The following is a 55,812-nucleotide window of genomic DNA, read 5'->3' on the forward strand; positions in this document are numbered from 1 at the left end:
TCACATCGCGGGGCCGCCTGCGCACATCGATTCCGCCCCGAATGGGTCAGCCGCGCCTGGGCCGTCGACGTGATGGCGTGCCAGCCCCCGGATCGGCCGCCACCAGGGCAGCAGGCCCGGAACCCGACGCCCAATATCGGAACGGCCGGATCGCAGCGGCCGGATCGACCCGGTCTCAGATGTGGATCGCGCGCTTGCCCACCGCCAACGCCGCTTCCTTGACCGCCTCGGTCAGGGTCGGATGGGCGTGGCAGGTGCGGGCCACATCCTCGGCGGAGGCGCCGAACTCCATCGCCACCGCGACCTCCGCGATGAGGTTGCCCGCATCGGCGCCGACGATGTGCACGCCGAGAACCCGGTCGGTGGTGGCGTCGGCCAGGATCTTCACGAAGCCGTCCGTGGTGTGGTTGACCTTGGCGCGACCGTTGGCGGTGAAGGGGAATTTTCCGCTGTTGTAGGCGATGCCGTCCTTCTTCAGCTCCTCCTCGGTCTTCCCGACCGAGGCGACCTCCGGATAGGTGTAGACCACGTTCGGGATCACGCCGTAATTCACGTGGCCCGACTGGCCGGCCAGCAGCTCGGCCACCGCTACGCCCTCGTCCTCGGCCTTGTGCGCCAGCATCGGCCCGGCGATGACGTCGCCGATGGCGTAGATGCCCGTCACGTTGGTGGCATAGTGGCTGTCGGTCTGGATGCGACCCTTGTTGTCGAGGCCGACCCCCACCGTCTCCAGGCCGAGGCCCTCGGTGTAGGGCACGCGGCCGATGGCGACGAGCACCACGTCGGCCTGCAGCGTCTCGGCCTCGCCGCCGGCGGCGGGCTCCACCGTGACGGTGGCGGCGCCGTCCGCGACCGCGACGCCCGTCACCTTCGAGGACAGCTTGAACTGGATGCCCTGCTTGCCGAGGATGCGCTGGAACTGCTTGCCGACCTCGCCGTCCATGCCGGGCAGGATGCGGTCGAGATACTCGACCATGGTGACCTCCGAACCGAGGCGGCGCCAGACCGAGCCGAGTTCGAGGCCGATGACGCCGGCGCCGATGATCAGCATCTTGCCCGGCACCTTGTCCAGGGCGAGCGCGCCCGTGGAGGAGACCACGACCGTCTCATCGATGGTGACGCCGGGGAGCTTGGTGACGTCCGAGCCCGTGGCGATGACGACGTTCTTCGTCTCGAGAAGCTGATTGCCGCCGTCCTCGGACAGCACCTCGACGCGACCGGCGCCGGCCAGACGGGCGGTGCCCCGGTAGGCATCGATGCCGTTCTTCTTGAGCAGGAACTCGACACCCTTGGTGTTGCCGTCGACGCCGTCCTGCTTGAACGTCATCATCTTGGCGAGGTCGAGTTCGGGCGTGCTGACCATGACGCCCATGTCGGCGAAGTGCTTGGAGGCCTCTTCGAAGGCCTCCGAAGCGTGCAGCAGCGCCTTCGAGGGGATGCAGCCGACATTGAGGCAGGTGCCGCCGTGGGTGGCCCGCTTCTCGACCACCGCGGTCTTGAGACCGAGCTGGGCCGCCCGGATGGCGCAGACATAGCCGCCGGGGCCGGTGCCGATGACGACGAGATCGTAGGACATGGAGTTCTGACTCGCTGGATTGGGCGGCGGGTCATGCCCCACCATCGATGGACGAAGCGCGCGGAAGCGTCCGGCCGCGCGGGGGCGCGGCCGGCGGACGGCAGCTGCCGGGCCTTAGAGGTCGAGCACGAGGCGTGCCGGATCCTCCAGCGCCTCCTTGACGCGCACGAGGAAGGTCACGGCCTCCTTCCCGTCGACGATGCGGTGATCGTAGGACAGGGCGAGGTACATCATCGGCCGCGCCTCGATTTTGCCGCCCCGCACGACGGGACGCTCCTCGATGCGGTGCATGCCGAGGATGCCCGATTGCGGCGCGTTGAGGATCGGGGTCGACATCAGCGACCCGTAGATGCCCCCGTTGGTGATCGTGAAGGTGCCGCCCTGCATCTCGTCGATCGAGAGCTTGCCGTCGCGGGCCTTCTTGCCGAAGCCCGCAATGGTCTTCTCGATGCCGGCGATCGACAGGTCGTCGGCGTTGCGCACCACCGGGACCACGAGGCCCTTATCGGTGCCGACGGCGATGCCGATGTGATAGTAGTTCTTGTAGACGAGGTCCTGCCCGTCGATCTCGGCATTGACCGCCGGTACGTCCTTGAGGGCGCCGATCACCGCCTTGGTGAAGAAGCCCATGAAGCCGAGCTTGGTGCCGTGCTTCTTCTCGAAGATGTCCTTGTACTGGCTCCGCATCGCCATCACGGCCGACATGTCGACGTCGTTGAACGTCGTCAGCATCGCGGCGGTGTCCTGCGCGTCCTTGAGACGGCGGGCGATGGTCTGGCGCAGCTTGGTCATGCGCACGCGCTCCTCGCGCGCCGCATCGTCGGGCTTCGAGGGTGCGCGCGGAGCGGCCGGCCTGGCCTCCTTGGCGGGAGCGGCCGCCGGGAGGGCGGAGGGCCCGGCGGAGGGCCCCTTGGCGGTGGCCTCCAGCATGTCGCCCTTGGTCACGCGGCCGTCCTTGCCGGTTCCATTAAGGGTCGACGGATCGATGCCGGATTCGCGCGCCATCTTGGCGACCGCCGGGCCATGATCGCCGGATTCGCGGGCCGCCGGGGGCGCGGCGTCGCCGTGATTGCCGTAGCCGGCGGAAGATTCCTGGGCCGGCGCCTCGGCCTTCTTGCTCTCCTGAGCCGGCGCCTCGGCCTTCTTGGGGGCCGCCTTGGCGCCGCCGGTGGCCTCGACGATCGAGCCGAGGAGCGCGCCGGGCTCCACCGTCTCGCCGTCCTTGGCCAGGATCTCGCCGAGTTCGCCCGCCGCCGGTGCGTTGACCTCGAGGGTGACCTTGTCGGTCTCGAGTTCCACCAGCGGCTCGTCGGCCGCCACGGTGTCGCCCGGCTTCTTGAACCAGCGACCGATGGTGGCCTCGCTCACGGATTCGCCCAGGGTCGGGACGACGATATCGGTTGCCATGGTTCAGTGTCCGTCCGGAGAGTTGGGGCGCCTCGACGCGGCGCCTTCGGATCGAGAAACGGTGCGGGATGCGCCGGCGGTCAGACCGCCAGCGCCTCGTTGAGGAAGGCCTGGAGCTGGGCCTGGTGCTTCGAGAGCAGGCCCACCGCCGTGGAGGCGGAGGCGGGGCGACCGACGTAGCGCGCACGCTTCACCGGCGACTGGGCCTGGCCCAGCACCCATTCGAGGTAGGGTTCGACGAAGGCCCAGGAGCCCATGTTCTTGGGCTCCTCCTGGCACCACACCACCTCGGCGTTGCGGAAGCGCCCCATCTCGCCCGCGAGCGCCTTGAGGGGGAAGGGATAGAGCTGCTCGACCCGCATCAGGTAGACGTCGTTGACGCCGCGCTTCTCGCGCTCGTCGTAGAGGTCGTAATAGACCTTGCCCGAGCACAGCACGACGCGCCGGACCTTGTCGTCCTTGACCAGCTTGATGCCGTCCTCGTCGCGCTCGGCATCGTCCCAGAGCACGCGGTGGAAGCTCGATCCGTCCGCCATCGCCTCGATCGGAGAGACCGCCTTCTTGTGCCGCAGCAGCGACTTCGGCGTCATCAGGATCAGCGGCTTGCGGAATTCGCGGTGCAGCTGCCGGCGCAGGATGTGGAAGTAGTTCGACGGCGTGGTGCAGTTGGCGACCTGCATGTTGTCCTCGGCGCACATCTGCAGGAAGCGCTCCAGGCGGGCGGAGGAATGCTCCGGCCCCTGGCCCTCGTAGCCGTGCGGCAGCAGCAGGGTCAGGCCCGACATGCGCAGCCACTTGCGCTCGCCCGACGAGATGAACTGGTCGATCACCACCTGGGCGCCGTTGGCGAAGTCGCCGAACTGCGCCTCCCACAGCACCAGGGCGTTGGGTTCGGCCGCGGAGTAGCCGTATTCGAAGCCGAGCACCGCCTCCTCGGAGAGCATCGAGTTGATGACCTCCAGGCTCGCCTGGCCCTCACGGATCGAGTTCAGCGAGGTGTAGCGCTGCTCGTTCTCCTGGTCGATCACCACGGCGTGGCGCTGCGAGAAGGTGCCGCGCTCGACATCCTGGCCCGACAGGCGGACGCGATGGCCCTCGATGAGCAGCGAGCCGAAGGCCAGGGCCTCGGCGGTCGCCCAATCGATGCCCTTGCCCGACTCGACCGCCTTGGCGCGATTGTCGAAGAAGCGCTGGATCGTGCGGTGCAGGTGGAAGCCGGGCGGCGGCGTGGTGATGCGCTGGGCGATCTCCCGCAGGGTCTCGGCCGGCACGCCGGTCTTGCCGCGACGGGGATCGTCCACGTCCTCGCGCACGGCCTTGAAGCCGGCCCAGCGTCCGTCGAGCCAGTCGGCCTTGTTGGCCTTGTAGTTGGTGGCGACCTCAAGCTCGGCGTCCAGGATGGCGCGGAACTCGGCCTTGCGCGTGTCGAGCTGCTCCTGGCTCAGGACGCCCTCGGCCACGAGCTTCTTGCCGTAGGTCTCCAGCGCGGTCGGGTGCTTGCGGATGCGCTGGTACATCTTCGGCTGGGTGAAGGCCGGCTCGTCGCCCTCGTTGTGACCGAAGCGGCGGTAGCACAGCATGTCGATGACGACGGGCTTGCCGAACTTCTGGCGGTACTCGATCGCGATCTTGGCCGCGAAGGTGACGGCCTCCGGGTCGTCGCCGTTGCAGTGGAAGATCGGCGCCTCCACCATCTTGGCGACGTCCGACGGATAGGGCGAGGAGCGCGAGAAGCGCGGATCGGTGGTGAAGCCGATCTGATTGTTGATGATGAAGTGGATCGAGCCGCCGGTGCGATGGCCCTTCAGCCCGGACAGGCCGAGGCACTCGGCCACCACGCCCTGCCCCGCGAAGGCGGCGTCGCCGTGGATCAGAAGCGGCACCACCCGGGTGCGCTCCACCGTGGGCTTGGCCCGCTGGTCCTGCTTCGCCCGCACCTTGCCGAGCACCACCGGATCGACGATCTCGAGGTGCGACGGGTTGGCGGTGAGCGAGAGGTGGACGTTGTTGCCGTCGAAGGCGCGGTCCGACGAGGCACCGAGATGGTACTTCACGTCGCCGGAGCCCTCGACCTCGGCCGGATTGGCCGAGCCGCCCTTGAACTCGTTGAACACCGCCCGGAACGGCTTGGCCATCACGTTGGTGAGCACGTTGAGGCGGCCGCGATGGGCCATGCCCACCACGATCTCCTCGGCGCCGAGGGCGCCGCCGCGCTTGATGATCTGCTCCAAGGCCGGGATCATCGCCTCAGAGCCGTCGAGGCCGAAGCGCTTGGTGCCGGTGTACTTGAGGTCGAGGAACTTCTCGAAGCCTTCCGCCTCGATCAGCTTGTTCAGGATCGCGCGCCGTCCCTCGGGGGTGAAGGTGATCTCCTTGCCCTTGCCCTCGATGCGCTCCTGGATCCACGCCTTCTCCTCCGGGTTGGAGATGTGCATGAATTCGACGCCGAGCGTCTGGCAGTAGGTGCGCTCCAGGATCTCGACGATCTCGCGGATGGTCGAGAACTCGAGGCCGAGCACGTTGTCGAGGAAGATCGGGCGGTCCCAGTCCTTCTCCTCGAAGCCGTAATGCTGCGGGTGAAGCTCCTCGTGGTCGCCGCGCGGCGCGAGGCCGAGGGGATCGAGCTTGGCGTGCAGGTGGCCGCGCATGCGGTAGGCACGGATCAGCATGATCGCGCGCACCGAGTCCTTGGTGGCCTGCTCCACCGAGATGCCGGGAGCGGAGGCGACGACGACGCCCTTCGCGGGGGCCGAGGCGGTGTCGCTCTTGGCGCGGATCTTGTCGCCGATGGCCTTCTCGACGGTGGCCCAGTTGCCGTCCAGCGCCGAGACGATCTCGCCATTGGCGTGGATGGGCCAGTTCGGCCGCTCCCAAGAGGCGCCGGCGGCGTTCTTCTCCGCCAGGCCCTTGTCCTCGTTCAGGGAGCGGAAGAACGCCTGCCACTCGGGATCGACCGAGTTCGGATCACGGGCGTAAGCCGCCTGCAGTTCCTCGATGTAGGCGGCGTTGCCGCCGTAGAGGAACGAGGTTTCGAGCGCGTCCTGGCGTGCCATCGTTCGGGTCATCCTGCCGCTTCGCGGAGCCTGCCGTCGGGGCGAGGCCCTGCCCGATCCGTTCCGCCGGGATCGCGGTCGGGAATCGGAAGTGTGGGGAAAGACGCGGGACCCTGTCCCGCGTCGCTCGTTCCTAGATGGGGTCTCGGACCTGAACGCCGGAGCAATGCAGGCCTGCGATCCCGGAGTGTCAGCCGCGCAGGACGTCGACCAGCGTGCTGCCGAGGCGGGCCGGCGAGGGCGAGACCCGGATGCCGGCCGCTTCCATGGCGGCGATCTTGTCCTCGGCGCCGCCCTTGCCGCCCGAGATGATCGCGCCCGCATGGCCCATGCGGCGGCCCGGAGGCGCCGTGCGGCCGGCGATGAAGCCGACCATGGGCTTCTTGCGGCCGCGCTTGGCCTCGTCGGCCAGGAACTGCGCCGCCTCTTCCTCGGCCGAGCCGCCGATCTCGCCGATCATCACGATCGACTCGGTCTTGTCGTCGGCCAGGAACAGCTCGAGCATGGAGATGAATTCCGTGCCCTTCACCGGGTCGCCGCCGATGCCCACCGCCGTGGTCTGGCCGAGTCCCGCATTGGTGGTCTGGAACACGGCCTCGTAGGTCAGCGTGCCGGAGCGCGAGACGATACCCACCGAGCCGGGCTTGAAGATGTTGGCCGGCATGATGCCGATCTTGCACTGGCCGGCGGTGACGATGCCGGGGCAGTTCGGGCCGACGAGGCGGGACTTCGAACCTTCCAGGGCGCGCTTGACCCGCACCATGTCGAGCACCGGAATGCCCTCGGTGATGCAGACGATGAGCGGGATCTCGGCCTGGATCGCCTCGCAGATCGCGTCGGCCGCGCCCGGCGGCGGCACGTAGACCACGGAAGCGTCGGCGCCCGTGGCCTCGCGCGCCTCCGCCACCGTGTCGAAGACCGGCAGGTTGAGGTGCTTCGAGCCGCCCTTACCGGGCGAGGTGCCGCCGACCATCTTGGTGCCGTAGGCGATGGCCTGCTCGGAGTGGAAGGTCCCGTTCTTGCCGGTGAAGCCCTGGCAGATGACCTTGGTGTTCGCGTCGATCAGGATGGACATGGGTACTCTCAGCCCTTCTTCACGGCGGCGACGATCTTCTGCGCGGCGTCGTCGAGGTCGTCGGCGGGGATCACGTTCAGGCCGGAATTCCGGATGATCTCCTTGCCCTTCTCGACGTTGGTGCCCTCCAGGCGCACCACCAGGGGCACCTGCAGGCCGACCGCCTTCACCGCCGCGATCACGCCGTTGGCGATCACGTCGCACTTCATGATCCCGCCGAAGATGTTGACCAGGATGCCCTTCACCTGCGGATCGGCGGTGATGATCTTGAAGGCCGCCGTGACCTTCTCCTCGGACGCGCCGCCGCCGACATCGAGGAAGTTCGCCGGCTCCTCGCCGTAGAGCTTGATGATGTCGAGGGTCGCCATGGCGAGGCCGGCGCCGTTGACCATGCAGCCGATGGTGCCGTCTAGCGCGATGTAGGCCAGATCGTACTTCGAGGCCTCGATCTCCTTGGCGTCCTCCTCGGTCTCGTCACGCAGGGCCACGATGTCGGGGTGGCGGTAGAGGGCGTTCGAGTCGAAGGAGATCTTGGCATCGAGGCACTTGAGATGGCCGTCGCCGGTGAGCACCAGCGGGTTGATCTCCAGCATGCTCATGTCCTTGGCGGTGAACGCCTCGTAGAGCCGGGTGGTGAGGTCGCCCGCTTCCTTGGCCTGGGCGCCCGAGAGGCCGAGGGTCTTGGCGACGAGGCGGCCGTGATGGGGCATCACGCCGGTGGCCGGGTCGACCGAGAAGGTGACGATCTTCTCGGGCGTGTCGTGGGCGACCGTCTCGATGTCCATGCCGCCTTCCGTCGAGACGACGTACGCGACCTTGCCGGTCTCGCGATCCACCAGCATCGAGAGGTAGAACTCCGCCTCGATCTGGGCGCCCTCCTCGATGTAGAGACGGTTGACCTGCTTGCCGGCCTCGCCGGTCTGGATCGTGACGAGGGTCTGGCCCAGCATTTCGCCGGCGAACTGCTTGACCTCGTCGAGGGACTTGGTGACGCGCACGCCGCCCTTGGCGCCGGCGGGAGCTCCCTTGAAGGTCCCCTTGCCGCGGCCGCCCGCGTGGATCTGGGACTTCACCACCCAGACCGGGCCGCCGAGTTCCTTGGCGGCCGCCTCGGCCTCCTCGGGCTTGAAGATCGGCACGCCGCGCGAGACGGGCAGGCCGAATTCCTTCAGCACCGCCTTGGCCTGGTACTCGTGAATGTTCATGGATTCAGACCCTCAACGTCATCCCGGGGCCGCGACGCGGAGCCCGGGATCCAGAAACACAGGTTGCGATCCAGCCTGCCGCGTCGGCGGCCCTGGATTCCGGGCGCGCCGGCGGGCGCCCCGGAACGACGGCCGGCGATCAGGCCAGCGCGGGGTTCACGCTCTTGCAGGCCTCGATCAGGGTCTTCACGGCGCCGACCGACTTGTCGAACATCGCCTTCTCGTCATCGTTGAAGGCGACCTCGAGCACGCGCTCGACACCGTTGGCCCCGATCACGATCGGCACGCCGACATACATGTCGGTGATGCCGTACTCGCCGTTGAGATAGGCGGCGCAGGGGAGCACGCGGCGCTTGTCGCGCAGGTAGCTCTCGGCCATGGCGATGGCCGACGCCGCGGGGGCGTAGAAGGCCGAGCCGGTCTTGAGCAGGTTGACGATCTCGCCGCCGCCCTTGCGGGTGCGCTCGACCATGGCGTCGAGCTTCTCCTGGCTGGTCCAGCCGAGCTTGACCAGGTCGGGCAGCGGCACGCCGGCCACCGTGGAGTAGCGCACCAGCGGGACCATGTCGTCGCCGTGGCCGCCGAGCACGAAGGCGGTGACGTCCTCCACCGAGACCTTGAACTCGTCGGCGAGGAAGTGGCGGAAGCGGGCGGAATCGAGCACGCCGGCCATGCCCACCACCTTGTGCGTGGGAAGACCCGAGAACTTCTGCAGGGCCCAGACCATGGCGTCGAGGGGATTGGTGATGCAGATCACGAAGGCGTCGGGCGCGTGCTGCTTGATGCCGGTGCCGACCGCTTCCATGACCTTGAGGTTGATGCCGATCAGGTCGTCGCGGCTCATGCCGGGCTTGCGCGGCACGCCGGCGGTGACGATCACCACGTCGGCGCCGGCAATCGCCGCATAATCGCTGGCACCCGTGTAGGTCGCATCGAACCCGTCGACGGGCGCGGACTCGGCGATGTCGAGGCCTTTGCCCTGGGGCACGCCGTCGGCGATGTCGAACAGGACGACGTCGCCGAGTTCCTTGAGGCCCGCCAGGTGCGCGAGGGTTCCACCGATCTGTCCGGCGCCGATGAGCGCGATCTTGCTGCGTGCCATGGGGGAAACCAACCTCCGGTCCTTGAGTCGCGGGTCGCGGCGCGCGGAGGGGTCTCGACCACCGGCGCAGTGCTGCCGCGGTGTGTGGCCGAAAAGGCCCAGGGCTTCAACCGAGGCACGAACGGCAAAGCAGGGTTCGGGCCAGGGCGGCTCTCAGGCGGGCACCGGCCACCGCCGAAAAAGCGCAGACCCCTCAGGCAGTTGGCAGAATAGGCATCGACTTGGTTCGGCGGCGAAGCTCAGGTGACAGATCAAAAACTCTGTCACGGAGGCTCAGAGCGTCCCGGTCCGCAGCACCTTCTGGATCGCCAGAATCACCGCGCCCAGACGGGCTTCGACGAGGTCGCGCGGCAGGTCGGCATCGTGCTGAATCGCCAGCGGATGGGTGAAGCGGTAGCTGGCATCGAAGATGTGCGCGATGGCCCGCTCGCGGTCCCGGGCGACGAAGGCGCCGGCCCCGATGCCCTCCTCCACCACGCGCTCCACGAGACTGCGCAGCCGGACCCGGTGGCGCCGGGCAATGGGGCGCGCGCCCACGGTGGCGTCGAGGTGGACGGCGAACAGGTTCGGCTCATGCACCAGCGTCTCGCGCTGGACGCTCGCCAGGGCGGTGAGCAGGCGCTCGATCTTGTCGTCGGCCGGGTCCGGCGCATCGGCGATGCGGGCGAGTTCCGCCTCGACGTCGCGCAGCCAGCGCCCCGCCACCGCATCGAGGAGCGCGTCCTTCGAGGGGAAGTAGCGGTAGACATTGGCGTGGGTCATGCCCGCCTCGGCGGCGACGGCCACCACGGTCACGCGCTTGGGTCCGAGGCGGCGCAGATGTTCCGTGGCGACGGCGAGCAGGCGCGCATCGACGGCCAATGGCGCGGTCGGCCGGGGCGCCGGACGCCCCAGGCGCGGCACCGTGAGGCGGACACCGATGTCCTTGGCGCCGGCCTCGTTGGCCGCACTCTCACCCGATGGGTCGAAGTCGCGCGACCCGGAATCGCGTGACCCGGAATCTTCCGACTTGAAATCTTCCGACTTAAAATCGTGCGACTCGGAATCCTGCGACTCGGAACTCTGGCCGTGTCCGAGGTTGATCGCGTGATCGAAGGCGAAAGGCGGGCCGGGCGGCTGCATCAATGGGACACCGGGGCTCGTGGAAGGGATCGGCAAGCAGGAGATAGGCAGGCAGGAGATAGGCAAGACAGGGGTGCGCAAGGCTCCCGTTTGGGTCCGTCTTGCCAGAACGGATCTCACCCACCGGAACGTCCAGATGACGGGAACCAATGACAGCACCCGCCCTTCTGTAATGCCCCCTTTAGCGAGTTAGAACCGGTTCTTCCAGGCCCTTAGTGCAGTAAAGACAACCGAGGGCTGGGTTCCGGGGGTCAGACCCACGGCCTGCGCGAGGGCCGCCTCACCGGCGCGCAGGAACGGATTGGTCGCCCGCTCCGCGCCGATCGTGCTCGGAATCAGGACGCGTCCCTCGGCCTTCGCGCGCTCCGCCTCCGCCGCCCGTTCGGCCAGAACCGCGTTGCCGGGCTCGGCCGCCAGCGCGAAACGCGCGTTGGACAGGACGTAGTCGTGGCCGCTGTAGACCGCCGTCGCATCGGGCAGCGGCAGGAAGCGCGCCAGCGAATGCCACAGGGTGGCGGGCTCGTCCTCCATCACCCGCCCGCAGCCCAGGGTGAACAGGGTGTCGCCCGCGAACACCACGCCGGCCTCGGCAAACCAGTAGGTGACGTGGTCGGCGCAATGCCCCGGCGTTTCCCAGACCTCGGCGGCGAGATCGCCGACCTGGACCCCATCGCCCTCCGACACGGTGACGTCGACCTCCGGGACGGCGGCGCCCGCCTTGAGGGGCGCCGTCACCCGCGCGCCGGTGCGACGTTTCACCTCCGGGATGCCCTCCACATGGTCGCCGTGCCGATGCGTCACGAGGATGTCGGTGAGGGTCCAGCCGGTCTCCGCCAGGGCGGCCAGGACCGCGTCGGCCTCTGGCACGTCGATGGCCGCGCAGGCGCCGGTGGCGGGGTCGCGGATCAGGACTCCGATGTTGTCGGAGCGGCACAGGAAGGTGTGGATCTCGGGCTTTGCGGCAGTCATGGCAGCGTCCTCGGGGATGGCGGCGTCGAACAGGACATGGTGGCGTCGAGCAGGACATCGTTGCGTCGACCAGGACATGGGACCCGCGGACGCCGGGTCCAGGTGGTTTTTCCCCGGTCCCCGCCCCCCTCGGGCCGATCCGGGCTTGTCGGGCGGGGTGCCGGCCCCCATTGATCCCCTGCACCTGTTTTTTCGCGCCCCGCCCCGTGGCCGCTCGAAACCTGTCCCATGCGCCTCGACGTCACTGATCTGCGCGCCTTCTATGCGAGCCCCCTGGGGGGCGTGACGCACCGCATCGTCGCGCGCGCGATCCACAGCTTTCTGGGCTCGGTGTCGGGCCTGCGCGTGCTCGGGCTCGGCTACGCCACGCCGTATCTCGGCCCCGTCCACGTCATCGCCGAACGGACCCTGGCCTTCATGCCGGCGACCCAGGGGGTGGTGAACTGGCCCGGCAGCGGCCGCTCCTGCTCGGCGCTGGCCGATCCCACGATGATGCCCCTGCCGGAAGCGGCGGTGGACCGGGTGATCCTGGTGCACGCCCTCGAATCGGTCGAGAGCCCGACGGAGCTGCTGCAGGACGTCTGGCGCGTGCTGACACCGGGCGGGCGCATGATCCTGGTGGTGCCGAACCGGCGCGGCGTCTGGGCCCGGCGCGATGCGACCCCGTTCGGTCACGGCCAGCCCTACAGCCGCTCGCAGCTCGCCCGGCTGATGCGCAGCACCCAGTTCTCCCCCGAGGGCTGGGCCGAGACCCTGTACATGCCGCCGGTGGAGAACCGGTTGCTGCTGCGTACCGCGAGCGCCTGGGAGCGCATGGGCACGAGCCTGTCCCTGCCCTTCGCCGGGCTGCACGTGATCGACGCCACCAAGCAGCTCTACCGCCCGGTCGCCGTGCGGCGCGCGCGCAAGGTCGCCCGCCTCGCCCCGGCCCGCGTCCTGGTGCCCGCCCCCTCGCCGGGTTGAGCGCATGCTGAACCTGATCGCGCCGGAGGCCGCGCTCCAGAGCTTCGTGCTCGCCTTCTCGTCCCTGTTCTCCATCGTGAACCCGGTGGGTTCGTCCCTGATCTTCGCGCAGGTGACGGCGCTGAACTCCCACGCCGAGCGCCTGGAGCTGGCCCGGCGCATCGGCTTCTACGCCGCCCTCATCATGCTCTCGACCCTGTGGGCCGGGGCGCCGATCCTCAACTTCTTCGGCGTCTCGCTGGCGGCGCTGCGCATCGCCGGCGGCCTCGTGGTGGCGGCCTCGGCCTGGACGCTGCTGACGGCGCCGGAGGCGCGCGAGGCCCGCAAGCAGGCCGAGGTGACCCGGGACCCCGCCGGAAACCTCGCCGAGATCGCATTCTTTCCCCTGACGCTCCCCTTCACCACCGGGCCCGGCACCATCGCGGTGGCGATCGCGCTGGGCTCCAACCGGCCCGCGCCCGGGCCGGACCGGATCGGCTTCTACGTCGGCATGTCCCTGGCGGCGCTGGCCATCGCCGTGCTGGTGCGCTTCACCTACGGCTCGGCCGACCGGGTGGTGACCTGGATCGGCCCCGTCGGCGCGCGGGTGCTCGGACGGCTCTTCGCCTTCCTGCTGCTCTGCGTCGGCACCCAGATCACCGTGAACGGCGTCACCGACGTGCTCGGGCCGCTGCTGGCGCAGGCGGGGCGCTGAAGTCCCTCCGGGGCGCCGACCCTTGCAAATCTTTGCCGATCCTCGCCGATCCTTGCCGCTGCCCGCCGGAGGCTGTACCGCAGGCGCGAGTTCGACAGGATGACGAGGCCAGGCATGCGGCTCGTGGTGGTGGGCGCCGACGGGCGCATGGGGCGGATGCTGATCCGCGCGGTGGCGGAGACCGAGGGCTGCACGCTGTCGGGCGCCATCGAGCGCGCGGGCTCCGAGGCCCTGGGGCAGGATGCCGGCACGTTGGCGGGTCTTCAGCCCCTCGGCGTCGCGGTCACGGACGACCCGCTGCCGGTCTTCGCGGCGGCCGAGGGTGTCCTCGACTTCACCGCGCCCGCCGCCACCACCTTCTTCGCCGAGCTCGCCGCCCAGGCCCGCATCGTCCACGTGGTCGGCACCACGGGCCTGCAGGAGGCCGACCTCGCCAAGCTCGGAGCGGCCGCCCACCATGCCCGCATCGTGCGCTCGGGCAACATGTCCCTCGGGGTCAACCTCGTCGCCGGCCTCGTGCGCCGGATGGCGGCGGCCCTCGGCGAGGATTTCGATATCGAGGTCGTCGAGATGCATCACCGCATGAAGGTCGATGCGCCCTCGGGGACGGCCCTGCTGCTCGGCGAGGCGGCGGCCGAGGGGCGCGGCGTCGCCCTGGCCGACGCCCGCGTCTCCACCCGCGACGGCCATACCGGGGCGCGCCGGCCCGGCGACATCGGCTTCGCCACCCTGCGCGGCGGCACGGTGGTGGGCGACCACAGCGTGGTCTTCGCCGGCCCCGGCGAGCGCATCACCGTCAGCCATCACGCCGAGGACCGCGCGATCTTCGCGCGCGGGGCCGTGCGGGCGGCGCTCTGGGCCTTCGACAGGCCCCCCGGTCTCTACGGGATGGACGACGTCCTCGGGCTTTAATACGGAAGCCACGTCGGCACGGCGGCCCCGTCATCCGCCGTTCAGATTCGGGCGCCCATGAGCCGCCGAACGCACGTTCGCTGCATTGCACCATCGCCTCGCGAGGGTGTTGTCTCCAAAGACCAAGAGGATCGCCCCCCGATGGATCGCCTTCTCGTCCTCGCTCGCCATGGCCAGAGCGAATGGAACCTCAAGAAGCTCTTCACGGGCTGGCGTGATCCCGAGCTGACGGACCGCGGCGTCGAGGAGGCCCGCAATGCCGGGCGCTGGCTCAAGGAGCAGGGCTACGGCTTCGACGTCGCCTTCACCTCCAACCTGAAGCGGGCCCAGCGCACCTGCGCGCTGATCCTGGAGGAGATGGATCTCGGCGGCATCGAGACGATCCGCAACGAGGCCCTGAACGAGCGCGATTACGGCGACCTGTCCGGACTCAACAAGGACGATGCCCGCGAGCGCTGGGGCGACGCCCAGGTGCATCAGTGGCGCCGGTCCTACGACGTGCCCCCGCCCGGCGGCGAGAGCCTGAAGGACACCGCCGCCCGGGTCCTGCCCTACTACATCCAGGTCATCCTGCCCCGCGTGATGGCGGGCGAGCGCGTTCTGGTGGCCGCTCACGGCAATTCCCTGCGGGCTCTCGTGATGGTGCTCGACGGCATGACCACGAAGACCATCGCCAGCCTCGAGATCGCCACCGGCATCCCGCTCGTCTACCAGCTCAAGGCCGACACGACGGTGGAGAGCAAGACGGTGCTGGAGCACGACATCGACCACAAGGCCTGATCGCGGGCGCATGGCGCCGACCGCACCGGCCGGGATCGTCCTCGCTCCCGGCCTGATCCATGTTCCGGGCTACCTCGATCAGGCCGCGCAGGCGCGCCTGGCCGCCGAACTCGACGCCGTGCTGGCGCACGCGCCCGCCTACATTCCCCGCATGCCGCGCACCGACCAGCCCTTCTCGGTGCGGATGTCGAATTGCGGATCGCTCGGCTGGGTCTCCGACCGGACCGGCTATCGCTACCAGGCGCATCATCCCGAGACGGGGGCGCCCTGGCCGGCCATGCCCGCCACGGCCCTCGCCGCCTGGACGAGGCTGGCCGCTTATCCGGCCCCGCCCGAGGCCTGCCTCGTCAATCTCTACGACGCCGGCGCCCGCATGGGCCTGCACCAGGACCGCGACGAGGACGCCCGCGATGCGCCGGTTCTGTCGCTCTCGCTGGGCGCCACCGCCCTGTTCCGCTACGGCGGCCTGAAGCGCAGCGATCCGACGCGCTCGGTGCGCCTTCGGGCCGGTGACGCGCTCGTGATCGGCGGGCCGGCCCGGCTCATCCATCACGGCGTGGACCGGCTGATCCCGGAGGTGCCGGACCTGCTCCAGGGCGCCGCGCCGGCGCCAGTTCCGGCCATCCTGGCGGCAGGCGGCCGCTGCAACCTGACCCTGCGCCGTGTCACGCGGCCGTCAGGCGCTTGACAGCGACGGGGTGTGGGCCGACCCATCGCGTCAGCCTCTCCGGCGATCGGCCTCCCGGGGGCTGACCCGGCCGACCTGCCCTGCGAGACCGGGGCCTTGCGGAGAACCGATTTGATGCGTCTGCGTATCCTCGTCCGTCGCGTTTCCATCCTGGCCCTCGCCCTGGGGCTGGCGGGGCCCGCGCTGGCCGCCGACCCGGTCTTTCCGCCGAGCTCGCGCTTCGGCTTCGATCCGCCGTCGGACATGGTCTCCTCGAAGCGCTTCTCCGGCCTGGAGCGGCTCGAAGGCGGCGCGACGGTCTCGGTGGTGGAACTGCCCGCCAACGCCTTCGCCGACCTGGAAACCAATTTCACCGACGAGAACCTGAAGGCCCAGGGCTTCATCGTCTCGAGCCGCCAGGCCATCAAGGTCGCGGGCGACGTCGATGCGGTGCTGTTCACCGGCGAGCAGCCGGCGGTGGAATCGGCCGGGACCCCGGCGATCAAGAAGTGGATGCTGCTGGTCGGCGACCCGACCGTCACCGGCATCATCATCGCGCAGGCGACACCGGATGCCGAGACCGAGGAGACGATGAAGCGTCTTCTGACCGGCATCCACATCCGCCCGGCCCTGAGCCTGCAGCAGCAGGTCGATGCCCTGCCGTTCCGCATCGGCAACGATGCCGGTTTCCGACCGGTGCGGGTGCTGGCCGGCAACTCGGTGCTGCTGACCCAGGGGGCGAAGGACGAGATGCTCGGGCTCGAGCAGCCGATCCTGGTGCTGGCGCAGGCGGTGCAGCCGCCGCCGGCCACGGAACAGCGCGAAGCCTTCGCCCGCGCGGCGCTCTACTCGAACCAGACGATGAAGGACTTCGTGATCGAGCGGGCCCAGAGCTACCGCCAGAACGGCGTCGACTGGCACGAGATCGTGGCCCGGGCGGTCGACACCGCCACCGGCACGCCGGTGGTCATCTCGCAGACGATCCGCTTCGCGCCGGACGGCTACCTGCGCGCCGTCGGCGTGGTCAAGGCCGACAAGCGCGAGGGCGTGCTCGCCCGCTTCCGCGAGGTCGTCGACAGCGTGCAGATGCGCTAGGGCGAACCGCTTCCCTCCCCCTGCGGGCGGGGGGATCGCAGAAGCGAAGCGGCTTTGGCGAAAGGTTCTGCCGGAAGCCCAGACGCAGCGCCGCGTCTTCCCGGGGCCGCGCAGCGGAACCCGGGATCCAGAAACGCAAAGCGTGCAGAACCTTACGCCGCCGGCGGATCTGGATTCCGGGCTCGCCTCCGGCGCCCCGGAATGACGGCGCAGTGCGGTCTGCTATCTCCCGCCCCGACGGCGAGGGTCGGGGTGGCGCTTCGGCCGGCCTTCAGGCGGCGTCGGCCGGGGGCGCGCTTGGCTTCGGACCGCCCTTGGCGACGCCGACCAGAGCCGGGCGCAGGACGCGATCGCCGATGACGTAGCCGGCCTGCATGACCTGGACGACGGTGCCGGTTGGGACCTCGGGGTCGGGCACCTCGAACATCGCCTGGTGGCGGTTGGGATCGAAGCGCTGGCCCTTCGGCTCGACCAGCTTGACGCCGTGGCGCTCCAGGGTCTTGGCGAGGTCGCGCTCGGTGAGCTCGATGCCGTCGATCAGCGCCTTGAACGACCCGTCGGCGCTGGTCCGGTCCGCCTCGGGGATGCTTTCCAGGGCGCGGCGGATGTTGTCGGCGGAGTTGAGAAGGTCGCGCGCGAAGTTCGTCACCGCGTAGACGCGGGCGTCGGCGACCTCGCGCTCGGTCCGCCGGCGCAGGTTCTCCATCTCGGCCAGGGTGCGCAGGACGCGGTCCTTCAGCTCGTCGCGCTCGGCCACCAGGGACGCCAGGGCATCGGGGGCCTCATGGGTGCCCTCAGCCTGCGCGGCCCCCTGGATCTCCTCGACCGACTGGGTCGGGTCGCGCCGCTCGTCATGCATGTCGTTCGCCATCGTTGGATTTCGTCGCAGGAATCGGGTGTCGGGATTGGCGCTGATATCAGGCGGTGCCGCCCTGAAATCAAGCGCACGGGCGATCGTGCCGGCTCCGCCGTTCAGGCTTCGCGGGGCGGCGGCGAGTCGATCAGCGCATCAAGACCTTCGGCGCGCAGGGCCGCCACATCGCTGGCAAAGACCTCCATCACGGCGGCCCGGATCGCCACCTGCCGGTCGGGCTGCGTCACCCGGGTGCCGGTGAGGTCGGTCACGTAGAACACGTCCACCGCCCGCTCGCCGAAGGTCGCCACATGGGCCGAGGTGATGTTGAGGCTGAGCCGACTCAGCGCCGTCGTCAGCTCGTAGAGCAGGCCCGGGCGATCGAGGCCGGTGATCTCGATCACGGTCTCGCGGCTCGACAGGGCGTTGTCGATGGCCATGTCGGGCGGCACCAGGAAGGTCGGCGCCCGCCCGCTCGGCGGGTGCCGGTCGGCCACCAGGTCGGCGATGCGGATCTCGCCGCGCAGCGCCTTCTCGATCGCGATGGTGATGCGGCCGGCCCGGCGCATCTCGTCCTCGTCGCGCTCGAAGGCCCGCGAGATGAAGATCGAGTCGAGGGCGAAGCCATCCGTGGTGGTGAAGATCTGGGCGTCGACGATGTTGCCGCCCGAGGCCGCGCAGGCCCCCGTGACGATGGCGAGCAGGCGCGGATGGTCGGGCGAGTAGATCGTCAATTCGGTGACGCCGCGGACCGGATCGGTCTCGGTGGCGGTGGCGACGGTGCGGCCCTCCGCCGTCAGCGCCTTGACGAAGCCCGCATGCTTGTACTGGCGCGTCGTGTCGACCTTGAGCCAGTAGGCCTGGTTGTGCCGCGCCGCATAGGCGTCGAAGGTCTCGGATTCCCAGCCGGTGAGCTGCTCGCGCAGCGCCATCTGGATCAGGCGGACGCGATCGGTGCGGGCGATCTCCGAATGCCCGCCGGACAAAACCACCTCGGTCTCGTCGTAGAGGGTGCGGAGCAGCGTGCCCTTCCAGGCGGTCCAGACGCCGGGGCCCACGGCCTTGATGTCGGCGACCGTCAGGATGGTGAGCAGCTTCAGGCGCTCCAGGGTCTGGACCACGCCGGCGAACTTCTCGATGGTCTTGGGGTCCGACAGGTCGCGGCTCTGGGCGGTCATCGACATCAGCAGGTGGTGTTCCACCAGCCAGGCCATCAATTCGGTCTCGGCCGGGGTCAGGCCGAAGCGCGGCCCGAGCTTCTCCGCGATGGCGGCCCCCGCGATGGAATGGTCTTCGGGCCGGCCCTTGGCGATGTCGTGCAGCAGCACCGTGACGTAGAGCGCGCGGCGGTTGCTGATGGTGTCGATCAGCCGGGTGGCGAGGGGATGCTCCTCCTCGGTGCGGCCCGACTCGATCGCCGACAGCACCCCGATGGCGCGGATCAGGTGCTCGTCCACCGTGAAGTGGTGGTACATGTTGAACTGCATCATCGCGACGATGCGGCCGAAATCCGGGATGAAGCGGCCGAGCACGCCGGCCTCGTTCATCAGCCGTAGGATCGTCTCCGGCGAGTTCTTCGAGCTCAAGATGTCGAGGAAGAGCCGGTTGGCCTCCTCGTCGGCCCGCAGGGAATGGCCGATGAGGCGCAGGGAGCGGTTGGCCGCCCGGGTGGCGTCGGGGTGGATCGGCAGGTTGTGGCGGTCGGCGAGCCAGAACAGCCGGATCAGGTTGACGGGATCGCGGCTGAAGGCGTCGGGGTCGCGCAGGTTGATGCGGCCGTGATCGTCGACGAAATCCTCGGCCTCGATGGCGGTGGCGCGGAAGCGGTCGCGGAAGCGGCCGATCCAGCGGTCGAGCACCGGAGTCCGCTTGGCATGGCGCGCCTCCAGGGCCGCGCACACGATGGCGGTGAGGTCGCCGACCTCCTTGGCGATGAGGAAATACGCCTTCATGAAGCGCTCGACGCCCGACAGGCCGCCGCGCGGCTCGTAGCCGAAGCGCTCGGCGATCTTCGGCTGCAGGCCGAAGGACAGGCGCTCCTCGGCCCGGCCGGTGACGAAGTGCATGTGGCAGCGCACCCGCCACAGCAGCTCGTCGCAGCGCTCGAACACCCGGTACTCCTCGGGCGTGAACAGCCCGGCGGCCACCAGCTCGCTCTGGTCGCGGACCCGGTAGGTGTACTTGGCGATCCAGAACAGCGTGTTGAGGTCGCGCAGGCCGCCCTTGCCGTCCTTGACGTTCGGCTCGACGAGGTAGCGCGAGGCGCCCGCCTTCGAGACCCGGGCGTCGCGCTCGCGCAGCTTCGCCTCGACGAATTCGGGCGCGGTCCACATCACCAGTTCGGTGTCGAAGCGGGTGACCAGCTCCTCGAACAGCACGCGGGTGCCGAACAGGTAGCGCGCCTCCAGGAGCGAGGTGCGGATGGTCATGTCGGCCCGGCCCTCGCGCAGGCATTCCTCCACCGAGCGGGTCGCGTGGCCGACCTTCAGCTTCAGGTCCCACAGCACGTAGAGCATCGCCTCGACGACGCTCTCGGACCAGGCGGTCTGCTTGTAGGGCAGCAGGAACAGCAGATCGATGTCCGAGCCCGGCGCCATCGTGCCCCGGCCGTAGCCGCCGGTGGCCACCACGGCGAGCTGCTCGCCGGTGGAGGGATTGTCGTTCGGGTAGAGCCGCCAGACCACCGCGTCGTGAATCGTGCGGATCACCGCGTCGGTGAGCTGGCTCAGGCGCTGGGCGCAGGCGATGCCGTCGCGCTCCTCCAGCAGCCGCGCCTCGGCATCGGCCCGCCCGAGCTCGATCACCCGGCGCAATTCCGGCACCAGCACCGCCCGCAGACGCGTCGCCTCGCGGGCATCGCGGTCCAGGTTCTCGAGGATGTCTTTGAGGGCGGCGACGGCGTCGAACATGGCCAACCCCGTTAGCATGTTGGCAGAATGACGCCAGCGGCATCACCGCGCGGGCGAGGCGGCGCCGCCGTTCCGCGCCGGGTTTCAGCGGACTCCCGCCGGAAAAAATCGGCCGTGGCGCACGAAGCCGCCGCGGATACCCGATGGGTCACGGTTGCGCCGCAAGGCCGCGCTAGCGCTGCGCCGGACCCCGTCCGATCTCCCGTCACGCGCCCCCCAGCATTCACGAAGGCCCCCGATGCGTTCGATCCTGCATCCGATGTTTGTCCGCCTGGCCGGAGCCCTGCTTCTGACGACCGGGCTGCTCCCGGCGCTCGGGAGCCCGGCCCGGGCGGCCTCGTTCGAGTTCGTGCCGGCCCCGCAGATCGACCTCAACCGGGTCTACCGCATCGACAAGGTCACGGGCGAGGTCACCTCCTGTCAGTACGGCCTGCGCGAGGGCGCCGTCGGCAGCGTCGGCGTCACCGTGTGCTACGGCTCCGGCGAGGGAGCGAGCGCGCAGGCCCCCTCGGAATACGGTCTCGTGGCCTCGCGCCACACCCGCGAGGCGGGGGTGTTCCGGGTCAATTACCGCACCGGCGAGATGAGCATCTGCTACGTGCAGCTGCAGAAGGAGGCCGTGGTCTGCACCGCCCAGGCGAATCCGACCGGTCCGGGCGCGGACGAAGCCCCGGCCACCGGGGCCGCGCCGGGGCGGGCCGGGCCGAGCGCCACGCCGCCCCAGAGCGGACGCCCCTGACGGCAAGCCTCGCGCAGTGGACGGCAAGCCACGCGCAGCGGACTGTAAGCCTCGCGCAGTGACAGCCACGGCGGAGCGAGGCGGCATCGGCGGCACGCCGCGTTGGACCGGCCGGCCCGGCGTGCTAGGGGCACCCGGTCGCATCCTCCCGCGCCACCGGCGCGCTTCGCTCCCCGCCCCTCGCCCGAGCCGTCCCATGCCGCACGCCCGTTCTTCCGAAGTCGCCGGAGCCCCCGCGTGAGCGGGCCGGATCTGCGCCGCGCCGCGGCCGAGGTCGCCGTCGGGCTGGTCACGCCCGGGATGCGCCTCGGAATCGGCACCGGCTCCACCGCCAACGTCTTCGTCGCATTGCTCGGTGAGCGCGTGCGCGCCGGCCTCGACGTCGTCGGCGTGCCGACCTCCGAGGCGACGCGGGTCGCGGCGGAGGCGGCCGGCATCCGCCTCGCCACCCTGGAGGACCTGCCCGAGCTCGATCTGACCATCGACGGCGCCGACGAGATCGACGGCGCGATGCGCCTCGTGAAGGGCGGCGGCGGCGCGCTGCTGCGCGAGAAGATCGTGGCCTTCGCCAGCCGCCGCATGGTGGTGATCGCCGATGCCGCCAAGCGCGTCGAGACCCTCGGGGCCTTCCCCCTGCCGATCGAGGTCAACGCCTTCGGGCTCGGCGCCACCCGGAAGGCCGTCGCGGAGGCCCTGCGGGCGAGCGGCTGCACCGGGGACATCGTCCTGCGGATGCAGGACGGGGCGCCGTTCGTCAGCGACGGCGGCCATCATATCCTCGACGCCCATCTCCAGCGCATCCCCGACCCCGAAACCCTCTCGGGCGCCCTGTGGGCGGTGCCGGGCGTGGTCGAGCACGGCCTGTTCCTCGGTCTCGCCACCGGCGCCATCCTGGCCGAGGCACGGGACGGACAGGCGGTGGTGACCCGCCTCGGCACCGTCTGAAGGCAAGCTCGCACGCCGTTCCGCTCACGTTCTGCCGCCCAATCTTTCCTGATTTCGAATTCTTCCCGACTTCTGTCCTTCCCGGAGCGTCCGCCATGTCCCGCCGCCTTGCCGCCCTGGCCGCCCTCGTCCTCGCCGGTGCCCCCCTGGCTGCCCTGGCCCAGGCCCCGGCAGCGAAGCCGCCGGCCGCCAACGCCAAGCCCGGCACCAAGCCGCCCGCCCCCGCCGCCGCCGCCGCGCCGAGCACGCCCGCCGCGCAGACGCCCGCCTACTCGGCGAACCACTTGGCGCTCGCCCGGGAGGTGATGCTGAATTCCGGCATCGCCCGCTCGTTCGACTCGATCATCCCCGCCTTCAGCGAGCGGATCCGCCAGGGCGCGGTGACCCGTCCCGAACTGACCAAGGACCTCGATACGGTGCTGGCCTCCCTCGAACCCGAGATGGAGATGCAGAAGCAGACGATGATCGACACGGCCGCGCGCATCTACGCCTCGCGCCTCTCCGAGGCCGAGCTGAACGAGATCGCGACCTTCTTCCGCTCGCCCGCCGGCAAGCGCTACGTCGAGACCCAGCCTCAGGTGCTCGACGAGATGGTGCAGGCCATGCAGAACTGGACCCAGGACGTCTCGGAATACATCATGGTCCGGGTGCGGGCCGAGATGGCCAAGAAGGGCCATCAGCTCCAGTAAGCCCAGCTTGGCGGTTGCGGACCTTGGCGGTTGCTGACCTTGGCGGCTTCTTGACCTTGGCGGTTGCCGCCTTCAGGCGGCGGCCGCCTCGACCCGGTTCCGGCCGGTGCTCTTGGCCCGGTACAGGGCGAGATCGGCGCGCTTGAGCATGTCGGCGGGGCCGGCATCCTCGGCCCGGCGCCAGGCCACCCCGATGGAGACGGTCACCGGCACGGTCCGGGTCTCGCGCTGGATGGCGAAGGGCGCCGCCTCGATCCGCTCGCGGATGCGCTCGGCGATGGCGTAGGCGCCGTCGGCCTCGGCATCGGGCAGGATGATGACGATCTCCTCGCCGCCGTAGCGGGCGACGATGTCGATGCCGCGGGTATGGGTGCGGATGCGCTCCGCGAAGGCCTTGAGCACCTCGTCGCCGGCCTCGTGGCCATAGGTGTCGTTGATCGATTTGAAGCGATCGATGTCGAGCATCAGGGCCGCGACCGGCCGGTTGCGCAGGGCCGCCTCGTTGAACATCGCGCCGAGATGGCTGTCGAGATAGCGCCGGTTGTGCAGCCCCGTCAGGCCGTCGGTGATGGCGAGTTCCATCGAGGCCTGGACGGCGCCCCGCAGGGCGTCCGAGAAGCGGCGGCGGCGCACCTGCGTGCGCACCCGGGCGACGAGTTCGTTCCGGTCCACCGGCCGCATCAGGTAGTCGTGGACGCCGAAATCGAGGCCGCGGATGACCCGGGCGCGGTCATGCTCCTCGGCGATCATCATCACGGGCATCGAGCGGGTGCGGTCGAGGGAGCGCAGCTGGCTGCACAGGCGCAGCCCGTCGAAGCCCTGGATGTCGAGGCTGACGAGAGCGAGGTCGAAGTTGCCCTCCGTGGCCAGCACCAGGGCCCTGTGCGGGTCGGCCTCGACCGTCAGGGTGTGATGCTGGCCCAGCGCCGCGGCGAGGCGGTCGGCCGATCCGGGGCGGTCCTCGACGAGGAGGATCGAGGCGTCGAGCCCGGTCTCGGCGGTCGCGAGGGCGAGCGGATCGCCGATGCCGAAGTCGCGCGAGGCCATGGCGCGGGAGCGCAGCTCGTCCGTCACGGCCTTCAGGCGCACGAGGCTGCGCACCCGGGCGAACAGGGCGGTGTCGTCGATCGGTTTCGTCAGGAAATCGTCGGCGCCCGCATCGAGGCCGCGCAGGCGGTCCGAGGGCTGGTCGAGGGCCGTGACCATGACCACCGGAAGATGGGCGGTGTTGGGGTTGCTCTTGAGCCGGCGGCAGACCTCGAAGCCATCCATGCCGGGCATCATCACGTCGAGCAGCACGAGGTCGCACAGGCCCTTCTCGCAGATCGCGAGGGCATCGGGTCCGTTCATCGCCGCCAGAACGTCGAAATACTCCAGGGAGAGCTTGGTCTCCAGGAGCTTCACGTTCGGGAAGAGATCATCGACGATCAGGATGCGGGCCGACATCGTTCCTCGCGCAAGGTCGTTCGTTCTAGGCCGTCGGGGACGCGGTGTGCGAGGCGATCGGGTCAGGCGGTCCGGGCGTCGCCCAGGTATTGGCGGACGGTGGCGAGGAACTTCGCCACCGAGATCGGTTTCGACAGGTAGGCCTCGCAGCCGCCCTCGCGGATGCGCTCCTCGTCGCCCTTCATGGCGAAGGCCGTGATGGCGATGACGGGGATCCCCTTGAGGTCGTCGTCCTCCTTGAGCCACTTCGTGACTTCGAGGCCGGACACCTCGGGCAACTGGATGTCCATCAGGATCAGGTCGGGGTGGTGGGCGCGGGCGAGCTCGATGGCCTCGATGCCGTTGGCGGTCTTCAACGTGGCGTAGCCATGGCCCTCCAACAGGTCGTTGAAGAGCTTCATGTTGAGTTCGTTGTCCTCGACGATGAGCACCGTCTTCTTCATGGCCCGTTGTCCCCGATGCGTGGACGGCCCATTGTCGTTCGACGCATGCCCCGCCTGAGGAGATTTAGCGGATACATGTTGACGAAACGCAAACCCAATGGCGGAGACGCCTCCGCCGAAGGCCTGGCCCTGGCGGCCCTCGCCTGGATGGCCACCGACGACGAGCGCCTGTTTCCGTTCCTGAACGCCACCGGCGTCACCCCCGAGACCTTGCGGGCCAGTGCCCAGGACCCTGGATTCCTGGCCGGCATCCTCGATCATATCATGGGTGACGAGGCGACGCTCATGGCCTGTGCCGAGGCCCTCGACGTCAAGCCGGACCGCATCGCCGCCGCCTGGCGCCGCCTCGGCCCGCCGGACTTCGACGACGGTCTCTAGGCAGCGATCCCCAGCGGAGGCGGGGCGCACGGGTCGCCGCGGCCGATCCGGCGCGCTAGGGTCGGCCTTGCGGGCGCGCCGCGCACCCCCTCCGGAGACCAAGCCATGCCTCTCGCCGCCACCATGAGCGCCTGGGCGCCGCGCCTGCTCAGCGTCCTGCGGATCATGTCGGGCCTGCTGTTCCTGGAGCACGGCACCCAGAAGCTGTTCGGTTTCCCCGCCCGGATGGGCGGTGGACCCGCGCCCGACCTGCTCTCCCTGCCGGGCATCGCCGGCAGCCTCGAGCTGGTGGGCGGCACGCTGATCGTCCTCGGGCTGTTCACCCGGCCGGTGGCCTTCCTGCTCTCGGGCCAGATGGCGGTTGCGTATTTCCTGGCGCATGCGCCCAAGAGCCCGTTCCCGGCGCTCAACGGCGGCGATGCCGCGATCCTGTTCTGCTTCGTCTTCCTCTACCTCGTCGCCGCCGGTCCCGGCCCCTGGAGCCTCGACGCCCAGCGTCGCGGCCGGATCTGAACGGCGGTCCCGGGGCCTGTCAGGCGCGGAACCGCCAGACGCTGCTGCGCTTGATCTCGGCATCCTCCAGGCTCCGGCTCACCGGCACCGTGTAGGTCGCCAGCTCGGTCAGGCGGTCGCGCGGCAGGTAGGACCGGCCGGGATCGCCCACCAGCACGGTGGCGCCGCGCGCATGGAGGCCCGAGAGCCATTCGGTGACGCGGCCCGCGAGGTCCTGCTCGTAGAAGATGTCGGCGGCGAGCACCACGGCGCTGCCGGGGTCCGAGCCGATGAGGTCGCGCGACACCGCCTCGATCCGGCCGGCGACGCCGTTGGCCTCCGCGTTCAGGCCGATGGCCGGGATCGCGAAGGGATCGAGGTCGCTGGCGGTGACGTGGACCGCGCCGGCCTTCGCCGCCGCGATCGCCACGAGGCCCGAGCCCGAGGCGAAGTCGAGGACCCGGCGTCCCGCCACGATCCCGGGCGTGTCGAGAAGGTAGCGGGCGAGCGCCTGGCCGCCGGCCCAGGCGAAAGCCCAGAACGGCGGCGGCAGGCCGATCGCCTCCAACTCGTCCTCGGTCTTCTGCCACAGCTCGGTGGCCTCGTCGGCCACGTGCAGGACGATTTCGGGCGCGTGCGGCACCGGTCGCAGCCGGGTGTTGGCCCGGATGAACGCGAGGGGATCGGCGGACGCGATCATGCGCGGGCGAGGTCTTCGTACAGGGTCCGGGCCGCGGCCCCGAGCCCGTCCGGCCCGACGAGCGCCAGCCCGGTCTCGGCCGGATCGAGCCCCAGGGCGGCGGCATCGGCCGCGGTCTCGCACAGGAACCGGGTGGAACGGGTGGCGAGCGCCCCCCGGACCACGCCGCGGAGCGCCAGGCGCGACAGGCGCCCGGCCGCGTCGGTGCGGGCGCCGAGGGCGGCAAGGTCGTCGGGCTGGTAGATGCGGGCGCCGAGGCCCGCCATGGCGGCGGCCGAGCCGCCGACCACGATGGCGCGCAGGCCGAGGCAGTGGATCAGGTCGGTCTCCAGCGCCCGGAGGATGCCGGCGAGCTGGCCGGCCTCGTAGCCGGCCGCCATCGGGTTGAGACGGGACACCCCCAGGGCGAAGGGGACCACGCGGGCGCCAAGCGCCTCGATCGCGGCGCGATGGTCGACGACCCGCGTCACCACCGTGGGCCTCAACCCCGCCGCCAGGGCCGCCTCGACCAGGACCGGGAAGCGCGCCGCGAAGGTCGCGTCGTCGGGGCTGAGGAGGACGAGGCGTCGGGACGCAGCCGGGGAGGAGGCTGTGGAGGAGGCTGTGGAGGAGGCGGAGGCGGGGTGTTCCATTGGACCGGATGTAGCACGTCGGCGCCCGGAACACGGTATGGCGCGGCCCCGTTGATCGACAACCAGAAACGTCAGGGATGGGTGCCAGCATGGCGACGGCGCGCGACGAAGAGGGCACGGTGGCCGATCCGCGCGACGCGGCCGAGGAGGCCGGCCTGCGCTACGTCGACGACGCGATGCCGGGGCTCACCCGCGTCAAGAGCGGCACCGGCTTCCGCTACCGGGATGCCCAGGGGCGGCCGGTGCGGGACGAGACGGTTCTGGCCCGCATCCGCGCGCTCGCCATCCCGCCGGCCTATACCGATGTCTGGATCTGTCCCAAGGCCAACGGCCACATCCAGGCGACCGGACGCGACGCCAAGGGGCGCAAGCAGTACCGCTATCACCCGGATTTCCGTGCGGCCCGGGACCTGACCAAATTCGAGCACGTGATGGCCTTCGCCGACGCGCTGCCGGCCATCCGCGCCCGGGTGGACGCCGATATGGGCCGCAGCGGCCTGCCCCGCGAGAAGGTGCTGGCCACCGTGGTCCACCTCCTGGAGACCACGCTGATCCGGGTCGGCAACGACGATTACGCCCGCACCAACAAGAGCTTCGGCCTCACCACCCTGCGCGACCGCCACGCCCGGATCGAGGGCGCGGACCTCACCTTCCGCTTCAAGGGCAAGAGCGGCAAGACCTGGGACCTCGGCCTCAAGGACCGGCGCGTGGCCCGGATCGTCAAGGCCTGCCAGGACCTGCCGGGCCAGGAGCTGTTCCAATATCGCGATGCGGACGGCACCGTGCGCGACGTGACCTCGGCGGACGTGAACGCGTATCTGCGCGAGATCACCGGCCGGGACATCACCGCCAAGGACTTCCGGACCTGGGCCGGGACGGTGCTGGCCGCCCTGGCGCTCCAGGAATTCGAGGCCTTCGACAGCGAGGCCAAGGCCAAGAAGAACCTGCGCACCGCCATCGAGGGCGTCGCCGCGCGCCTCGGCAACACGCCGACCATCTGCCGCAAGTGCTACATCCACCCGCAGGTGCTGGATTGTTACCTCGAAGGCGCCCTGCTGCTGCAGATCAAGGACGCGGTGGAGGAGGAGCTGCGCGAGGACCTCGACAGCCTCCGGCCCGAGGAAGCCGCAGTGCTCGGCCTCCTCCAGGCGCGGCTGGCCGAGGTGAAGGACGACACGGGCCGAGCCCTCTCGGATCAAGGAGCCGGCAAGGCGGCTGAGAAGGCAGTCGGGAAGGCGGCCGGGAAGGCGGCTGGCAAGACAGCCGAGCAGGCCACCGGGAAGGTTACGAGGAAGTCCGTCCGCAAGCGGGTCGCGAAGGCGGTCGATGCCGTCGCCGGCCGGAAGACCACCTCGAAAGCGAAGACCTCCCCGAAGGCGAAGACCGCACCGAACGGAAAGACCGCACCGAAAAAAGCGGCGTCCAAGCAGGCCCCGCAAAAGAAGACGGCGGGACAGGAGCCCCGGCGTCCGGAAACCTCCGACACCGCACGGGAGCACGCAGCCTCGTAGGAAAGACCTGCCCCTCGGGGCCCGCGCCGAACGTCCTGGGCGGGCGAATGTCTGCCGGCCTGCTTTTACGCCGGAGCTGACTTTGCCGTTTGGCATCTTGGCGCTCCGAGGCAGGGAACCCGGACTGAGCCGGGTCCCTGATCCGAGGGTCAGGCGAAGGCGTCGTCGCTGGTCGTCGACACTTGCCCCAGCGCACCGCCCGCGCGGACCAGGATTTGCCCTTCCGACAGGCCTGCACCGTCCTGCACCTCGTACACTCGCGCATGGCCCGAGGCGCCGACCAGCTCCAGCGTCGAGCCCGCGGCAAAGCCCGTGAAGCGGATCACGTCGCCCCCGGTCTGGCCCGCATCCTGGAAGTCCACGAGCAGGTCGGTGGCGCCCCTGACGGCGATGTCGCCAAGGGCGATGCGGAAAATGTCGTTGCCTGCACCGCCGCCCATTCGGTCAGCCCCGACGACTGCCAGCACGCTGGGTCGGGTCGGGCTCCGCCGGCCTACGCGATGGCCGTATGGGGTGGGGGAGCGGCCCCTCACCCTCCGCCCTGAAGCGGACGTTCCGCCTCCGACCCAACTACCACGAAGAAGCGATTTCGTCGGGGGCTCTGACGCAGACCTAATCCGTGCCTTCGTTGCGGTCTGCTTGCCCAAGCACGATCCGCTGCAACGCGCCGACGGCTGTCTCGATCTGCGTTTCGTTGAGCGACGAGTAGCCGAAGACCAGCATGTCGTCCCGTGCACCCGGATCGAAGTCGTAGGCAGCTCCGCTCGAAAGGGCGTAGACGCCGATGCCCTGCTCTCGCGCCATGATCTGGATCTGCCGAGCGGGCGGAAAGCCGGGCGGGAGGCGCCAGACCAGGTGCAGGCCACTCTCGCCGCCGAGGACGACAGCCCCGTCGAACGTCCTGCGAAGTGCTCCAACCAGACAGTCACGGCGCGCCTTGTAGACCTGCCTCAGGCGGCGCAGGTGCCGGTCGAAGTGCCCCTCGTCGATGAAGGCGGCGAGCGCGGCCTGCTCAAGCCAGGCCTGGCCATTGCTCATCCGTGCTTTCAGCATCCGCGCCTCGTCCCAAAACATGCGCGGGACCGTGGCGAAGCCGATGCGCAGGCCGGCGCCTACCGACTTCGAGAACGTCCCGGCGTAGAAGACGCGCCGGCCTCCGTCGAGACCGGCCAGAGCCGTCAGCGGCGGCCCGTCGTACCGGAAGTCGCTGTCGTAATCGTCCTCGACGATGTAGCTGTCGGTTTCCTCCGCCCATCGCAGCAGGGCCAGGCGCCGCGTCAGCGGCATGGTGGCTCCGGTTGGGAATTGATGCGACGGCGTGACGTAGAGCAGGCTGCCTTTGGCCGTGGGCAGGAGGTCCGTTCGCAGCCCCTCGCCGTCGACCGGAACCGGATGGATCTCCAGACCGGCGTTCCGGAAGATGAGCGAGGCTCCGAGGTAGCAGGGATTCTCGATGCAGAGTTGCCGGGTGTGTCCCTTCAGCAAGTTGAACACGAGGTTGAGCGCGTCCTGCCCACCCGTGGTCACGATGACCTGATCTTCCGTCACCGCCACCGCTCTGGCGCGCCGCAGGTGCGTGCTGATGGCCATGCGCAAATCCGGGAGGCCGGCCGGATCGCAGTAATCGGTGAGGTAGGCCGTCTCCCGCGCCAGAAGCCGCGTCACGATCCGTCGCCAGATGGCCAGCGGGAACCCCGCCGGATCGGACCGCCCGACCCAGAAGTCGAGTTCGGGTCGGTCGCCGCCGCCGCCGGGCGAGCCGGCGAAGCACAGCAGGGGTTCGCTCGATGCGTCCGGCACCGGGCCGTTCGTCAGGGACCGACTGCCCTGTTGGATCAGGAGGAGACTATCCGGCGAGATCGGCTCCACGAACAGGCCCGCCGTGCCGCGCGCCCTCACGTAGCCCTCCGCCGCAAGGCGTTCATAGGCCAGCAACACCGTGTTGCGGGACACGCGGAGGCGCTCCGCCAGCAATCGGCTTGGAGGCAGTGCCATGCCGGCCTTGATCTGCCCATCCAGGATGATCTCCCGAACCTGGTCGAACACCTGTGCCTGGAGCGGCTTCTCGGACTTGGCGTCTAGGGTGAGCGTCAGTTCCACACGTTCCATCCTGCCCGAGGTCGCCTGCTGGCCGTGACGTACCCCGTCCCTGTCGTCACGAACCAAGCCTCAGGCGGACCGCGCCGATCCGCGACAAAACCGTTGGTACCATGGCCCAACACTCATTTGGCCCTTCCACCGGACCAAAATTTGGAATTGTTTGCACTTGAGTGCATTGTGCTGACGCACTGGGCCGGCCCGCCAGAAAAATAAGGCGGGACGCTCGGCCGTGGAGGAAACATGAACGAGATCGTCAAGCCCGACTCCCTGATCGTCGCCGAGGCCGAGAGCCTGACCGAGACCTTCTTCGGCGGCTGCCCGCACGACTGTCCCGACACCTGCTCGATGATCTTCGAGGTCAAGGACGGGGAGCTGCTCGGCGTGCGCGGCAATCCAGATCATCCGATGACCCGCGGCGGTTTGTGCGTGAAGCTGAAGGACTACGAGAAGCGCCATTACCACCCGGACCGGCTGCTCTACCCGATGAAGCGCGTCGGCCCGAAGGGCTCCAAGCAGTTCGAGCGCATCACATGGGACGAGGCCCTCGACACCATCGTCACGCGCTGGAAGGCGATCATCGACCAGTACGGCCCCGAGGCGATCGCGCCCTACAGCTACCTCGGCAACCAGGGCCTGGTGCACGGGTTGAACGGCGGCGATGCCTTCTTCAACCGCATGGGCGCCACCGTGACCGAGCGCACCTTCTGCGGCGAGGGCTCGTGCACTGCCTGGCTTCTCACCGTCGGCCCGACCGCGGGACTCGACCCGGACAGCTACATCCACTCCAAGTACATCGTGATCTGGGCCTGCAACTCGGTCAGCACGAACCTGCACCACTGGGCCATCGTCAAGGACGCCCAGAAGAAGGGCGCCAAGGTCGTCGTCATCGACACCTACGCCTCCCGCACCGCCAAGGCGGCCGACTGGCACATCGCGCCGAAGCCCGGCACCGATGGCGCGCTCGCCATGGCGCTCATCAACTCGATCATCGAGCAAGGCCTGGTCGACCAAGACTACGTCGACAACTACACGGTCGGCTTCGAGGAGTTGAAGGAGCGGGCCAGCACCCGCACGCCGGAATGGGCTGCCGAGATCACCGGCGTCCCGGCCGAGGACATCCGCAAGCTCGCCCGCGAGATGGCGACCGAGCAGCCGGTCGGCATCCGCATGGGCGTGGCGCTGGAACGGCATTACGGCGGTGGCCAGACCATCCGGGCGGTGTCGTCCATCCCGGCGCTCACCGGCGCCTGGCGCCACGTCGGCGGCGGCGTCACCCAGTTCGGTGTCTGGGAGCATCCCTACAAGTTCGACGTGATGTGCCGGCCCGACCTGATCCCGGAGGGTACCCGCGTCATCAGCAACCTTCAGATCGGACGCGCGCTCACCGGCGAGCTGAAGCTCGACCCGCCGATCATGTCGATGATGTGCTGGAACTCGAACCCCGTCACGCAGGCGCCCGAGACCGACAAGATCGTCGCCGGGCTGATGCGCGAGGACCTGTTCATGGTCTCGGCCGAGCACTTCATCTCGGACACCGCCTCCTATGCCGACATCGTGCTTCCGGCGACGATGGGCGCGGAGATGGAGGACATGATCCTGTCCTGGGGCCACCTCTACCTGACCTACAACACCAAATGCGCGGAGGCGCCCGGCGAGGCGATCCCGAACAACGAGATCTTCCGCCAGCTCGCCGCCCGGCTCGGTTTTGAGGAAGAGAACTTCAAGTGGACCGACACGGAGTGCCTGGAGCACTACGTCGACTGGAACGCGCCGGCCTGCGAGGGCATCGACCTCCAGTACATGCGCGAGCACGGCTTCGCCCGGCTGAAGGTCGGCACGCCGGACGACCGCGCGCCCCACCGCGAGGGCAACTTCCCGACGCCGACCGGCAAGTGCATGTTCATGGTCGAGGGCGCCACGAACTTCGTCGCGCCACCGTTCCGGCAGATGTACGAGGGCTTCCAGCCCGGCGAAGCGCTCGATCCGCTACCCGACTACCTCGGCCCGCGCGAGTCCCACACCAACGACCCGGCACTGGCCAAGCGCTTCCCGCTCAACATCGTCTCGCCCAAGAGCCACTACTTCCTGAACTCCTGCTACGCCAACATGGAGGACAAGCAGAAGGGCCAGGGCGAGCAGTTCGTGATGATCAACCAAGCCGACGCCGACACCCGCGGTATCAGGGACGGCGACAAGGTTCAGGTTGCCAACGACCGCGGCGCCTTCAAAGGCGTGGCGCGCATCACCGACGATGTGAAGGCCGGCATCGTGGTCGCGACGCTCGGCTACTGGCGTCAGCTCAACGAGGGCACGGTCAACAGCATCTCCTCGGGGGCCTTCACCGACATGGGCCACGCCCCGTCCTTCTCGGACAACCTCGTCGAGGTGGCCCGGGCGAACTGAGGTCAACGCTTGGCTGCGCAGCAAACAGGCGTCCTACGGGACGCTTGTTCCTGATCCACGGTTCTTTGGTCAGCCTGCGCCGAGAACGCATTGTGAGAGCCCCCGGGTGTTCGTCGAAAGCACGGCCAGGTGTCCGCTTCTTCCATCCTCACGCCCGAACGCGGACCGGCAAAAATCCATCCGGTTCAGGCGTCGGTCATCCTCCACCAAGCTGCTGCGAAGCGGAGCTTCTTGAGGTCGGTGAAGGGACACAAACAGACGGAACCGAGTGTCAGGTTTCGCCCACGAGAAGCTTTCCGCGATCCCGTGTCGTTTGGGCACGCCGGTCGAAGAGCAACGGCGCTGGCGTGAGACCGTTGGCGCAAGCTGTCGTCGGCAGACGTCTTGGACAGGCTGTCTTGGACAGGCTGTCTTGGGCAAGCTCTCCCGGGTTGAGGATACCAACATCATGACCAAGGTCGCGGTCGTTACCGGTGGAACCGCCGGAATCGGGCTTGCCACCGCCCACCTCTTCGCCCGGCGCGGCTGGGCGGTCGCGGTCATCGCCCGCGATCCGGAGCGCCTGCGGAGGACCGAGGCCGCGCTCGCGGCCTATGGCGGGTCCGTCCTGGCGATCTCGGCGGATGTGGCGGATGCGGCTGCAATCGACGCCGCCGCCGAGCGGATTGAGGGCGAGATCGGGCCGATCCGGGCCTGGGTCAACAACGCGATGGCGACCATCGTGAACCCGGCCGACCGGATCACGCCGGACGAGTACAAGCGGGTCACCGAGACGACCTATCTGAGCCAGGTCTACGGAACGCTCGCGGCCCTGCGCCACATGAAGCCGCGCAACCGGGGCGCCATCATCCAGGTCTCGTCCGGCCTCGGCATCCGCGCGGCGCCGCTACAGGCGCCCTATTGCGCGGCGAAGTTCGCGGTCTCGGGCTTCACCGACGCCCTGCGCTCCGAACTGATCCACGACGCGGTCGACGTCTCCCTCAGCGTGGTCTACCTGCCGGCCGTCAACACCCCGCAGTTCAACTGGGCCCGCAACCGCACCGGCCACGGGCAGTACGCCCCCGACCCGGTCTACGATCCGCGCCTCTGCGCCGAGGCCATCGTCGCCACGGCCGAGAATCCGAGCCGCGAGGTCTGGGTCGGCCACAGCACGGTGATGATGGCCGCCGCCCAGGCCCTGATGCCGGGCTACGCCGATGCCAAGGCCGCCACGATGTGGTCGGCGCAGCTGACCGATGAACCGGCGCCCGACAAGGCCGGCAACCTCTTCGCGCCGGTGCCGGGCGATGTGGGCATCGACGGGCGCTTTTCGGACCGGACCAAGGCCACCCGCAGCGCCTATTGGACGAGCCGGGATCGCGACCTTCTCGTCGCCGGCCTGACCGGCGTGGTCGCCCTCGGCCTGTTCGGCGTCGCGGCGCTGGCCCGGGCACCGCGGCGGCTGTTGCGGAGGCCCTGAGCGCGGCGGCTCCGTCTCTCCCCCCGGGCTGCGACCTGAGCGGCCCCGGTGAACCGGGTGCAGGTTTGGCGTCTTCTACGCTATAGCTGTTCCAAGGTTCCCTGATTCCGGGCACCGCATCGGACGAGGTTTCCTATGGAAGTCGACGCGCTCCTGCTCTCGCGCATCCAGTTCGGCTTCACCATGGCCTTCCACATCATCTTCCCGGCCTTCACCATCGGGCTGGCGAGCTTTCTCGCCCGCCTGGAAGCCCAGTGGCTGTGGACCAAGAACCCGATGTACCGGAACCTGTACCGGTTCTGGGTCAAGGTCTTCGCGGTTTCGTTCGGCCTCGGCGTCGTCTCCGGCATCGTGATGAGCTACCAGCTCGGCACCAACTGGTCGCGCTACTCCGACTTCACCGGCAACGTGCTGGGGCCGCTGATCCAATACGAGGTCATCACCGCCTTCTTCCTCGAAGCGGGCTTCCTCGGGATCATGCTGTTCGGCTGGGATCGGGTCGGCGACCGGCTGCACTTCGTCTCGACCTGCATGGTGGCGCTCGGGACGCTGATCTCGGCCTTCTGGATCCTGTCCGCCAATTCGTGGATGCAGACGCCGGACGGGTTCGTCGTGGAGAACGGCCGGGCCATCGCCACCGACTGGTGGAAGGTGATCTTCAACCCGTCCTTCCCGATCCGCTATGCCCACATGGTGCTGGGCTGCTTCCTCACCACGGCCTTCGCGGTGGCGGGCATGTCGGCCTGGATGATCCTGCGCGGGCGCAAGGAACCGGCCGAGAAGGTGGCGGGCGCCCGGATCTCGCTGTCCATGGCCCTGTGGTTCGCGGTGATCTTCACGCCGATCCAGATCTTCGTCGGCGACAGCCACGGTCTCGCGGTGCTCAAGCTGCAGCCGACCAAGCTCGCGGCGATCGAGGCCAACTGGGACCGGCAGGCGAACATGCCCCTGCTGCTGTTCGCGATTCCCAACATGGAGGCGGAGAAGAACGACTTCGAGATCGGCATCCCGCGGCTCGGCAGCTTCATCCTCACCCACGACTTCTCGGGGGTGGTGCCGGGCCTGAAGGACGTGCCGCGCGACCAGCGCCCGCCGGTCTGGCCCGTGTTCTATGCGTTCCGCATCATGGTGGCGATCGGCATGGCCATGCTGGGCCTGAGCCTGTGGAGTCTCTACCTGCGCTGGCGGGGCACGCTCTACACGAACCGCTGGTTCCTCAGGGCGGCGATGCTGATGACGCCGTCCGGCTTCGGCGCCGTCCTGTTCGGCTGGTTCACCGCCGAGATCGGGCGCCAGCCCTACATCGTCTATGGTCAATTGCGGACGGCGGACGCGCATTCGCCCCTGACGGTCAATGCCGTGACGACCTCCCTGATCGCCTTCCTGATCGCCTACGCGTTCATCTTCGGCTTCGGCAGCTACTATCTCGCCAAGCTGTTGCGCAAAGGCCCCGAGCCCCTCGAGGAGGCCATGCGCGGCGGCGACGTGGCGCAGAAGCCCAAGCGTCCCCTCTCCGCGGTCAACGAAAGTCTCACCCCCGCCTGAGGGGCATCGTGGCCCGGCTCAGAGCCGGGCCACGCACTCGCTCTGGTGCTGGACCCGTCCGCGCTCGCCACCCGACCGCATGGGGCTGGCCTCGACCACCGGAGCGAGCCCGAGGTGGCGCGCCAGGGCGACGAGGTCTTTCAGGCGACCGGTCTGGGTCTTCCGACGCAGGTTGAGGCGGTGGGTCTCCACCGTGCGCACGCTGAGGTTCAGGCGGCGAGCCACCTCCTTGTTGCTGAAGCCGGCGCTGAGGAAGCGCAGGATCTCCGCCTCACGCGGCGTCAGGCCCTCGCTGGCGGGCAGCACGGCCGGCGCCGGCGTCTCGGCGCCCCGCGCCTCTGATCGGGCGGCCAGACTCAGGATGGCGCCGCACACGTCCCGCGGCGTCGCGCTGCGGGCCACGAAGGCGTCGGCGCCCGCTTCCACCAATTGGCGCAGCAGGTCGGCGCGCAGCAGGTCGAAGCCCACCAGGACGTTTAGGCCCGGCGCGCGCTCCTTGAGAGCCGCGATGTCGGCGGCAATCGAGGCCTCCGGCTGCGATCCGACGAAGACCAGGGCGACGCTCCGCGCCGGTGCGCGCGCGAGATCCGATTCACTTAAAGTCTGCAGACGCGGCTCATGTTCGATCACCGCTCGAAAGGTCGAGGCGAACCCGGATGGCTCATTGACGATCAAGACTCCGACGGCGTCATTCATGCCGCATTACTCCCCGTTGTCCCGCCACGACACACCGCGACGGCCCTTGGGAGAGTCAGATCAATTTCCGTTCCAGAGCTTTATTGACCAAACCTCGGGCGAAACCCCGTCGACCTGCTTCGAAACTCGCCTGAAATCCCGCAAGACTGTGGTGAACGCTGTGCAGATGCCCCACCCTGGTCGCGGGCCTCGTCCCGCACTGGGACAGACGACGCGGCCGGACGGTTGGGAATTCTTCGGGCGCCGGCTCAGCCGGCACGGGCCAGGACGAGATCGGATGCGGCGCTGACGACGCGGTTGCGGCCGGTGGTCTTGGCCTCGTAGAGGGCGATGTCGGCGCGCTTGAGCAGGCCCTCGACGGTGTCGCCCTCCGACCATTCGCTGACGCCGAAGCTGCAGGTGAGGCGGATCGGCACGCGGCCGCCGCGGATGCGCAGGGCCTCCATGGCACGGCGCAGGCGGGTGGCGATGGCCTCGGCCTCGGTACCGGCCCGGTGCGGCAGGACGATCCCGAATTCCTCGCCGCCGAGGCGGCCGACGATTCCGTCCAGCGCCAGTTCGCGGCAGACGGCCTGGATGGCGGCATCGCCGACATCGTGGCCGTACTCGTCGTTGATGCGCTTGAAGTGGTCGATGTCGAGCAGGATCGCCGACATCTTGCCATGGTCGCCGACCCGCTCCGCGGCATCGCGCGACTTCTGCAGGAAGGCGCGGCGATTCAGGAGACCCGTGAGCGAGTCGGTCTCGGCCAGGCGGATCAGTTCGCTCTGCATCGTAGTCAGGCGCTCGGCGGCCCGCAGGCGGGCATGAAGCTCCTCCGGTCCCGGCGGCTTCTCGATGAAGTCGTCGGCGCCGCTGTCGAGGGCCTCGGCGAGGTTCCGCGCGTTGCGGGCGGACGACATCGTGATGACATAGAGCGGGCGATTGGCCTCCGCCAGCAGACGGGCGGACCAGCACAATTCGAGGCCGCCCAAGGGCCGGACCTCGAGGCTGGTGATCAGCACCCGCACCGATGCGGTGTTCTCGACATAGTCGAGCGCTTCCGCCGAGTCGGTAAAGGCCGTGACGGTGTGGCCGTTGGGTTCCAGCAGGGCCGAGATCATCTTGAGCACGACCCGACTGGTGTCGACGAGGACGATATGCATGGCGTGGCCCGACCACCTTCACGGTTGTTGACGTGAGGATGACAGGAACAGATTAACCGGTTGCCAAAGCGTCTCGAGCCGAAACATCTTCCGTTCGTGGGCGGACAGCCCTGGCCGAGCCTATCGGTGCGAGACGCGAACCGGGATGACGCGCGCGCCGCCGCTCATCTCGGCTGCGGCGGGCGCAGCCTGGACGGAGGCCGGCCCGGTCTGCCGTGCGGGCTCCGACCAGCGGCCCCGGCGATCGCGAACCACAACCCTGGAGCGGCCCATCGCGGACCGGGACCGGATGGTTCCGCGAGCCTCGGCGCGCGGCGCTTCGATGACATAGACGGTCGGCGTGCCCGGGCGGGTGCTGCGGATGCCCGCGACGGTCGGAATCCCGTAGGTGCCGTAGCCCCAGGCGCTCGGCACCAGCTCGCTCGGGCGGGGAACCCGCGTCAACGGTGCCCCGACATAGGCGCCCTCGATCAGCGCGCCGCCGTAGCCGTAGCCCTGGTCGTGCCCATCCGGGAAGGCCTGGCCGTAGGGCGAGCGGTGGCCATAGCCCGACGTTCGGGCGTACGCGACATCCTGGGCGCAGGCCGCGCCGGTCGCGGCGGCGAGAACCAGGGCCGCACCGAGGAGGCGGGCGCCGAGGGGCGCCGTCAGGAAGCGAGTGGTCATGGGGGGCCGAACTCCGACGCGCGCCGATCCGGAGGAAAACCACCCCATTCCACCGGTCGTTCCCGCCTCCTGCGCAACGGACACCGTCGAAGACTGCTTAGGGCGCGAGGCAAGTTAGGGCGCGAGGCAAGGCGCGCCGAACGCAGCCCGGAACAGAAGCGGCCCAAGACAAAAGCAGTTCAGCACGAAACAGCAGTTCAAACGAAAAACCCTGCCGGGCGGCAGGGTTTCGGTGTCTCGCGTCAAAAATCTCGGCCTCAGGTCTTGAGACTGGAAATTTTCAGCCCATCCCGTGGAGACAACCCGCCTAACGGCAGGTGGTGACCCGGCGCACGATCCAGCCTTCGCCCTCGATCCACAGGCGTCGACGCGAGCGGCTGCAATTGACCGCCTCGTCCTCGGATTCCGTCACGGCCGCCACCGGTGTAATCGTCGGGCTGGAGCCGGAGGCCTTGGCCGGCCCCTGATCGGCCGCGGGTGCCGCCATGACGCCACCACCGGAGACGCCGAATCCCATCAAGAAGAAAGCGCCCGCGAGTGCGGGCATCCGCAGTCGATTTGCCATCATCGAAAAGTCTCGCTCGCACATCCCTCGGTGGACGTGCCCTCAACGTGTCGGGTTTGCGCAACGGCCTGCGTTGCTGCTTGAACAGTTAAGTCGCGAGCGGGCTGAAGGGTTGCAGTCAAGAGACCTGCCGGAGCATAAATCGTTGCTCGGCAACGCCGAAATCTCAGGGCGTCGCCGTGACGGACAACATCGGCAGCGTGATCGCCAATTCGGTGACGGCGGCCCGCGGCGTGGCCCGGTCGGACACCACCAGCGCGCCCAGCCCGAGGACGAGACTGAAGGCCAGCAGGGCCGTCTCGATCCCGCGATAGAACCCGTCCATCTCACATCTCCGGCGCTGCGATGCCCGGCCGACCGCGCGGCCCCGCATCGCCCATGATCGCCCGGGGAGTGTGAGGGAACCGTAACCGAAGCGCGGTTCAGGCCCGCCCCAGCACCGCCATGTGGGCGAGGTCCGGTTCGGGCGGCTGCATCAGGGCGGCCGCCAGATGGGCTTCCAGCACGATGAGATCGCAATCCGGGTCCGGCTCCCAGCCGCAGCGGCACCCGTTCGGGCCTTCATGAGCCTGAGCCACCTGGCGGTAGAGGGCCCCGACGACGCGGGCCGCCACCTCCAGGGCCGACATCGCCGGCAATGGCGCGCGGTTCAGGCTCTGCCAGAACGCCCGGCGCAGGGCCTCGTCGAGGTGACCCTCGGGCGACGCCGACTCGGCGCAGGCCGGCCTGGCCTGTCCGGCGACCGTCCGGGCGGCATCTCCACCGCTCACGCGCGCTCTCCCAATGCCCAGTTCGCAGGTTCCCAGGTCGCGGGTTCCCAGGTCGCGGGCGCCCGATCGCTCATCCCCCGGCCCTCCGCCCGCGTCCGCCAGTGCGCCGGAACCAGCGCCGGGTCCGCCTCCGGCACGCCGGCCAGCGCGTCGATGATGTCGGTCAGGCGATGCAGCCGCAGGTCGAGGGCCGAGCCGTCCCACCAGGCGAGCCGCGCATAGCCGCGCATCCAGTCCAGCGTGCGTTCCATCGTCCTGCTCTCCCGGCGGCTTTTGTTCGGTGGAGGCAAGGTTTGAAAGCTGGCACTCGGCTTGGCAAGCAATTCAGACAAGATTGGAATTGATTGAATCTTGCATCATTCCAATATTCGGTCAGTTTTAATTTGGAGGCATTCCACGCGCGGAGAAAACGGGCCATCTTTCCGGCGCTTGCCCGGACGGACTCGGTCTCCGGCAGACTGTCGGCCCCGAACGATCGGCGGGACGGCCCCGGGCTCGGTCCGGCCGCCGCGCCGTCTCGTGCCGCACGGTACCTGGCACGCAGGCCTCAGGCCGATTCGGCCTTCGTCACAGGATCATCCGCATGATCATGAGGCCGAGGAGCAGACCGGCCAGGCCGAGCACCATCGAGCCCAGGATGTAGATGATCGCCGCACCGACCTCGCCGCGCTCCAGCAGCAGGATGCCGTCGAGCGCGTAGGAGGAGAAGGTGGTGAAGCCGCCGAGCACGCCGGTCGCGAGGAACAGCCGCATCGGCTGGCTGCCGCTGCGCATGGCGTACCATCCGGCGAGCACGCCCATCAGGATCGACCCGAGGATGTTGATGCCCATCGTGCCGTAGGGAAAGCTCGTGCCGAAGCGCAGGGCGGCGAGCCCGACACCGTGGCGGGCCATGCCGCCGAGACCGGCGCCGAGAAAGACGATGAGGAACCCCATGCGGCCGCGATCTCCCTGAAACCGGCAACCGGCCCGGATCGCTCGACAGCATACGCCCAAATTCCGCAGGTGCGCCGTCCGATCCCGGTTTGCCCCCGAGGTCCACAGGGTCGGTCCCGCTTTTTTCGCGTCGGCGGTTCGACGGTGGGAAAGTGGAAGCCGGCACGTGAGAGACGGCAAGTGGGAGTTGGTGAGCAAGGGCCGGGAAAAGGGCCGGGAAGCGGGCGTTTTGCGGACAACGCATCGTTTCGGCGACAAGATGCGCTGCGGTTTATCTCGGATTAACCAAGTTGGGGCTGTAGTGGTCCCGTTAAGATTGATGTTTCCTCAACGGGCACCTTCGTCCGATCCTGGTTTCGCTTAACCTTTTCTTCAGGTGTGCGCAGCTGGACCGGTGTCCGTTCGGGACTTGCGTATCCGAGTAGCGCCCGCATGAACGACGCTGTGTATCCGTACGGCCGCCGTCTCCGCCGCCCTCGCCGGCCGCGCGGTCGGGTGCTGCTCCAGACGTCCCTGGTCGCGCTGCTCTGCGGCGTCTTCCCGCGCCTGACCGCGCCGGAGGGGCCGGTGCCCGCCGGACCGGGACCGTCCGTCCTGGCGGCGGTCCGCGCCCCCAGCGCCTCCGCGTGGATGCTCGACCCGACCCCGGCGCTCGGGGCGTCCGTGCCCCGGCTGGCGCAGGCTTTGCCGCTCGCGGCCACGCTGGTCCCGGCGGTTGCGCCCGCCACCGTGCTGGCGATGGTGACGCCGCGCGCCTTGCCGGCCACGCCGATGCGGGTATCCCAGCCGATAGCGCAACCGGTGGCCCAACCGGTGGCCCAGCTCGTTCCCCTGCCGGTCCCGCGTCCGGCCGGGCTCCTGGCCCAGGTCCAGGCCCAGGTCCCGGGTCAGGCCGAGCCGGCCCGCTTCGCCCTTCGGTCCGAGCCGGCCCTGCGCGCCCTGACGACGCGCCGGACCCGGACGGAGCGGGCGCAGGCCAATGCCGAGGCCGAGCGCTCGTTCTTCGACACGGTGTTCGGGACCCGCCCGGCGCCGGACCCGGAACCGCGCACCACCCTCGCCTACGCGTCGGTCGATCCGACCATCGATCCGGGACCGCGCCGGATCATCGAGAGCAATCCGGGGGTGAGCGCCGGCACCGCCGTCTACGACATCACCGCCCGCACCGTGACGCTGCCGAGCGGCGAGCGGCTGGAGGCTCATTCGGGTCTCGGCGAGAGCATGGACAACCCGCGCCACGTCCATCGCCGGATGCGCGGCTCCACCCCGCCCGGCACCTACGACCTCACCGAGCGCGAGGCCCTGTTCCACGGCGTGCGGGCGATCCGGCTCAACCCGGTCGGCGGCAGCGCGGCGATCCACGGCCGCGACGGCATCCTGGCCCATACCTACATGCTGGGCCCGAGCGGGGCCTCCAACGGCTGCGTCTCCTTCCGGGACTACAACCGCTTCCTCCAGGCCTACCTGCGCGGCGAGGTCCGCCGCCTCGTGGTGGTGGCCGGACGCGGCGATGCGGGTCCGAGCTTCGCCGAACGCCTGTTCGGCCGCGCGACGCGCTGAGCGCCGCGCACCGGGGGGCACGCGGCTCTCGATCGTCGGGACGGACGGCGGTTCGCCGTCAGCCGATGATCTTGTCGATGGTGATCGGCAGGTCGCGGATGCGCTTGCCGGTGGCGTGGAACACCGCGTTGGCCACCGCCGCCGCCGTGCCGACGATGCCGATCTCGCCCAGGCCCTTCACGCCCATCGGATTGGCCCTGTCGTCCTCCTCGACGAAGATCACGTCGATGTCGAAGATGTCGGCATTCACCGGCACGTGATACTCTCCGAGATTGTGGTTCATGAACCGGCCGATGGTGTGGTCGAGCATGGATTCCTCCTCCAGCGCTGAGCCGATGCCCATCACCACGCCGCCGAGGATCTGGCTGCGCGCCGTCTTGGTGTTGAGGATCTTGCCCGCCGCGATCGCCGAGACGACGCGGGTGACGCGCACCACGCCGAGATCCTCGTCAACCTTCACCTCGGCGAAGATGGCCGAGTGGGTGTAGCCGGCGAAGTCCTGGGAATGGTTGGAATCCGGCCCGGCCGAGCCGGTGGCCTCGATCTTGTCCATCCCCGCCTTCGCCATCACCTCCGTGAGGGCGATGCTGCGGGACGGGTCACCCGCCACCGAGATGCGCCCCTCCTTGAACACCGCGCGATCGAAATCGACGTTGGCGAGCGGCGAATCGTCGAGGCCGCGCGCCAGGGTGAAGACCTGGGCGGCGATCTCGCGACAGGCCTTCATCACCGCCGTGCCCGAGGAGGCCGCCGTCCAGGAGCCGCCGGCGATCGGCGCGTTGGCGAGCTTCGAATCGCCGAGCTTCGTCGTCACGTCCGTCATCGGCAGGCCGAGCGCATCGGCGGCGATCTGGGTCAGGATGGTGTAGGTGCCGGTGCCGATGTCGCCGGTCTGGTTGCCGACCACGAGCTTGCCGTCGGCCGTCAGCGTGGCCTGGGCGCTCGATTGCTGCATCAGCGCCTCCCAGATGCCGGTGGCCATGCCCCAGCCCACCAGTTCGCGCCCCTCTTTCATCGAGCGCGGCTCGGGGTTGCGGCCCGACCAGCCAAAGCGCTCGGCCCCCTCCGCATAGGCCGCGCGCAGGGATTTCGAGCTGAACGGCTTGTCCTGGGTGCGGTCCTTCTCGGCGTAGTTCCTGAGGCGCAGGTCGATCGGGTCCTGGCCCGTCGCGTGGGCGAGTTCGTCCATGGCGATTTCGAGGGCGAACACGCCCGTCACCGCACCCGGCGCCCGCATGTCGGAGGGGGTGTAGGTGTCGATCTTGGCCAGACGGTAATCGAGGGCGACGTTCGGGCAATCGTAGAGGATGCCCGACCAGTTCACGACCACCTCCTGGTAATCCTCGAAGCCGGAGGTGCCGGAGATCGCCTCGTGCCGGACGGAGGTCAGCGCCCCGTCGGCCTCGGCCCCGAGAGCGATGGTCTGGCGCACGTCGGGGCGGTAGCCGAAGGTGAACATCTGGTCGCGGGTCAGGGTCACCCGCACCGAACGCTCGAGTTCGCGCGCCGCCATCACGGCGAGGAAGAGCTGGTATTGCGGGCGAAGCCCCGAGCCGAAGCCGCCGCCGAGATAGGGGTTGAGGACGTGGACGTCGTCCTTCTTCATCCCGAACACGCCGGTGATGTAGCCGAGGCTGTTCGAGACGCCCTGGATCTTGTCGTAGACGGTGAGCTTGCCGCCGCCCTCCCAGACCACGGTCGAGGCGTGGGGCTCCATCGGGTTATGGTGCTCTACGGCCATGTGGTAGTGGTTGGTGAGCTGGACCGGCGCGGCCTTGTAGGCGCCGTCCGCATCGCCCCAGGGCGCCGGCGGCGGCTTGATGCCGGAGCGCTTCTTCGGCGGCACGTAGGCCACGTCCTCCAGGCTCCTGAGATCGGTGGTCGGCGCCTCGGCCTCGTAGGTGAGCTTGATCAGCGAGGCGGCGTAACGGGCCGTGCCGAAATCCTCGGCCACCACCAGGGCCACCGGCTGGCCGCTGTAATGGACCTTGTCGTCGTAGAGCGGCCGGAAGGGCGAGCCCGGAGGCGCGACCTGGTCCTGGTAATTGTAGTCGAGCCAGGCGGTGCGCGGCCGGTTCGCGTGGGTGAACACCTTGACGACGCCCGGCACCGCTTCGGCGGCGGCGGTGTCGATGGACAGGATGCGGCCGCGGGCGATGCCGCTCGACACCACGTAGCCGTGGGTCAGGTCGGGGGCGGCGAATTCGCCGGCATACTTCGCCTGGCCGGTGACCTTGGCCGGGCCGTCGACGCGGCTCTGCGCCGTGCCGACATAGGTGTCGGTGCCTGAGGTGCTGATGCTGTGGGCCATGAGGGTTCCTTCAGGCGATGCGCTTGTCGGACTGCGACTGCGGCGTGCCGGCGGCGGCCTGGGCGAGGCCGCGGGCAATGGCACGACGCGCGAGTTCGATCTTGAATGCGTTCTCGGATTGGGGCTGCGCCTCGGCCACCACGATGTCGGCGGCCGCCGCGAAGGTCTCCGCAGTGGCGGGCTTGCCGACCAGGAAGGCCTCGGCCTGCGCGTTGCGCCACGGCTTGTGGGCGACGCCGCCGAGCGCGAAGCGCGCGGACCGGATGGTGTCGCCGTCGCGCTTGATCACGGCCGCCACCGAGACCAGCGCGAAGGCGTAGGAGAGCCGGTCGCGCAGCTTCAGGTAGGTGTGGTGGGCGCCGAACTCCTCGTCGGGCAGATCGACCGCGAGCACGATCTCGTCCGCCGCCAGGGTAGTGTCCCGCTCCGGCGCGTCGCCGGGAAGGCGGTGGAAGTCGGCGAACGGAATGGTGCGCTCGCCCCCCGGACCCGCGACCCGGACCTTGGCTTCGAGCGCGGCGAGCGCCACGCACATGTCGGAGGGGTGGGTGGCGATGCAGGACGGGCTCGTCCCGAAGATGGCGTGGATGCGGTTGACGCCGCCGATGGCGGCGCAGCCGGTGCCCGGCTCGCGCTTGTTGCAGGGCGTGGCGTCGTCATAGAAATAGTAGCAGCGGGTGCGCTGCAGCAGGTTGCCGCCGGTGGTGGCGGCGTTGCGCAGCTGCCCCGAGGCTCCAGCCAGGATCGCGCTCGACAGGAGCGGATAGCGCGCCTGGACCTGCGCGTCGTAGGCCACCGTCGAATTCGTCACCAGGGCGCCGAGGCTGAGGCCGCCGTCGCGCTCCTCGATCCGGTCGAGGGGCAGCCGGGTAATGTCGATGAGGCGCTCGGGCCGCTCGACATTGTACTTCATCAGATCGACGAGGTTGGTGCCGCCGGCGATGAAGCGGCTGTTGGCGCCCGCCGCGATGGCGCGCACCGCCTCGTCCACGGTGGTCGGGCGGACGTAATCGAAGCGGTTCATCGTGCGGCTCCCGCGTGCATCACGTCTTCGATCGCATCGACGATGTTGGTGTAGGCGCCGCAGCGGCAGATGTTGCCGCTCATCGCCTCGCGGATTTCTTCGCGGGAATGGGCGTGGCCTTCCGTCATCATCCCCACCGCCGAGCACAGCTGGCCGGGCGTGCAGTAGCCGCACTGGAAGGCGTCGTGCTCGACGAAGGCCGCCTGGAGCGGATGCAGGCCCTCCGCGCCCGCGACGCCCTCACTCCCAGCAAGGCCTGCACTCCCGGCAAGGCCTGCACTCCCAGCAAGGCCCTCCACGGTGGTGATGCTGGCCCCGTCCTTCATCACCGCCAGGGTCAGGCAGGAATTGATGCGCGTGCCGTTCACCAGCACCGTGCAGGCGCCGCACTGGCCGTGATCGCAGCCCTTCTTGGTGCCGGTGAGGTCGAGGTCCTCGCGCAACAGGTCGAGCAGCGTGGTCCAGGGCGCGACCTGAAGCGAACGGGTCTCGCCGTTGATCGTCAGGGTGATGCCGATGGTGTTCGCCGCATGAGGCGAACCACTTTCGATGAGCATGGCGGTATCCGTGACTTGCGGGCCGGGACAGGCACGGCACCGTTGGATTTCGAGACAGGGTCGCAGGGGCCGCGGCGGGGAAAAATCATCCGCCCCGGGCCGGTCCACTCGATAACAGTTCCAAAAAGCGGGTGTTCCCGCCGAGCGTGCACGGGCCGACACGGCGCACGGCTGACGGATACGTTGCGGTACGGCTCGACGATGCGACGATTGCTTCGGTGGAGCCGGGTTGCTCGGTGCTGCCCGGTTGCTCGGTCCTGCCCGGTTGCTTGCTCCTGCCCGGTTGCTTGATCCTGCCTGGTTGCTTGGCCCGGCTCCCTTGCGCTAACCCGGTTCCGCCGCTCGCCTCCCCGTGAAGGACGCCCGATGACCGCGCTCGCCCCCGTTCTCAACGATATCGACCGCGACCTCGACAACGCCCTGGAGCGGCTCTTCGCCTTCCTGCGGATTCCCTCGATCTCCACGGACCCGGCCTTCGCCCCCCATTGCCGCACGGCGGCGGAGTGGCTGGAGGGCACGCTGACGGCCCTGGGCTTCGAAACGGCCATCCACGAGACGTCCCTGCACCCGGTGGTGCTGGCCCACGCCCCGAAGCCGGGCGCCCCGCATGTGCTGTTCTACGGCCATTACGACGTGCAGCCGGTGGACCCGCTGGCCCTGTGGGAGACGCCGCCCTTCGAGCCGCGCCTCGCGCTGAACGCCAAGGGCGAGAAGAAAATCGTCGGGCGCGGCGCCTCGGACGACAAGGGCCAGGTGATGACCTTCATCGAGGCCTGCCGAGCGCATCTGGCGATGGAGGGCGAGCTGCCCTGCGGCGTCACCATCCTGATCGAAGGCGCCGAAGAGAACGGCTCGCAGGGCCTTCCCGAATGGGTCGCGGCCAATCGCGACAAGCTCGCCGCCGACATCGTGCTGGTGTGCGACACCAGCATGTGGAACCCCACCACGCCGGCCATCACCACCTCGCTGCGCGGCCTCGCCTATTTCGAGGTGACGGTGACCTGCGCCGACCGCGACCTGCATTCGGGCTTCTTCGGAGGCGCGGCGCGCAACCCGATCCATGTCCTGTCGAAGATCATCGCCGACCTGCACGATGTCGACGGAAAGGTCGCGCTGCCGGGCTTCTACGACGGCGTGCGCGAGACGCCGCAGGCGGTGCTCGACCAATGGCGCGGCCTCGACTTCACGCCGGAGACCTTTCTCGGTCCCATCGGCCTGTCGGAGCCGGCCGGCGAGCGCGGCCGCATGCTGATCGAGCTGATCCAGTCGCGCCCCGCCTGCGACGTCAACGGCATCATCGGCGGCTATACCGGCGAGGGCACCAAGACGGTGATCGCCGGCCAGGCCAGCGCCAAGGTCTCGTTCCGCCTCGTGGACGACCAGGACCCTGAACAGCTCGCCCGCACCTTCGAGGCCTTCGTGCGCGAACGCATCCCCGCCGACTGCTCGGTGGAGGTGATCTGCTACAAGGGCAGCCGCGCCATCAGCCTGCCGTTCGACATGCCCGAGCTCGAGACCGCCCGCGCGGCCCTGGCCGAGGAATGGGGCGTGCCCGCCGTGACCATCGGGGCCGGCGGCTCGATCCCGATCGTGGGCGACTTCAAGCGCCTGCTCGACCGCAACACCCTGCTCATCGGCTTCGGCCTCGACGACGACCGCATCCATTCGCCCAACGAGAAGTACGACCTGACGAGCTTTCACAAGGGCACCCGCTCCTGGGCCCGCATCCTGGCGGCTTTCGGCGCGCAGCGGACCGGCTGAAGCCCCCCCCCGCGTCCCCATGGCGAGCGGTTTCGCACCCTGGAGTTCGGGCCGCAGCCTTCGGGGACGCGCGTGACGGGAATCGCTCGACGGCCATCGCCGGGCGCGACGGTGCCCCCTCAGAACCCGGCCGGTCCGGGAGTCCTTGTGGTGACGAGGCGATCGCAGGGGGGTTCGGATGACCCTCGGCCGACCGACCTCCGCGCAATCACCCGCCCATCACATCCCAAGGCCGCATGACCGCCCCCCCCGACCACCCCGATGTCAGCGAGGCTCGCCTGTTCGCGGCCGGCAACGGCGTGCTGGTCTGCCGCTACCCCGTGGGCACGGACCTGCCGATTCCCCTCGGGATCGCGGGGCCGGCGGGCGTCGGCCTGCTGACCTGGGCCTTCACCGGCTTCGGCGCCGACGCGCGGGACCCGGCCGGACTGCTCGTCCTGACGGATGCCGGGGCGGCCCTGGCGAAGGGCGGCACCTTGGTGCTGGCGACGCATTTCCGCGAGGTGGCCCTCACATGTCCGAAGCCGCGCCCGGTCGCCGAGCTGACGGCGCCCGCGCGCGCGGCCCTGGCGGGCGCCGTGCTCGCGGCGGTGACGCCGGCCACCCTGGACGCCCTGGCGACGCTGTTCCCCCTCCTGGCCCCCGCCTTCCTGGAAACGCCGGTGCCGGACATGCCGGCGCGGAACATGCCGGCGCGGGACGCGGCGCCCCGCCTCGCCATCGCGCGCGACAGCGACAGCCAGGCCACGCTCTCGGGCTCCGGGGTGCCGAACTATCTCCTGGTCCGGGCCGGGACGACGTGGAGCTGCGCGCGGGTGGTGCGGGCCGACCTGCGCTTCGGGCCTGCGCCCGAGACGCGCCTCGGCCTGGAAACCGTCTGGGGCAATCCCCGGGACCTCGCGGTGGCGCAGGCGCTCCTGCTCGGAACCGGCAGCGTCACTCCGGCCACGATCGGGAAGCCCCGCGGATGAGCCCCCCTGCGATCCTCGTGGTGGCGCCCATGCCGGCCTTCCCGACCAGCGCCGGCAATCGGCGCCGGTTGTTGACCACCTGCCTGTCCCTCCAGCGCGGCGGCTTCGCCATCGACCTCGCGACCTACGCCCACGAGGATCAGATCTACCGGCGCTTCGGGCAGCACCCGCCCACCGACGAGGCCGAGGCGGCGGGACTGTTCCGGCACACCTTCCGGATCGAGCCCCAGGGCACGATCCCGCTCACCACGCGGGCGCGCGGCTTCGGCATCGACGATTGGTGCCCCGACGCGGTCGGCGCCTTCGTGGCCTGGTACGGCCAGGCCTATCCCGAAACCCACGCGATTCTGGTGAACTACGTGTTCCTGTCGCGGGCGCTCGAAGCGGCGCCCCCGGGCATGCTGAAGCTGATCGACACGCATGACCGCTTCGCCGACCGGCAGCGCCACTACCGGCCGTTCCGGGCCGAGCCGAATTTCTTCTACACCGACCGGGCCGGCGAGGCGGCCGGCCTCGCCCGCGCCGACATCGTCCTGGCGATCCAATCCGAGGAGGCCGCCTATTTTCGGACTCTCACCGACCGGCGCGTCCACCTCCTGCCGCCCCGCTTCCTGGCCCGACGCCCGTTCGCGGCGCCGACCCGGCTGACGCGCATCGGCTTCCTCGGCCACGGCAACGACCCGAACCTGTTCTCGATCCGGCATTTCGCCGCCGCCTGGAGCGCGGATTGGGTGCCGGGGCGGCCCGAACTCGTGATCGCCGGCGAGATCAGCAACAGCCTCGGCCCGGCCACATCGCCGGGGGTGATCCGTGCCGGCTACGTCCCGCGGCTGGAGGACTTCTACGACGACGTCGACCTCGTGGTCGCCCCGATCCTGATGGGCAGCGGGCTGAAGATGAAGGTCGCCGAAGCCCTGTCCTTCGGCAAACCGGTCATCGGCACCGCTCTCGGCTTCGAGGGCTTCGACCCGGTGGCGCCGGCCCACCGCCTACAGACCGGGCAGGCGGTCAAGGACATGGTCCTGGCGCTGGCCTCGGACGCGACCGGACTCGCCGCGCTGACCCGTGCCTGCGAAGCTCTATTTGCCGGCTACAACAAGGGAGCCGAGCAGGCGGAAACCGATTTGCTGGCCATGCTTCCCGCCTGGGACGCGGACACATCCGGCCCGGACGAGCCGGCGTCGAGCGATCCCGCGCAGCCGGCCACCTTCGTCGCGTCGAGCCTCGTGTCCATGCCCCTCCGGCACGGACGTCTCGCCTGCGAGACCTCGCTGCGGTCGGACCTCCGCGACCATCCCGATCTCGGGCGGCTGATCGCCACCGAGCGCGCCGGACCGCCGGGCGCCGCCCCCTACACCCCCTTGCGCCGGCGCTGGTTCGCCAGGGCCGGTGCCGGATCATCGGGGACCGACCAGGGGACCAGTCCAGAGACCGGCCAAGAGACCAGCCAAGGGACCTGCCTTGCCGGGCTCCACCTCGCCCTGTCGCCGGAATGGGTCCGCGAGCGGCGGCTGCCCCCTTCCCTCCGGGCCGAACTCGCGGCCGAGCTGGCGGATGTCGCCGCGGATTGGGATGCCGAGGCGCGCCTCGTCGGCCTCACCGGAGAGGGGGCGCTGCTCGCCCTGTCGCTCCCGCGCCACCTCGCGTTCGGGACTCACCCCAACGCGGCCTTCCAGATCGGGGCGTCGACGCGGGAGATCACGTTGCAACGCGTCACCTCTTTGAATACCAGCCTGGGTCTTCTGTATACCACGGCCCGTGAGGACCTGCCGGGCGCCCCCGCCGCCCTGACCTTCGCGGGCCTCGAGCCCGTCCACGCGGGTCCGTCCAAGATCCTGTTCCTGCACGACGATCTCATCGGGCGGATCACCATCCTGTCCGAGATCGCCTCGGCAGAGGAACCCCTGCCATGATGGCTGCCCCCGACATCCTCGACGCGCCCTCCGGCCGCAAGGCGGCCCTGGTCGAGGGCGCCCTGATCTGGAACGCCTTGTTCCTCAACGACATACGCCTCGCGTTCCGGCCCGAGACCGAGCCCCTGGTCTCGGTCGTCATGGTCTCGCGCGGGGCCCGGCACCTGCTGGCCTGGACGCTGGCCAAGCTCGCCGCGCAGCAGGCCTTCGCCGGCCCGGCCTTCGAGGTGATCCTGATCGACAACGCCTCCGATCCGGAAACCCGGGCGCTGTTCGGCCGGATCGACGGGGCGCAGATCCACCTCAACGACGAAAACATCGGTTTCGGCCCGGCCTGCAACCAGGGCGCGGCCAAGGCGCGGGGCCGGTACCTGCTGTTCCTCAACCCCGATGTCGACCTGATGCCCGGCGCCCTGGCGGCCCTGGTGGCGACCTTCTCGGAATCCGACGATATCGGCATCGTCGGCGCCCGGCTGGTGTTCCCTGGCGGCATCCTGCAGGAGGCCGGCGCGGGCTTCCAGGACGATCCGCAGCTCACCCATCCCCATGGGCGGGGCGGTCTCGACCCCTTCGCTCCAGAGGCCTCCTACACCCGCGACGTCGGCTACGTCTCCGGGGCGGTGCTGATGATCGAGGCCGCACTGTTCACCACGCTCGGCGGCTTCGACGACTGGTTCGCGCCGGCCTATTTCGAGGATACCGACCTGTGCCTGCGCTGCCAGCAGGCCGGGCGGCGCGTCGTCTACCAGCCGCGCAGCATCGCGATCCACGTGGAGAGCGCCACCAGCGTCCGGCGCGCCGACGTCGAAGCGTTGCTCGACCGCAACCGCATCCGCTTCCGCGAGCGGCATCGGGGCTGGCTGTTCGGGCAGGGGCCGGCGCGCACCGGGTTCGGACCCCGCGACGACGCGCCCTTCGCCCTGCGCATCCTCTACGTCGACGACCGGGCGCCACACCAGGATCTGGGGGCCGGGCTGCCGCGCGCCAACACCATCGTCAACGCGATGGCGGATCTCGGCTACGCGGTGACGGTGTGTTCGGTCTACGGCGAGCGCGAGGAACCGGCGCGAACCTACCGTGACCTTTCGGATCGGATCGAGGTGATCGAGCCCTGTGGGCGGGAGGGTTTCCGACGCCTCGTCAGCGAGCGCGCCGGTTTCTACGATGTGCTCTGGGTCAGCCGTCCGCCGCATGTCGGCATGGTCTGCGAGGTCCTGCACGACCTCGGCTTGAGCCCCCGGGATGTCGGGCGCTCCCGCGTGGTGTTCGACTGCGAATCTCTCTACGCCCTGCGCGACTTCGTCATCGCTACCCTCAAGGGCCGACCGGCCCCGGGACCGGCGCTGGCTCGAGCCACGACACTGGAACTCCGGCCGGTTGCGGCGGCCGACAACGTGGTCTGCGTCTCGCCCGCCGATGCGCGGCTGCTCCGGCACGCCGGCATCGCCGATCCTGTGGTGCTCGGCCATCTCCACGCAACGCATCCAAATCCCCCCGGCTTCGCGGCCCGCGCGGGCTTCGTCTTTATTGGCTCCCTTTCCCGCGAGGGAGAGCCCAACATCGATTCCCTCGACTGGTTCTTTGGAGAGGTCTGGACTCCTCTACGGACGCTCCTGCCGGAGGCGCGCATCACCATCATCGGCACCGTCGCGCCGTCCATTGCCGAGCGGCTGACCCGGCCCGGCGTCACCGTGCTGGGTCGGGTCGACGACATCGGTCCCGCGCTTGATGCCGCCCGCGTCGCCGTGGCGCCGACGCGCTTCGCCGCCGGCATCCCACACAAGGTGCTGGAGACCGTGACACGTGGCCTGCCGAGCGTCGTCACGCCTATCCTGGCCGGGCAGATGGGTTGGCCGGACGGCACGGGGTACCGGGTCCATGATTGGCACGATCCACCAGGCTTTGCCGAGACGCTGGCGCAGCTGCACCAGACCGAGTCCGCTTGGACCCAGGTTCAGCAGAACGGCCTCGCCCAGCTCGCCCGCGAGGACGATGCCGAGACCTTCGGTGCGGTCCTGCGCCGCCTGTGCGAGGCGCCGACCTTCACATGACGATCCCGCTGCCGCCCCGCCTCATCCGCATCGCCACCACTTTGTTCCGCCGGGTGACCTTGGGGCGTGTGCCCCGGCTGTTCGACGCCGGTTACTACCGGACCCAGCATCCGGACGTTGCCCGCTCCGGCATCGACCCGTTTCTGCACTACGTGTGGCGCGGGGCGGCGCAGAACCGCGACCCCAGCGCCGATTTCGACACTGCCTTCTACAAGCACCAGAGCGGCCGCATCCGCCTCGACCCGGTGCGCCACTACCTGCGCTTCGGCGCGAAGGCCGGCCTTGATCCGAACCCGAATTTCAGCACCCTGATGTATGTGGCGCGCTATCCCGATATCGGGGCCGCTGGGGTCAACCCCCTGCTGCATTACCGCCAGGACGGCCGGGCCGAGGGCCGGGTCGCAGCCCCCTCTGCATCGCAGCCAGAGGAATGGGTGCCCTTCCAGGGAGTGCGGGAAGCCCATCGCTGGGTCTATCCGGCGCAGGGTTCGTCGCGTTTCAGCGTGACCCTGCGACGGGACGTGCCGGCCACCGCCTGCCCCACCGCCCTGCCCCGCCTCTGCCTCGTGCTGACCCTGGACGGAGCCGAAATCGACGGGCTGGTGCAGAGCTTCGACGCCTTCGCACATTCGGCGGCCGATGCGATCACGCTGACGGTCGACACCACCCTTCGACCGCATCCACCGCGTCCCACCCTGGTGCTCGCCCTGGAGCATGCCTTCCACGGACCTGGACCGGGCGGGACGATCCAGCTGCGCTACGCTGAGGCACGGATTTGGGACGTGGTGCCAGAACGCCCGCACGTGTTGCGGATCTGCCCAGCCGGCGCGCTGTCGATCCAAGTCCTCTGAAGCGGAAAGCGCCCCCCGTCCGTCTTGTCGGGCTCGTTCGATGGCCCTGCGGGTCAGACGAGGTCGGCCAGAGCATCCGGGCAGTCGCCGTCGCGGGCGATGACGATGACCGGGACAGCCTGATGGCGACCCTGATGGCGACGGAGTGCCGCCGCCACGAAATCCGGTGACGTCGGCGCGTTCGGGCTCTCGCAAACGACGATCCCGCGGAGTGGAACCCCGTGGGCGCCTAGGGTTTCGGCGGCCGTGAGGGCGTGGCTGATGGCTCCGAGATAGGACCCCGAGACCATGAGGGCCGGCAGGCGGAGGGCCTTGAGCCAGTCGAGGCCGGTCGCGTCGCCGGTCACCGGACTCATCAGACCGCCGACCCCCTCGATCAGGAGGGTACCGCCGGGCGAGATCCCGGCCATCTCGGTCCGGCACCAGTCGACAAGGTCATCCAGGGCCAGGGTCCGGCCCTCTTGCGCGGCGGCGAGATCGGGGCTGAGCGGCGCGGCGAAGCGCCAGGGCGAGCAGGCTTCTACGGTGCGAAGCGTCACGGGCAGGCCCTGCGCCGCAAGCAGGCGCGCTGTATCACTGTCCGCAAAACCGGGGGTACCGAGCGGCGGAACCCCGCTCGCCAAGGGCTTCAGAGTGCGTACGGTACGGCCCCGGTCGTGCAGACGCCGCGTCAGCGCGGCGGTGACGTAGGTCTTGCCGATCTCGGTCCCGGCACCGGCGATGAAGACGGCGCGGGCTCCGCTCACCTCCCGGTAAGACTCACTTCTCGACAAACGCCTTCTCGATGACGTAGTGGCCGGCCTCGCCGTGATTGCCCTCCTCGTAGCCACCGTCTGTGAGCAGCTGGCGGGTGTCGCGGATCATGTCGGGCGAGCCGCACAGCATGAACCGATCGTTCTCCACCGACATCGGCGGCAGACCGATATCCTCGAACAGCTTGCCGGAGGTCATCAGATCGGTGATGCGGCCGCGGTTGCGGAAGGGCTCGCGGGTCACGGTCGGGTAGTAGATCAAACCGGCGCTGATGACCTCGCCGAGGAATTCGTGGTTCGGCAGGTCCTGCGTGATGGTCTCGCCATAGGCGAGTTCCTGCACTTGGCGGCAGCCGTGGACGAGGACGACCTTCTCGAAGCGATCGTAGGTTTCCGGGTCCTTGATGATCGACATGAAGGGCGCCAGGCCGGTGCCGGTGCCGAGCAGGTAGAGGTTCCTGCCCGGCATCAGGTTGTCGAGCACCAGGGTACCGGTCGGCTTCTTGCCGACGATGATCGGGTCACCGACCTTGAGGTGCTGCAGCTTCGAGGTGAGCGGGCCGTTCGGAACCTTGATCGAGAAGAACTCCAGTTCCTCCTCGTAATTGGCCGAGACGACGCTGTAGGCGCGCAAGAGCGGACGGCCCTCGACCTTGAGGCCCATCATCACGAACTCGCCGTTGCGGAAACGGAAGGCGGGATCGCGGGTGGTGCGGAAGGAGAACAGCGTGTCGGTCCAGTGATGGACGCTCAGCACACGCTCCTCGTTGAACTTGCTCATCGACGGTCCGTCTCGAATTTCGCTCGAATCTCGAAGCTTTGCGTGGGGTCTTCTCGCACCTGCGGTGGGCGCGTCAAGGCGGCGCGCGTACGCAGGTGCGCTGGGGGCAATGGTCTGGAATCGTTCTTAATTCTTCGGTTTTGCCTCACAGCGGCTTCAACCCCGTCTCGATCTCTGCACGGCGGCTTTCGAGAAAAGGCGGCAGAGCGAGGCGTTCGCCCAGCGTCTCAAGGGGCTCATCGGTGGCAAAGCCCGGACCGTCGGTGGCGATCTCGAACAGGATGCCGTTGGGCTCGCGGAAGTAGAGACTGCGGAAGTAGTAGCGATCCACCGGCCCGCTGGAAGGAATCCGTCGCACCCGGAGACGGTCGGCCCAAGCCTGATACTCGGCATCCGGAATCCGGAACGCGACGTGGTGGACGGCGCCCGCGCCTTGATGCGCAGGGCCGAGCTTCGGCTCGGCGAGGAGGTGAAGTTCAGCGGCTGGACCACCGGCTCCCATGCGGTAAACGCGGACCTCGCCTTCGGGCAGCTCATAGTTGCGATCGTGGCTCATGCCGAGGATGTCGGTCAGGACCGCTTCAGTCCGCGCGATCTGTCCCACACTCAAGCGGATCGGCCCGAGTCCGCGGATCTGG

Annotated in this window: 50 protein-coding genes and 1 pseudogene (1 of these 51 only partly in view); 21 read left to right on the forward strand and 30 right to left on the reverse strand. The window is 69.3% G+C overall.

Features of this window, described 5'->3' with window-relative positions; all coding sequences use genetic code 11:
• Window positions 1–175: 175 nt before the first annotated feature.
• From lpdA to gloB, 8 genes are all read right to left on the reverse strand, one after another.
• Window positions 176–1,576 (reverse strand): dihydrolipoyl dehydrogenase, encoded by a 1,401-nt coding sequence (lpdA, locus tag ASF57_RS17235; RefSeq protein WP_056485394.1) that lies wholly within the window; start codon window positions 1,574–1,576, stop codon window positions 176–178.
• A 114-nt stretch (window positions 1,577–1,690) separates the two neighbouring features.
• On the reverse strand, window positions 1,691–2,983 hold the full coding sequence (gene odhB / locus ASF57_RS17240) for a 2-oxoglutarate dehydrogenase complex dihydrolipoyllysine-residue succinyltransferase (RefSeq protein ID WP_056182380.1): 1,293 nt from the start codon (window positions 2,981–2,983) through the stop codon (window positions 1,691–1,693).
• An 80-nt stretch (window positions 2,984–3,063) separates the two neighbouring features.
• Window positions 3,064–6,036, reverse strand: a complete 2,973-nt coding sequence (locus ASF57_RS17245) for a 2-oxoglutarate dehydrogenase E1 component (protein WP_056485396.1) — start codon at window positions 6,034–6,036, stop codon at window positions 3,064–3,066.
• Window positions 6,037–6,226: 190 nt separating this feature from the next.
• Window positions 6,227–7,111: a succinate--CoA ligase subunit alpha gene (gene sucD, locus ASF57_RS17250; RefSeq protein ID WP_056182387.1), complete on the reverse strand. Its 885-nt coding sequence runs from the start codon at window positions 7,109–7,111 to the stop codon at window positions 6,227–6,229.
• 8 nt (window positions 7,112–7,119) lie between these two features.
• Window positions 7,120–8,316 (reverse strand): ADP-forming succinate--CoA ligase subunit beta, encoded by a 1,197-nt coding sequence (gene sucC, locus ASF57_RS17255; RefSeq protein WP_056485398.1) that lies wholly within the window; start codon window positions 8,314–8,316, stop codon window positions 7,120–7,122.
• A 139-nt stretch (window positions 8,317–8,455) separates the two neighbouring features.
• Entirely contained in the window at window positions 8,456–9,418 is a 963-nt protein-coding gene (gene mdh, locus ASF57_RS17260; RefSeq protein WP_056182393.1) for a malate dehydrogenase, read from the reverse strand.
• 273 nt (window positions 9,419–9,691) lie between these two features.
• Window positions 9,692–10,321, reverse strand: coding sequence for a TetR family transcriptional regulator (locus ASF57_RS17265; protein WP_338011498.1), 630 nt, complete (start codon window positions 10,319–10,321; stop codon window positions 9,692–9,694).
• 408 nt (window positions 10,322–10,729) lie between these two features.
• On the reverse strand, window positions 10,730–11,509 hold the full coding sequence (gloB, locus tag ASF57_RS17270) for a hydroxyacylglutathione hydrolase (RefSeq protein WP_056485400.1): 780 nt from the start codon (window positions 11,507–11,509) through the stop codon (window positions 10,730–10,732).
• Between the two features lie 228 nt (window positions 11,510–11,737).
• On the opposite strand from gloB, the gene ASF57_RS17275 reads away from it, so the two are divergent.
• From ASF57_RS17275 to ASF57_RS17300, 6 genes are all read left to right on the forward strand, one after another.
• Entirely contained in the window at window positions 11,738–12,472 is a 735-nt protein-coding gene (locus ASF57_RS17275; RefSeq protein ID WP_056182398.1) for a class I SAM-dependent methyltransferase, read from the forward strand.
• Between the two features lie 4 nt (window positions 12,473–12,476).
• Window positions 12,477–13,166: a MarC family protein gene (locus ASF57_RS17280; protein ID WP_056485401.1), complete on the forward strand. Its 690-nt coding sequence runs from the start codon at window positions 12,477–12,479 to the stop codon at window positions 13,164–13,166.
• A 114-nt stretch (window positions 13,167–13,280) separates the two neighbouring features.
• Window positions 13,281–14,078, forward strand: a complete 798-nt coding sequence (gene dapB, locus ASF57_RS17285) for a 4-hydroxy-tetrahydrodipicolinate reductase (protein ID WP_056182403.1) — start codon at window positions 13,281–13,283, stop codon at window positions 14,076–14,078.
• Window positions 14,079–14,219: 141 nt separating this feature from the next.
• Complete coding sequence (locus ASF57_RS17290; RefSeq protein ID WP_056182406.1) at window positions 14,220–14,858, forward strand: 2,3-bisphosphoglycerate-dependent phosphoglycerate mutase; 639 nt, start codon at window positions 14,220–14,222, stop codon at window positions 14,856–14,858.
• A gap of 10 nt (window positions 14,859–14,868) precedes the next feature.
• On the forward strand, window positions 14,869–15,546 hold the full coding sequence (locus tag ASF57_RS17295) for an alpha-ketoglutarate-dependent dioxygenase AlkB (protein ID WP_056182409.1): 678 nt from the start codon (window positions 14,869–14,871) through the stop codon (window positions 15,544–15,546).
• 114 nt (window positions 15,547–15,660) lie between these two features.
• The gene (locus tag ASF57_RS17300; protein ID WP_056182412.1) at window positions 15,661–16,620 is read left to right on the forward strand and encodes a hypothetical protein; all 960 of its coding nucleotides are present in this window, start codon (window positions 15,661–15,663) and stop codon (window positions 16,618–16,620) included.
• Window positions 16,621–16,891: 271 nt separating this feature from the next.
• Here the strand turns inward: ASF57_RS17300 and grpE are convergent, their stop codons facing one another.
• Window positions 16,892–17,491, reverse strand: coding sequence for a nucleotide exchange factor GrpE (gene grpE / locus ASF57_RS17305; RefSeq protein ID WP_056182414.1), 600 nt, complete (start codon window positions 17,489–17,491; stop codon window positions 16,892–16,894).
• 101 nt (window positions 17,492–17,592) lie between these two features.
• Window positions 17,593–20,382: a [protein-PII] uridylyltransferase gene (locus tag ASF57_RS17310; RefSeq protein WP_056485403.1), complete on the reverse strand. Its 2,790-nt coding sequence runs from the start codon at window positions 20,380–20,382 to the stop codon at window positions 17,593–17,595.
• Between the two features lie 259 nt (window positions 20,383–20,641).
• On the opposite strand from ASF57_RS17310, the gene ASF57_RS17315 reads away from it, so the two are divergent.
• The 3 genes from ASF57_RS17315 to ASF57_RS17325 all read left to right on the forward strand — a co-directional run bounded on the left by ASF57_RS17315 (window position 20,642) and on the right by ASF57_RS17325 (window position 22,755).
• Entirely contained in the window at window positions 20,642–21,121 is a 480-nt protein-coding gene (locus tag ASF57_RS17315; protein WP_056486085.1) for a hypothetical protein, read from the forward strand.
• Window positions 21,122–21,358: 237 nt separating this feature from the next.
• Window positions 21,359–22,066, forward strand: coding sequence for a ribose-5-phosphate isomerase RpiA (gene rpiA, locus ASF57_RS17320; RefSeq protein WP_056485405.1), 708 nt, complete (start codon window positions 21,359–21,361; stop codon window positions 22,064–22,066).
• A gap of 95 nt (window positions 22,067–22,161) precedes the next feature.
• The gene (locus ASF57_RS17325; protein ID WP_056485407.1) at window positions 22,162–22,755 is read left to right on the forward strand and encodes a DUF2059 domain-containing protein; all 594 of its coding nucleotides are present in this window, start codon (window positions 22,162–22,164) and stop codon (window positions 22,753–22,755) included.
• Window positions 22,756–22,827: 72 nt separating this feature from the next.
• Here ASF57_RS17325 and ASF57_RS17330 read toward each other — a convergent pair whose 3' ends face one another.
• Window positions 22,828–24,201 (reverse strand): PleD family two-component system response regulator, encoded by a 1,374-nt coding sequence (locus tag ASF57_RS17330; RefSeq protein ID WP_056182433.1) that lies wholly within the window; start codon window positions 24,199–24,201, stop codon window positions 22,828–22,830.
• Window positions 24,202–24,263: 62 nt separating this feature from the next.
• Window positions 24,264–24,644, reverse strand: coding sequence for a response regulator (locus tag ASF57_RS17335; RefSeq protein WP_056182436.1), 381 nt, complete (start codon window positions 24,642–24,644; stop codon window positions 24,264–24,266).
• A 75-nt stretch (window positions 24,645–24,719) separates the two neighbouring features.
• On the opposite strand from ASF57_RS17335, the gene ASF57_RS17340 reads away from it, so the two are divergent.
• Together ASF57_RS17340 and ASF57_RS17345 are read left to right on the forward strand one after the other, a co-directional pair.
• Window positions 24,720–25,022 (forward strand): DUF3572 domain-containing protein, encoded by a 303-nt coding sequence (locus ASF57_RS17340; RefSeq protein ID WP_056485409.1) that lies wholly within the window; start codon window positions 24,720–24,722, stop codon window positions 25,020–25,022.
• Window positions 25,023–25,127: 105 nt separating this feature from the next.
• The gene (locus tag ASF57_RS17345) at window positions 25,128–25,535 is read left to right on the forward strand and encodes a DoxX family protein (RefSeq protein ID WP_056485411.1); all 408 of its coding nucleotides are present in this window, start codon (window positions 25,128–25,130) and stop codon (window positions 25,533–25,535) included.
• Window positions 25,536–25,554: 19 nt separating this feature from the next.
• Here the strand turns inward: ASF57_RS17345 and ASF57_RS17350 are convergent, their stop codons facing one another.
• On the reverse strand, window positions 25,555–26,214 hold the full coding sequence (locus tag ASF57_RS17350) for a methyltransferase (protein WP_056485413.1): 660 nt from the start codon (window positions 26,212–26,214) through the stop codon (window positions 25,555–25,557).
• Window positions 26,211–26,846, reverse strand: a complete 636-nt coding sequence (locus ASF57_RS17355) for a hypothetical protein (RefSeq protein WP_056485415.1) — start codon at window positions 26,844–26,846, stop codon at window positions 26,211–26,213. Before ASF57_RS17355 ends, ASF57_RS17350 begins: the two co-directional genes overlap by 4 nt.
• Before the next feature lie 89 nt (window positions 26,847–26,935).
• Here ASF57_RS17355 and ASF57_RS17360 point away from each other — a divergent pair.
• Window positions 26,936–28,003: pseudogene (locus ASF57_RS17360) on the forward strand (DNA topoisomerase IB); the annotation flags it as partial.
• A 503-nt stretch (window positions 28,004–28,506) separates the two neighbouring features.
• On the opposite strand, the gene ASF57_RS17365 reads toward ASF57_RS17360, so the two are convergent.
• Window positions 28,507–28,824 carry a hypothetical protein gene (locus tag ASF57_RS17365; RefSeq protein ID WP_156376211.1) on the reverse strand — a complete coding sequence of 106 codons (318 nt, stop codon included), beginning with the start codon at window positions 28,822–28,824 and terminating at the stop codon, window positions 28,507–28,509.
• 145 nt (window positions 28,825–28,969) lie between these two features.
• Complete coding sequence (locus tag ASF57_RS17370) at window positions 28,970–30,457, reverse strand: PLP-dependent aminotransferase family protein (protein ID WP_056182452.1); 1,488 nt, start codon at window positions 30,455–30,457, stop codon at window positions 28,970–28,972.
• A 240-nt stretch (window positions 30,458–30,697) separates the two neighbouring features.
• Here ASF57_RS17370 and ASF57_RS17375 point away from each other — a divergent pair, with 240 nt between their 5' ends.
• The 3 genes from ASF57_RS17375 to ASF57_RS17385 all read left to right on the forward strand — a co-directional run bounded on the left by ASF57_RS17375 (window position 30,698) and on the right by ASF57_RS17385 (window position 35,864).
• A complete protein-coding gene (locus ASF57_RS17375) occupies window positions 30,698–32,860 on the forward strand; it encodes a molybdopterin oxidoreductase family protein (RefSeq protein WP_056485419.1) in 2,163 nt (720 codons plus the stop codon).
• 448 nt (window positions 32,861–33,308) lie between these two features.
• Window positions 33,309–34,319 (forward strand): SDR family oxidoreductase, encoded by a 1,011-nt coding sequence (locus ASF57_RS17380; protein WP_056486088.1) that lies wholly within the window; start codon window positions 33,309–33,311, stop codon window positions 34,317–34,319.
• A gap of 135 nt (window positions 34,320–34,454) precedes the next feature.
• Entirely contained in the window at window positions 34,455–35,864 is a 1,410-nt protein-coding gene (locus tag ASF57_RS17385; protein WP_056182457.1) for a cytochrome ubiquinol oxidase subunit I, read from the forward strand.
• Window positions 35,865–35,882: 18 nt separating this feature from the next.
• Here ASF57_RS17385 and ASF57_RS17390 read toward each other — a convergent pair whose 3' ends face one another.
• The 8 genes from ASF57_RS17390 to crcB all read right to left on the reverse strand — a co-directional run bounded on the left by ASF57_RS17390 (window position 35,883) and on the right by crcB (window position 40,642).
• Complete coding sequence (locus ASF57_RS17390) at window positions 35,883–36,560, reverse strand: response regulator transcription factor (RefSeq protein WP_056182461.1); 678 nt, start codon at window positions 36,558–36,560, stop codon at window positions 35,883–35,885.
• Window positions 36,561–36,808: 248 nt separating this feature from the next.
• Window positions 36,809–37,705 (reverse strand): diguanylate cyclase, encoded by an 897-nt coding sequence (locus ASF57_RS17395; RefSeq protein WP_056485421.1) that lies wholly within the window; start codon window positions 37,703–37,705, stop codon window positions 36,809–36,811.
• Between the two features lie 120 nt (window positions 37,706–37,825).
• A complete protein-coding gene (locus tag ASF57_RS17400) occupies window positions 37,826–38,371 on the reverse strand; it encodes a hypothetical protein (RefSeq protein ID WP_056485423.1) in 546 nt (181 codons plus the stop codon).
• Between the two features lie 307 nt (window positions 38,372–38,678).
• Window positions 38,679–38,939 (reverse strand): hypothetical protein, encoded by a 261-nt coding sequence (locus tag ASF57_RS17405; protein WP_244476989.1) that lies wholly within the window; start codon window positions 38,937–38,939, stop codon window positions 38,679–38,681.
• Between the two features lie 163 nt (window positions 38,940–39,102).
• Complete coding sequence (locus ASF57_RS26515) at window positions 39,103–39,261, reverse strand: hypothetical protein (RefSeq protein ID WP_200935887.1); 159 nt, start codon at window positions 39,259–39,261, stop codon at window positions 39,103–39,105.
• Window positions 39,262–39,358: 97 nt separating this feature from the next.
• Window positions 39,359–39,706, reverse strand: coding sequence for a hypothetical protein (locus ASF57_RS17410; RefSeq protein WP_056182471.1), 348 nt, complete (start codon window positions 39,704–39,706; stop codon window positions 39,359–39,361).
• Entirely contained in the window at window positions 39,703–39,957 is a 255-nt protein-coding gene (locus ASF57_RS17415) for a hypothetical protein (RefSeq protein ID WP_056485425.1), read from the reverse strand. Before ASF57_RS17415 ends, ASF57_RS17410 begins: the two co-directional genes overlap by 4 nt.
• Window positions 39,958–40,273: 316 nt before the next feature.
• On the reverse strand, window positions 40,274–40,642 hold the full coding sequence (gene crcB, locus ASF57_RS17420; protein WP_056182479.1) for a fluoride efflux transporter CrcB: 369 nt from the start codon (window positions 40,640–40,642) through the stop codon (window positions 40,274–40,276).
• A gap of 432 nt (window positions 40,643–41,074) precedes the next feature.
• On the opposite strand from crcB, the gene ASF57_RS17425 reads away from it, so the two are divergent.
• Window positions 41,075–42,202 (forward strand): tlde1 domain-containing protein, encoded by a 1,128-nt coding sequence (locus ASF57_RS17425; protein ID WP_056485427.1) that lies wholly within the window; start codon window positions 41,075–41,077, stop codon window positions 42,200–42,202.
• A gap of 58 nt (window positions 42,203–42,260) precedes the next feature.
• Here ASF57_RS17425 and ASF57_RS17430 read toward each other — a convergent pair whose 3' ends face one another.
• The 3 genes from ASF57_RS17430 to ASF57_RS17440 are packed head-to-tail and all read right to left on the reverse strand — an operon-like array spanning window position 42,261 to window position 46,094.
• Complete coding sequence (locus ASF57_RS17430; protein WP_056182486.1) at window positions 42,261–44,513, reverse strand: xanthine dehydrogenase family protein molybdopterin-binding subunit; 2,253 nt, start codon at window positions 44,511–44,513, stop codon at window positions 42,261–42,263.
• A gap of 10 nt (window positions 44,514–44,523) precedes the next feature.
• Window positions 44,524–45,537, reverse strand: a complete 1,014-nt coding sequence (locus ASF57_RS17435) for a xanthine dehydrogenase family protein subunit M (protein WP_056182489.1) — start codon at window positions 45,535–45,537, stop codon at window positions 44,524–44,526.
• Entirely contained in the window at window positions 45,534–46,094 is a 561-nt protein-coding gene (locus ASF57_RS17440; RefSeq protein WP_056182491.1) for a (2Fe-2S)-binding protein, read from the reverse strand. The genes ASF57_RS17435 and ASF57_RS17440 overlap by 4 nt, the downstream gene beginning before the upstream one ends.
• Window positions 46,095–46,460: 366 nt before the next feature.
• Here ASF57_RS17440 and ASF57_RS17445 point away from each other — a divergent pair, with 366 nt between their 5' ends.
• The 5 genes from ASF57_RS17445 to ASF57_RS17465 all read left to right on the forward strand — a co-directional run bounded on the left by ASF57_RS17445 (window position 46,461) and on the right by ASF57_RS17465 (window position 53,641).
• Window positions 46,461–47,855, forward strand: coding sequence for a M20/M25/M40 family metallo-hydrolase (locus ASF57_RS17445; protein ID WP_056485429.1), 1,395 nt, complete (start codon window positions 46,461–46,463; stop codon window positions 47,853–47,855).
• 236 nt (window positions 47,856–48,091) lie between these two features.
• Complete coding sequence (locus tag ASF57_RS17450; RefSeq protein ID WP_056485431.1) at window positions 48,092–48,826, forward strand: hypothetical protein; 735 nt, start codon at window positions 48,092–48,094, stop codon at window positions 48,824–48,826.
• A complete protein-coding gene (locus ASF57_RS17455; protein ID WP_056485433.1) occupies window positions 48,823–50,739 on the forward strand; it encodes a glycosyltransferase in 1,917 nt (638 codons plus the stop codon). Before ASF57_RS17450 ends, ASF57_RS17455 begins: the two co-directional genes overlap by 4 nt.
• Window positions 50,736–52,790, forward strand: coding sequence for a glycosyltransferase (locus tag ASF57_RS17460; RefSeq protein ID WP_056485435.1), 2,055 nt, complete (start codon window positions 50,736–50,738; stop codon window positions 52,788–52,790). The genes ASF57_RS17455 and ASF57_RS17460 overlap by 4 nt, the downstream gene beginning before the upstream one ends.
• On the forward strand, window positions 52,787–53,641 hold the full coding sequence (locus ASF57_RS17465; RefSeq protein WP_056182510.1) for a hypothetical protein: 855 nt from the start codon (window positions 52,787–52,789) through the stop codon (window positions 53,639–53,641). Before ASF57_RS17460 ends, ASF57_RS17465 begins: the two co-directional genes overlap by 4 nt.
• A gap of 53 nt (window positions 53,642–53,694) precedes the next feature.
• Here the strand turns inward: ASF57_RS17465 and bioD are convergent, their stop codons facing one another.
• The 3 genes from bioD to ASF57_RS17480 form a co-directional block, all read right to left on the reverse strand.
• Window positions 53,695–54,387, reverse strand: a complete 693-nt coding sequence (gene bioD / locus ASF57_RS17470; protein ID WP_056182512.1) for a dethiobiotin synthase — start codon at window positions 54,385–54,387, stop codon at window positions 53,695–53,697.
• Between the two features lie 13 nt (window positions 54,388–54,400).
• Window positions 54,401–55,174, reverse strand: coding sequence for a ferredoxin--NADP reductase (locus tag ASF57_RS17475; protein ID WP_056485437.1), 774 nt, complete (start codon window positions 55,172–55,174; stop codon window positions 54,401–54,403).
• A 145-nt stretch (window positions 55,175–55,319) separates the two neighbouring features.
• Window positions 55,320–55,812, reverse strand: the 3' portion of a protein-coding gene (locus ASF57_RS17480; RefSeq protein ID WP_056182519.1) for a ring-cleaving dioxygenase. 443 nt of this gene lie beyond the right edge of the window; the window shows 493 of its 936 coding nt (coding positions 444–936); the start codon falls outside the window, past its right edge; its stop codon occupies window positions 55,320–55,322.

The sequence above is a fragment of the Methylobacterium sp. Leaf117 genome (assembly GCF_001422985.1).
Classification (GTDB): Bacteria; Pseudomonadota; Alphaproteobacteria; order Rhizobiales; family Beijerinckiaceae; genus Methylobacterium.

What these genes read in the sequence shown, in the direction of transcription:
- lpdA (WP_056485394.1), bottom strand. Translation starts at nt 1,576, where the DNA reads ATGTCCTACGATCTCGTCGTCATCGGCACCGGCCCCGGCGGCTATGTC.
- odhB (WP_056182380.1), bottom strand. Translation starts at nt 2,983, where the DNA reads ATGGCAACCGATATCGTCGTCCCGACCCTGGGCGAATCCGTGAGCGAG.
- ASF57_RS17245 (WP_056485396.1), bottom strand. Translation starts at nt 6,036, where the DNA reads ATGGCACGCCAGGACGCGCTCGAAACCTCGTTCCTCTACGGCGGCAAC.
- sucD (WP_056182387.1), bottom strand. Translation starts at nt 7,111, where the DNA reads ATGTCCATCCTGATCGACGCGAACACCAAGGTCATCTGCCAGGGCTTC.
- sucC (WP_056485398.1), bottom strand. Translation starts at nt 8,316, where the DNA reads ATGAACATTCACGAGTACCAGGCCAAGGCGGTGCTGAAGGAATTCGGC.
- mdh (WP_056182393.1), bottom strand. Translation starts at nt 9,418, where the DNA reads ATGGCACGCAGCAAGATCGCGCTCATCGGCGCCGGACAGATCGGTGGA.
- gloB (WP_056485400.1), bottom strand. Translation starts at nt 11,509, where the DNA reads ATGACTGCCGCAAAGCCCGAGATCCACACCTTCCTGTGCCGCTCCGAC.
- ASF57_RS17275 (WP_056182398.1), top strand. Translation starts at nt 11,738, where the DNA reads ATGCGCCTCGACGTCACTGATCTGCGCGCCTTCTATGCGAGCCCCCTG.
- ASF57_RS17280 (WP_056485401.1), top strand. Translation starts at nt 12,477, where the DNA reads ATGCTGAACCTGATCGCGCCGGAGGCCGCGCTCCAGAGCTTCGTGCTC.
- dapB (WP_056182403.1), top strand. Translation starts at nt 13,281, where the DNA reads ATGCGGCTCGTGGTGGTGGGCGCCGACGGGCGCATGGGGCGGATGCTG.
- ASF57_RS17290 (WP_056182406.1), top strand. Translation starts at nt 14,220, where the DNA reads ATGGATCGCCTTCTCGTCCTCGCTCGCCATGGCCAGAGCGAATGGAAC.
- ASF57_RS17295 (WP_056182409.1), top strand. Translation starts at nt 14,869, where the DNA reads ATGGCGCCGACCGCACCGGCCGGGATCGTCCTCGCTCCCGGCCTGATC.
- ASF57_RS17300 (WP_056182412.1), top strand. Translation starts at nt 15,661, where the DNA reads ATGCGTCTGCGTATCCTCGTCCGTCGCGTTTCCATCCTGGCCCTCGCC.
- grpE (WP_056182414.1), bottom strand. Translation starts at nt 17,491, where the DNA reads ATGGCGAACGACATGCATGACGAGCGGCGCGACCCGACCCAGTCGGTC.
- ASF57_RS17310 (WP_056485403.1), bottom strand. Translation starts at nt 20,382, where the DNA reads ATGTTCGACGCCGTCGCCGCCCTCAAAGACATCCTCGAGAACCTGGAC.
- ASF57_RS17315 (WP_056486085.1), top strand. Translation starts at nt 20,642, where the DNA reads ATGTTTGTCCGCCTGGCCGGAGCCCTGCTTCTGACGACCGGGCTGCTC.
- ASF57_RS17325 (WP_056485407.1), top strand. Translation starts at nt 22,162, where the DNA reads ATGTCCCGCCGCCTTGCCGCCCTGGCCGCCCTCGTCCTCGCCGGTGCC.
- ASF57_RS17330 (WP_056182433.1), bottom strand. Translation starts at nt 24,201, where the DNA reads ATGTCGGCCCGCATCCTGATCGTCGATGATCTCTTCCCGAACGTGAAG.
- ASF57_RS17335 (WP_056182436.1), bottom strand. Translation starts at nt 24,644, where the DNA reads ATGAAGAAGACGGTGCTCATCGTCGAGGACAACGAACTCAACATGAAG.
- ASF57_RS17340 (WP_056485409.1), top strand. Translation starts at nt 24,720, where the DNA reads ATGTTGACGAAACGCAAACCCAATGGCGGAGACGCCTCCGCCGAAGGC.
- ASF57_RS17345 (WP_056485411.1), top strand. Translation starts at nt 25,128, where the DNA reads ATGCCTCTCGCCGCCACCATGAGCGCCTGGGCGCCGCGCCTGCTCAGC.
- ASF57_RS17350 (WP_056485413.1), bottom strand. Translation starts at nt 26,214, where the DNA reads ATGATCGCGTCCGCCGATCCCCTCGCGTTCATCCGGGCCAACACCCGG.
- ASF57_RS17355 (WP_056485415.1), bottom strand. Translation starts at nt 26,846, where the DNA reads ATGGAACACCCCGCCTCCGCCTCCTCCACAGCCTCCTCCACAGCCTCC.
- ASF57_RS17375 (WP_056485419.1), top strand. Translation starts at nt 30,698, where the DNA reads ATGAACGAGATCGTCAAGCCCGACTCCCTGATCGTCGCCGAGGCCGAG.
- ASF57_RS17380 (WP_056486088.1), top strand. Translation starts at nt 33,309, where the DNA reads ATGACCAAGGTCGCGGTCGTTACCGGTGGAACCGCCGGAATCGGGCTT.
- ASF57_RS17385 (WP_056182457.1), top strand. Translation starts at nt 34,455, where the DNA reads ATGGAAGTCGACGCGCTCCTGCTCTCGCGCATCCAGTTCGGCTTCACC.
- ASF57_RS17390 (WP_056182461.1), bottom strand. Translation starts at nt 36,560, where the DNA reads ATGAATGACGCCGTCGGAGTCTTGATCGTCAATGAGCCATCCGGGTTC.
- ASF57_RS17395 (WP_056485421.1), bottom strand. Translation starts at nt 37,705, where the DNA reads ATGCATATCGTCCTCGTCGACACCAGTCGGGTCGTGCTCAAGATGATC.
- ASF57_RS17400 (WP_056485423.1), bottom strand. Translation starts at nt 38,371, where the DNA reads ATGACCACTCGCTTCCTGACGGCGCCCCTCGGCGCCCGCCTCCTCGGT.
- ASF57_RS17405 (WP_244476989.1), bottom strand. Translation starts at nt 38,939, where the DNA reads ATGATGGCAAATCGACTGCGGATGCCCGCACTCGCGGGCGCTTTCTTC.
- ASF57_RS26515 (WP_200935887.1), bottom strand. Translation starts at nt 39,261, where the DNA reads ATGGACGGGTTCTATCGCGGGATCGAGACGGCCCTGCTGGCCTTCAGT.
- ASF57_RS17415 (WP_056485425.1), bottom strand. Translation starts at nt 39,957, where the DNA reads ATGGAACGCACGCTGGACTGGATGCGCGGCTATGCGCGGCTCGCCTGG.
- crcB (WP_056182479.1), bottom strand. Translation starts at nt 40,642, where the DNA reads ATGGGGTTCCTCATCGTCTTTCTCGGCGCCGGTCTCGGCGGCATGGCC.
- ASF57_RS17425 (WP_056485427.1), top strand. Translation starts at nt 41,075, where the DNA reads ATGAACGACGCTGTGTATCCGTACGGCCGCCGTCTCCGCCGCCCTCGC.
- ASF57_RS17430 (WP_056182486.1), bottom strand. Translation starts at nt 44,513, where the DNA reads ATGGCCCACAGCATCAGCACCTCAGGCACCGACACCTATGTCGGCACG.
- ASF57_RS17435 (WP_056182489.1), bottom strand. Translation starts at nt 45,537, where the DNA reads ATGAACCGCTTCGATTACGTCCGCCCGACCACCGTGGACGAGGCGGTG.
- ASF57_RS17440 (WP_056182491.1), bottom strand. Translation starts at nt 46,094, where the DNA reads ATGCTCATCGAAAGTGGTTCGCCTCATGCGGCGAACACCATCGGCATC.
- ASF57_RS17445 (WP_056485429.1), top strand. Translation starts at nt 46,461, where the DNA reads ATGACCGCGCTCGCCCCCGTTCTCAACGATATCGACCGCGACCTCGAC.
- ASF57_RS17450 (WP_056485431.1), top strand. Translation starts at nt 48,092, where the DNA reads ATGACCGCCCCCCCCGACCACCCCGATGTCAGCGAGGCTCGCCTGTTC.
- ASF57_RS17455 (WP_056485433.1), top strand. Translation starts at nt 48,823, where the DNA reads ATGAGCCCCCCTGCGATCCTCGTGGTGGCGCCCATGCCGGCCTTCCCG.
- ASF57_RS17460 (WP_056485435.1), top strand. Translation starts at nt 50,736, where the DNA reads ATGATGGCTGCCCCCGACATCCTCGACGCGCCCTCCGGCCGCAAGGCG.
- ASF57_RS17465 (WP_056182510.1), top strand. Translation starts at nt 52,787, where the DNA reads ATGACGATCCCGCTGCCGCCCCGCCTCATCCGCATCGCCACCACTTTG.
- ASF57_RS17475 (WP_056485437.1), bottom strand. Translation starts at nt 55,174, where the DNA reads ATGAGCAAGTTCAACGAGGAGCGTGTGCTGAGCGTCCATCACTGGACC.